The 54534-nt window shown below is 72.5% G+C and carries 57 protein-coding genes and 1 pseudogene (1 of these 58 only partly in view); 28 read left to right on the top strand and 30 right to left on the bottom strand.

Annotated elements, in window-relative coordinates:
- Window positions 1-760, bottom strand: the start of a protein-coding gene (locus tag ABFX51_RS29455) for a trypsin-like peptidase domain-containing protein (RefSeq protein ID WP_346055610.1). 2105 nt of this gene lie to the left of the window's left edge; 760 of the gene's 2865 nt are visible here — the first part of the coding sequence; it begins with the start codon at window positions 758-760; its stop codon lies off the left edge, out of view.
- Window positions 761-762: 2 nt separating this feature from the next.
- A complete protein-coding gene (locus ABFX51_RS29450) occupies window positions 763-1110 on the bottom strand; it encodes a CU044_2847 family protein (protein ID WP_346055609.1) in 348 nt (115 codons plus the stop codon).
- Window positions 1111-2356: 1246 nt separating this feature from the next.
- Here ABFX51_RS29450 and ABFX51_RS29445 point away from each other — a divergent pair.
- The 5 genes from ABFX51_RS29445 (at window position 2357) to ABFX51_RS29425 (ending at window position 9736) form a co-directional block, all read left to right on the top strand.
- Window positions 2357-5170 (top strand): tetratricopeptide repeat protein, encoded by a 2814-nt coding sequence (locus tag ABFX51_RS29445; protein ID WP_091504145.1) that lies wholly within the window; start codon window positions 2357-2359, stop codon window positions 5168-5170.
- 176 nt (window positions 5171-5346) lie between these two features.
- Window positions 5347-5937 carry a 2-oxoacid:acceptor oxidoreductase family protein gene (locus ABFX51_RS29440; protein WP_346055608.1) on the top strand — a complete coding sequence of 197 codons (591 nt, stop codon included), beginning with the start codon at window positions 5347-5349 and terminating at the stop codon, window positions 5935-5937.
- Window positions 5921-7102, top strand: a complete 1182-nt coding sequence (locus ABFX51_RS29435; protein ID WP_346055607.1) for a transketolase C-terminal domain-containing protein — start codon at window positions 5921-5923, stop codon at window positions 7100-7102. Before ABFX51_RS29440 ends, ABFX51_RS29435 begins: the two co-directional genes overlap by 17 nt.
- Window positions 7103-7112: 10 nt before the next feature.
- Window positions 7113-8114 (top strand): thiamine pyrophosphate-dependent enzyme, encoded by a 1002-nt coding sequence (locus ABFX51_RS29430; RefSeq protein WP_346055606.1) that lies wholly within the window; start codon window positions 7113-7115, stop codon window positions 8112-8114.
- Window positions 8111-9736, top strand: coding sequence for an NAD(P)-binding protein (locus ABFX51_RS29425; protein ID WP_346055604.1), 1626 nt, complete (start codon window positions 8111-8113; stop codon window positions 9734-9736). The genes ABFX51_RS29430 and ABFX51_RS29425 overlap by 4 nt, the downstream gene beginning before the upstream one ends.
- Window positions 9737-9792: 56 nt before the next feature.
- On the opposite strand, the gene ABFX51_RS29420 is transcribed toward ABFX51_RS29425, so the two are convergent.
- Window positions 9793-10188: an Hsp20/alpha crystallin family protein gene (locus ABFX51_RS29420; protein ID WP_177228515.1), complete on the bottom strand. Its 396-nt coding sequence runs from the start codon at window positions 10186-10188 to the stop codon at window positions 9793-9795.
- Window positions 10189-10422: 234 nt separating this feature from the next.
- On the opposite strand from ABFX51_RS29420, the gene sqr reads away from it, so the two are divergent.
- From sqr to ABFX51_RS29405, 3 genes are read left to right on the top strand one after another with little or no spacing between them, the layout of a single operon-like run.
- Complete coding sequence (gene sqr / locus ABFX51_RS29415) at window positions 10423-11676, top strand: type III sulfide quinone reductase, selenoprotein subtype (protein WP_091504151.1); 1254 nt, start codon at window positions 10423-10425, stop codon at window positions 11674-11676.
- Window positions 11673-11990 (top strand): TusE/DsrC/DsvC family sulfur relay protein, encoded by a 318-nt coding sequence (locus tag ABFX51_RS29410; protein WP_346055602.1) that lies wholly within the window; start codon window positions 11673-11675, stop codon window positions 11988-11990. Before sqr ends, ABFX51_RS29410 begins: the two co-directional genes overlap by 4 nt.
- A 14-nt stretch (window positions 11991-12004) precedes the next feature.
- Window positions 12005-12472: a DsrE/DsrF/DrsH-like family protein gene (locus ABFX51_RS29405; protein ID WP_091504153.1), complete on the top strand. Its 468-nt coding sequence runs from the start codon at window positions 12005-12007 to the stop codon at window positions 12470-12472.
- Window positions 12473-12512: 40 nt separating this feature from the next.
- On the opposite strand, the gene ABFX51_RS29400 is transcribed toward ABFX51_RS29405, so the two are convergent.
- On the bottom strand, window positions 12513-13187 hold the full coding sequence (locus ABFX51_RS29400) for a CBS domain-containing protein (protein WP_091504154.1): 675 nt from the start codon (window positions 13185-13187) through the stop codon (window positions 12513-12515).
- A gap of 653 nt (window positions 13188-13840) precedes the next feature.
- Here ABFX51_RS29400 and ABFX51_RS29395 point away from each other — a divergent pair.
- The 3 genes from ABFX51_RS29395 to cydD are packed head-to-tail and all read left to right on the top strand — an operon-like array spanning window position 13841 to window position 19571.
- Window positions 13841-15235, top strand: coding sequence for a cytochrome ubiquinol oxidase subunit I (locus ABFX51_RS29395; RefSeq protein WP_091504155.1), 1395 nt, complete (start codon window positions 13841-13843; stop codon window positions 15233-15235).
- Between the two features lie 11 nt (window positions 15236-15246).
- A complete protein-coding gene (gene cydB, locus ABFX51_RS29390) occupies window positions 15247-16254 on the top strand; it encodes a cytochrome d ubiquinol oxidase subunit II (protein ID WP_091504156.1) in 1008 nt (335 codons plus the stop codon).
- Window positions 16251-19571, top strand: a complete 3321-nt coding sequence (gene cydD, locus ABFX51_RS29385) for a thiol reductant ABC exporter subunit CydD (protein ID WP_346055599.1) — start codon at window positions 16251-16253, stop codon at window positions 19569-19571. The genes cydB and cydD overlap by 4 nt, the downstream gene beginning before the upstream one ends.
- Window positions 19572-19574: 3 nt before the next feature.
- On the opposite strand, the gene ABFX51_RS29380 is transcribed toward cydD, so the two are convergent.
- Complete coding sequence (locus ABFX51_RS29380; RefSeq protein ID WP_091504157.1) at window positions 19575-19919, bottom strand: spore germination protein GerW family protein; 345 nt, start codon at window positions 19917-19919, stop codon at window positions 19575-19577.
- Window positions 19920-20045: 126 nt separating this feature from the next.
- Here ABFX51_RS29380 and ABFX51_RS29375 point away from each other — a divergent pair, with 126 nt between their 5' ends.
- Entirely contained in the window at window positions 20046-21542 is a 1497-nt protein-coding gene (locus tag ABFX51_RS29375; RefSeq protein WP_346055597.1) for a WS/DGAT domain-containing protein, read from the top strand.
- Here the strand turns inward: ABFX51_RS29375 and ABFX51_RS29370 are convergent.
- Entirely contained in the window at window positions 21503-22846 is a 1344-nt protein-coding gene (locus ABFX51_RS29370; RefSeq protein WP_346055596.1) for a wax ester/triacylglycerol synthase family O-acyltransferase, read from the bottom strand. The two genes, ABFX51_RS29375 and ABFX51_RS29370, sit on opposite strands and share 40 nt — an antisense overlap.
- 134 nt (window positions 22847-22980) lie before the next feature.
- Here ABFX51_RS29370 and hypF point away from each other — a divergent pair, with 134 nt between their 5' ends.
- Genes hypF through hypE form a run of 4 tightly spaced genes read left to right on the top strand, consistent with a single transcriptional unit; the run spans window position 22981 to window position 27672 of the window.
- Window positions 22981-25260 (top strand): carbamoyltransferase HypF, encoded by a 2280-nt coding sequence (gene hypF, locus ABFX51_RS29365; RefSeq protein ID WP_346055595.1) that lies wholly within the window; start codon window positions 22981-22983, stop codon window positions 25258-25260.
- 5 nt (window positions 25261-25265) lie between these two features.
- Complete coding sequence (locus ABFX51_RS29360; protein WP_091504161.1) at window positions 25266-25517, top strand: HypC/HybG/HupF family hydrogenase formation chaperone; 252 nt, start codon at window positions 25266-25268, stop codon at window positions 25515-25517.
- Window positions 25514-26623, top strand: a complete 1110-nt coding sequence (gene hypD, locus ABFX51_RS29355) for a hydrogenase formation protein HypD (RefSeq protein ID WP_346055594.1) — start codon at window positions 25514-25516, stop codon at window positions 26621-26623. The genes ABFX51_RS29360 and hypD overlap by 4 nt, the downstream gene beginning before the upstream one ends.
- Window positions 26620-27672 (top strand): hydrogenase expression/formation protein HypE, encoded by a 1053-nt coding sequence (hypE, locus tag ABFX51_RS29350; protein WP_346055593.1) that lies wholly within the window; start codon window positions 26620-26622, stop codon window positions 27670-27672. The genes hypD and hypE overlap by 4 nt, the downstream gene beginning before the upstream one ends.
- Here hypE and ABFX51_RS29345 read toward each other — a convergent pair.
- The 9 genes and pseudogenes from ABFX51_RS29345 to ABFX51_RS29310 all read right to left on the bottom strand — a co-directional run bounded on the left by ABFX51_RS29345 (window position 27655) and on the right by ABFX51_RS29310 (window position 34317).
- Complete coding sequence (locus tag ABFX51_RS29345; RefSeq protein ID WP_346055592.1) at window positions 27655-28113, bottom strand: hydrogenase maturation protease; 459 nt, start codon at window positions 28111-28113, stop codon at window positions 27655-27657. The two genes, hypE and ABFX51_RS29345, sit on opposite strands and share 18 nt — an antisense overlap.
- Complete coding sequence (locus ABFX51_RS29340) at window positions 28110-29402, bottom strand: Ni/Fe hydrogenase subunit alpha (protein ID WP_091504165.1); 1293 nt, start codon at window positions 29400-29402, stop codon at window positions 28110-28112. The genes ABFX51_RS29345 and ABFX51_RS29340 overlap by 4 nt, the downstream gene beginning before the upstream one ends.
- On the bottom strand, window positions 29386-30153 hold the full coding sequence (locus ABFX51_RS29335) for an NADH-quinone oxidoreductase subunit B family protein (RefSeq protein WP_091504166.1): 768 nt from the start codon (window positions 30151-30153) through the stop codon (window positions 29386-29388). Before ABFX51_RS29335 ends, ABFX51_RS29340 begins: the two co-directional genes overlap by 17 nt.
- The gene (locus tag ABFX51_RS29330) at window positions 30153-30980 is read right to left on the bottom strand and encodes an FAD/NAD(P)-binding protein (RefSeq protein WP_245782861.1); all 828 of its coding nucleotides are present in this window, start codon (window positions 30978-30980) and stop codon (window positions 30153-30155) included. Before ABFX51_RS29330 ends, ABFX51_RS29335 begins: the two co-directional genes overlap by 1 nt.
- Entirely contained in the window at window positions 30977-31435 is a 459-nt protein-coding gene (locus tag ABFX51_RS29325) for a Crp/Fnr family transcriptional regulator (protein ID WP_091504167.1), read from the bottom strand. Before ABFX51_RS29325 ends, ABFX51_RS29330 begins: the two co-directional genes overlap by 4 nt.
- Complete coding sequence (locus ABFX51_RS29320; RefSeq protein WP_245782862.1) at window positions 31432-32532, bottom strand: 4Fe-4S dicluster domain-containing protein; 1101 nt, start codon at window positions 32530-32532, stop codon at window positions 31432-31434. The genes ABFX51_RS29325 and ABFX51_RS29320 overlap by 4 nt, the downstream gene beginning before the upstream one ends.
- A 6-nt stretch (window positions 32533-32538) precedes the next feature.
- Window positions 32539-32805, bottom strand: coding sequence for a DUF1876 domain-containing protein (locus ABFX51_RS29315; RefSeq protein ID WP_091504168.1), 267 nt, complete (start codon window positions 32803-32805; stop codon window positions 32539-32541).
- A gap of 155 nt (window positions 32806-32960) precedes the next feature.
- Window positions 32961-33377, bottom strand: a pseudogene (locus ABFX51_RS39700) (universal stress protein); the annotation flags it as partial.
- A gap of 46 nt (window positions 33378-33423) precedes the next feature.
- Entirely contained in the window at window positions 33424-34317 is an 894-nt protein-coding gene (locus tag ABFX51_RS29310; RefSeq protein WP_346055591.1) for an Acg family FMN-binding oxidoreductase, read from the bottom strand.
- Window positions 34318-34553: 236 nt separating this feature from the next.
- Here ABFX51_RS29310 and ABFX51_RS29305 point away from each other — a divergent pair, with 236 nt between their 5' ends.
- Window positions 34554-35204 (top strand): response regulator, encoded by a 651-nt coding sequence (locus tag ABFX51_RS29305; RefSeq protein WP_346055590.1) that lies wholly within the window; start codon window positions 34554-34556, stop codon window positions 35202-35204.
- Between the two features lie 2 nt (window positions 35205-35206).
- On the opposite strand, the gene ABFX51_RS29300 is transcribed toward ABFX51_RS29305, so the two are convergent.
- From ABFX51_RS29300 to ABFX51_RS29290, 3 genes are read right to left on the bottom strand one after another with little or no spacing between them, the layout of a single operon-like run.
- The gene (locus ABFX51_RS29300; RefSeq protein ID WP_346055589.1) at window positions 35207-36094 is read right to left on the bottom strand and encodes a universal stress protein; all 888 of its coding nucleotides are present in this window, start codon (window positions 36092-36094) and stop codon (window positions 35207-35209) included.
- A gap of 28 nt (window positions 36095-36122) precedes the next feature.
- Complete coding sequence (locus ABFX51_RS29295; RefSeq protein ID WP_091504172.1) at window positions 36123-36638, bottom strand: flavodoxin family protein; 516 nt, start codon at window positions 36636-36638, stop codon at window positions 36123-36125.
- Between the two features lie 15 nt (window positions 36639-36653).
- A complete protein-coding gene (locus tag ABFX51_RS29290; protein WP_346055587.1) occupies window positions 36654-38015 on the bottom strand; it encodes a DUF4389 domain-containing protein in 1362 nt (453 codons plus the stop codon).
- A 168-nt stretch (window positions 38016-38183) separates the two neighbouring features.
- Here ABFX51_RS29290 and ABFX51_RS29285 point away from each other — a divergent pair, with 168 nt between their 5' ends.
- Together ABFX51_RS29285 and ABFX51_RS29280 are read left to right on the top strand one after the other, a co-directional pair.
- Entirely contained in the window at window positions 38184-39182 is a 999-nt protein-coding gene (locus ABFX51_RS29285) for an Acg family FMN-binding oxidoreductase (RefSeq protein WP_346055586.1), read from the top strand.
- Window positions 39179-39412, top strand: coding sequence for an SHOCT domain-containing protein (locus tag ABFX51_RS29280; protein ID WP_428832509.1), 234 nt, complete (start codon window positions 39179-39181; stop codon window positions 39410-39412). The genes ABFX51_RS29285 and ABFX51_RS29280 overlap by 4 nt, the downstream gene beginning before the upstream one ends.
- Before the next feature lie 51 nt (window positions 39413-39463).
- On the opposite strand, the gene ABFX51_RS29275 is transcribed toward ABFX51_RS29280, so the two are convergent.
- The 6 genes from ABFX51_RS29275 to ABFX51_RS29250 are packed head-to-tail and all read right to left on the bottom strand — an operon-like array spanning window position 39464 to window position 42442.
- Window positions 39464-39628 (bottom strand): hypothetical protein, encoded by a 165-nt coding sequence (locus ABFX51_RS29275; RefSeq protein WP_177228516.1) that lies wholly within the window; start codon window positions 39626-39628, stop codon window positions 39464-39466.
- Window positions 39629-39665: 37 nt separating this feature from the next.
- On the bottom strand, window positions 39666-40145 hold the full coding sequence (locus ABFX51_RS29270; protein WP_346055585.1) for a universal stress protein: 480 nt from the start codon (window positions 40143-40145) through the stop codon (window positions 39666-39668).
- On the bottom strand, window positions 40142-40411 hold the full coding sequence (locus ABFX51_RS29265; protein ID WP_091504177.1) for a DUF1918 domain-containing protein: 270 nt from the start codon (window positions 40409-40411) through the stop codon (window positions 40142-40144). The genes ABFX51_RS29270 and ABFX51_RS29265 overlap by 4 nt, the downstream gene beginning before the upstream one ends.
- A gap of 11 nt (window positions 40412-40422) precedes the next feature.
- On the bottom strand, window positions 40423-41286 hold the full coding sequence (locus ABFX51_RS29260; RefSeq protein ID WP_346055584.1) for a universal stress protein: 864 nt from the start codon (window positions 41284-41286) through the stop codon (window positions 40423-40425).
- Window positions 41283-41876: a CBS domain-containing protein gene (locus tag ABFX51_RS29255; RefSeq protein WP_346055583.1), complete on the bottom strand. Its 594-nt coding sequence runs from the start codon at window positions 41874-41876 to the stop codon at window positions 41283-41285. Before ABFX51_RS29255 ends, ABFX51_RS29260 begins: the two co-directional genes overlap by 4 nt.
- Complete coding sequence (locus tag ABFX51_RS29250; RefSeq protein ID WP_346055581.1) at window positions 41873-42442, bottom strand: Rv1733c family protein; 570 nt, start codon at window positions 42440-42442, stop codon at window positions 41873-41875. The genes ABFX51_RS29255 and ABFX51_RS29250 overlap by 4 nt, the downstream gene beginning before the upstream one ends.
- Before the next feature lie 130 nt (window positions 42443-42572).
- Between ABFX51_RS29250 and ABFX51_RS29245 the strand changes: the two genes are divergently transcribed.
- The gene (locus tag ABFX51_RS29245) at window positions 42573-42989 is read left to right on the top strand and encodes a CBS domain-containing protein (protein WP_091504181.1); all 417 of its coding nucleotides are present in this window, start codon (window positions 42573-42575) and stop codon (window positions 42987-42989) included.
- Between the two features lie 80 nt (window positions 42990-43069).
- On the opposite strand, the gene ABFX51_RS29240 is transcribed toward ABFX51_RS29245, so the two are convergent.
- The 3 genes from ABFX51_RS29240 to ABFX51_RS29230 are packed head-to-tail and all read right to left on the bottom strand — an operon-like array spanning window position 43070 to window position 45542.
- Window positions 43070-43963: a universal stress protein gene (locus tag ABFX51_RS29240; protein ID WP_346055580.1), complete on the bottom strand. Its 894-nt coding sequence runs from the start codon at window positions 43961-43963 to the stop codon at window positions 43070-43072.
- Between the two features lie 11 nt (window positions 43964-43974).
- Window positions 43975-44640 (bottom strand): CBS domain-containing protein, encoded by a 666-nt coding sequence (locus tag ABFX51_RS29235; protein ID WP_346055579.1) that lies wholly within the window; start codon window positions 44638-44640, stop codon window positions 43975-43977.
- Between the two features lie 5 nt (window positions 44641-44645).
- Window positions 44646-45542, bottom strand: coding sequence for a universal stress protein (locus ABFX51_RS29230; protein ID WP_346055578.1), 897 nt, complete (start codon window positions 45540-45542; stop codon window positions 44646-44648).
- Between the two features lie 158 nt (window positions 45543-45700).
- On the opposite strand from ABFX51_RS29230, the gene ABFX51_RS29225 reads away from it, so the two are divergent.
- Window positions 45701-46306, top strand: a complete 606-nt coding sequence (locus ABFX51_RS29225) for a DoxX family membrane protein (protein WP_091504185.1) — start codon at window positions 45701-45703, stop codon at window positions 46304-46306.
- Between the two features lie 76 nt (window positions 46307-46382).
- On the opposite strand, the gene ABFX51_RS29220 is transcribed toward ABFX51_RS29225, so the two are convergent.
- The gene (locus ABFX51_RS29220; RefSeq protein WP_177228517.1) at window positions 46383-46541 is read right to left on the bottom strand and encodes a hypothetical protein; all 159 of its coding nucleotides are present in this window, start codon (window positions 46539-46541) and stop codon (window positions 46383-46385) included.
- A gap of 141 nt (window positions 46542-46682) precedes the next feature.
- On the opposite strand from ABFX51_RS29220, the gene ABFX51_RS29215 reads away from it, so the two are divergent.
- Window positions 46683-47285 carry a hypothetical protein gene (locus ABFX51_RS29215; RefSeq protein ID WP_091504186.1) on the top strand — a complete coding sequence of 201 codons (603 nt, stop codon included), beginning with the start codon at window positions 46683-46685 and terminating at the stop codon, window positions 47283-47285.
- Between the two features lie 22 nt (window positions 47286-47307).
- Here ABFX51_RS29215 and ABFX51_RS29210 read toward each other — a convergent pair whose 3' ends face one another.
- Together ABFX51_RS29210 and ABFX51_RS29205 are read right to left on the bottom strand one after the other, a co-directional pair.
- Entirely contained in the window at window positions 47308-48285 is a 978-nt protein-coding gene (locus ABFX51_RS29210; protein ID WP_091504187.1) for an Acg family FMN-binding oxidoreductase, read from the bottom strand.
- Window positions 48286-48375: 90 nt separating this feature from the next.
- Entirely contained in the window at window positions 48376-48882 is a 507-nt protein-coding gene (locus tag ABFX51_RS29205) for a DUF2231 domain-containing protein (RefSeq protein ID WP_346055577.1), read from the bottom strand.
- A gap of 115 nt (window positions 48883-48997) precedes the next feature.
- On the opposite strand from ABFX51_RS29205, the gene ABFX51_RS29200 reads away from it, so the two are divergent.
- The 6 genes from ABFX51_RS29200 to ABFX51_RS29175 form a co-directional block, all read left to right on the top strand.
- Window positions 48998-50317 carry a ferredoxin reductase family protein gene (locus tag ABFX51_RS29200; RefSeq protein ID WP_346055576.1) on the top strand — a complete coding sequence of 440 codons (1320 nt, stop codon included), beginning with the start codon at window positions 48998-49000 and terminating at the stop codon, window positions 50315-50317.
- A gap of 11 nt (window positions 50318-50328) precedes the next feature.
- The gene (locus ABFX51_RS29195; RefSeq protein WP_346055575.1) at window positions 50329-50739 is read left to right on the top strand and encodes an FMN-binding protein; all 411 of its coding nucleotides are present in this window, start codon (window positions 50329-50331) and stop codon (window positions 50737-50739) included.
- Entirely contained in the window at window positions 50739-51467 is a 729-nt protein-coding gene (locus ABFX51_RS29190) for an FAD:protein FMN transferase (RefSeq protein ID WP_346055573.1), read from the top strand. Before ABFX51_RS29195 ends, ABFX51_RS29190 begins: the two co-directional genes overlap by 1 nt.
- Window positions 51464-52135: a response regulator transcription factor gene (locus ABFX51_RS29185; protein WP_281245141.1), complete on the top strand. Its 672-nt coding sequence runs from the start codon at window positions 51464-51466 to the stop codon at window positions 52133-52135. Before ABFX51_RS29190 ends, ABFX51_RS29185 begins: the two co-directional genes overlap by 4 nt.
- Window positions 52132-53322: a sensor histidine kinase gene (locus tag ABFX51_RS29180; protein ID WP_143249784.1), complete on the top strand. Its 1191-nt coding sequence runs from the start codon at window positions 52132-52134 to the stop codon at window positions 53320-53322. The genes ABFX51_RS29185 and ABFX51_RS29180 overlap by 4 nt, the downstream gene beginning before the upstream one ends.
- A 78-nt stretch (window positions 53323-53400) precedes the next feature.
- Window positions 53401-54534: GAF domain-containing protein (locus tag ABFX51_RS29175; RefSeq protein ID WP_346055571.1), on the top strand; the 1134-nt coding region annotated here is incomplete at its 3' end.

Here is a 54534-nt window from a genome sequence, read left to right as displayed (position 1 = left end):
TCGGGCCCTTCGCTCCGCCGAACTCGTGCGCAGGAAGTCCCAGGCTGCTCGCCCGCAGCAACCGCGTGACGTCGTCGCGGACATGCGCATCGGTTCGGTCGGCGTCGCGGGTGGCGAGGCGCCTGACCAACGCGAGCAGGGTCGTCGGGTCGTCGCCGTCGGCCGAGGGTAGCGACGGCCAGCGGCGCAGCACCTCAGTGGCTGGTGTGGCGAAGACGGCGGCACCAGCGGCGAGCTCTGGCTGGTCCACACGAGGAACGTTGAACCGGACTACGCCCGCCGCACACGCCGGCTGTCCGATCAGCACTGGCGCGCCACTCACTCCGGCCAGTGGTAACGCTGCTGCGGACTCCCGGCAAGCCAGCTGCATGACGGGAGCGCCGTCGGGAAGCTCCCCCGAAACCCAGGTGATCTCGCCGGACACAGCGAAACCAGGCATTGCACGTACAGCCGCTGGCCTCCCCGGTGCGACGAACGGCGTGTGTTCTACGGCATCGCGGGTCAGCTGAATCGGTTCGAGACCCTCCGGCAGAGCGCGCCCGAGGCGCAGCAGGGCGATATCGAGATGGTGATCGCCCTCATCGACAGTGGCGTCACTGACGTGCCCGGTCCACACGCATCGCAGCCGTGAGAATGCGATCTCGCCGGTCTCCCTGTCACCGATGCAGTGAAAGGCAGTCAATGCGAGACGGTCTGTGACCGCGAAGACGGTGCCGCGCTCATCGCCGGTTGCAGCATCCAGCAACCGGCCGACCGCCATAGTCACCTTTCGCTCTGCCGGGATTTCAATATCAACTTTGCGGACAGCGTCGCTCCAGTCGATGCCTTTGCGATCACCACGCCGGCTTCGGCCTGCACGGCGATGTCGAACCCGACTTCGATGGTGTCAACTGCCCACGGACTCTCGTTGTCGGAGGTTAGGACGCGCTCGAGCCGAGCTCGGAACCGGTCCGCTACCTGCGCCACACTGTCGGCGATTTCGGAGGCACGCCGGCGAAAGTCTTCCGGCACCGCCACCCGCGGAGAAAGATCACCGGAAACCGAGCTAGGACGAACTTCCAGCAGTATCTCCACTGGTTGATCGTCCTCACGCTCACCAGATTTGGCCATCGTGTCCCTCCCTGACGGCGAGTTATCGACAACAATCATCATCACGAGCCTTGGACGCGCGACTAGCGGCCGACCAGGTATTTCTGCACGTCAGTCCGTCGTCGGGACGGCTACGAGCGATGTGGACCCCGGCCCCTGTACGGACCCGGATTCCAGAAGTTGCCGGTCACGGACAACGTCGAAGCTTGACATCGCCCAAGCAGCTGGTCAACATGCGAGGTTGACTCGGGTGCATAGTTGCCCAATAGTAGGAGTTCGGCTAGCTGTCGCGATCCGCGGTCTACGCGGACAGATCAGCTGAGTCCGAGCCGTGTGGTTAGTGTGCAACTCCCCCTCGGACACTTACCATAACCTCAACTGTGCGGGTCGAGATTCGTCTCGGCCCGCACAGTTCGTTTTGCGGGATGGTAGGTCAGCCGCAGGCCGAGCTGGCGGTAGACCTCGGCCTTGTCGTCCGGGTCGGCATCGATCAGTGCCTGGCGGATGTCCCCCCAACTCCTCGGCCAGGTGGCGGATCTCGATCTTCGTCATTCTCGGCGGGCGAGCGGCAGGGCGGTGAGGGCTTCGGCACGCCTGCCTGCGTTTCGGCCATCCACCGCGTGACCAAACGCGGGTCAGCGCCGGCTTCCAGCGCCGCGATGGTTACTCGACGCGTGGTCAGCACCGGAGAATCGTCGTGTTCATCGGCGGGTCCGGACCGCTGTCGAAGCTCGGTGGCGAGATCCGTTGACCGCAAGCACGCCGACCTCCGGTTCGATCCGGTCATCGGCGTCGGCGGCTTGCGGTCAACGTGCGGACACTGGTGTTCGGTGCCGTGACTCACCGCGGGCGACACGAACGACCAGTTCGACAACCTCTTCGCCGAGCCTGGAACCCGGGGCTCGGCCAACGCGCAGCTATCCGCTCACCCGATTGCCGTCGCAGTACTTGGCCGGTCAATGCGTGAAGTGTTGCAGAAGCCAGTCAAAAAGCGCGCGCACAATGCCGGAGGCGATGGATCCGACGACGGTGGTGACCATCGGGCGGGGCCCGTGGCGGTGGATGTGGCTCATTGGATGCTCCTCGTGGTCGTTGTTGTGGTGCGGGAGTGCTGCAGGCCTGCTGTGACCACGATGCGGTGCTAGGCCAATCGGGTGGGCGTTCTCCGGTACAGCCCGGGAGTCCTGCATTGTTGTCCCAGGTCGTTGGTGTTTCCGAGGGCTCGAGGTCCGGTGGACTCCGGAAGCATCGGAAGGGAGCGCGGCGGGTGGAGCCAGATCCGCGAGCGCGGTTCGTCGACCAGCTCAAGCAGTTGCGGGTGCAGGCCGGCAACCCGACGCTGGCCGATCTGGAGACGCAGGACCCGGCCTGGCTGAACCAGAAGACCGTGTCCGATCTGCTCCACGGGAAGTTCGCGCGGGTGCCGCCCTGGGAGCGGGTCTCGGCGTTCGTGACCGCGTGCGTGCGCATCGGCAAGGCCAAGAAGCGCGTGATGCCGCCGGACGAGATCCTGCTTGAACAGTGGCGGCACCGGCACGAGTTCCTGGCCGTCGCCTTGGACCAGGTCCCTCCCCGCAACCGGGGCGCGCCAGCCGACAACGGCACCCCCGAGGTTGGCCGGGTGGGCCTCGGACACGGCGGCGGCTCAGATCCGGGGTCGGCGCGGGGCGGGGGACGGCGTCGTTTCGGAGCGGTGCCACCGCGTGCCGGGGCGTTCCAGCAGCGTCTCGCGGCGAGGGCGCTGGCCGACACCGCCGCGGGCGGGGGCACCACCGTCCTCATCGGTACCGGAACAGCGCAAGTACTGACCGGCCTCGGTGGGGTGGGCAAGACCCAGTTGGCCGCCGACCACGCCCACACCCAGTGGGACCACGGGCGGGTGCGGCTGCTGGTGTGGATCTCCGCCCGCAGCCGAGTGGCGATCACCTCCGCCTACACCGAGGTCGCGGTCGAGCTGCTCGGTCAGGACCCCGCCACGCCGGAGCGGGCCTGGAGGCGGCTGCTGGAGTGGCTCGCCGAAACCACCGACCCCTGGCTGGTGGTGCTCGACGACCTGCAGGACCCCAGCCACCTCACGGGACTGTGGCCACCGCACACCCCCTGCGGGCAGGTGGTGGTGACCACTCGCCGTCGCGACGCCGCCCTGCACAGTTACCAGCGTCATGTCGTCGAGGTCGGCCTGTTCGCCCCCGAGCAGGCGCTGGCCTACCTCACCGAGAGACTCCCCGAGCGGGGCCCCGTGACCACGGAGTTGGCCGGTCTCGCCGGCGACCTCGGACACCTGCCCTTGGCCCTGGCCCAAGCCGCCGCCTACCTGGCCAACAAGCCGATGCTCACCACCGCCGCCTACCGAGCCAGACTCGCCGATCGGCGAACGAAACTGCCCGACGTGCTGCCCCGGGAACCGCACCTGCCCGACGAACACGAGCGCACAGTGGCCGCGACCTGGTCTCTGTCGATCGAGGCCGCCGACGAACTCGACCCCGCCGGCCTCGCCCGCCCGGCGCTGGAGCTGGCCTCGCTGCTCGACCCAGCGGGAATCCCCACCGCCGTCTTCACCACACGCGCCTTCACGAACCACCTCACCGCGCGGTTCAACCGCGATGTCACCGGCGACGACGTCCTCGACGGCCTGGAATGCTTGCGACGGTTCAGCTTGATCACCCTGCACCCCGAGCAACCCCACCACGCCGTCCGTGTGCACGCCCTCGTCCAGCGCGCCGTCCGCGATCCTCTCACGACCGGCCACCTCGCCGAGCTCGCGAGGACCGCCGCGGACGCGCTGGTTCTCGTCTGGCCCGAAATCGAAACGAACCAAGAACTCGCCCAGGCACTGCGGTCCAACGTCACCACGCTCCAGAGCATCGCCGAAGAACACCTCTGGCGTGCCGGGGGACATCCGGTGCTGTTCCGCCTCGCGCGCAGTCTCGGCGACGCCGGGCTTCTGGATTCCGCCGTCGCCGTCAACCACCGACTGCTCGCTCAGGCCTCCGCCCGGCTCGGCCCCGATCACGCGGACACGCTCACGATTCGCTACAACCTCGCCCGGTTGCGCGGGGAGGCCGGGGACCCGGCGGGCGCAGCCGCGGCCTACGCGGAACTGCTCGCCGACCAGCTGCGCGCGCTGGGGCCCGAGCACCCCCACACCCTCGCCGTGCGCGCGAACCTCGCCCGGTGGCGCGGGGAAGCCGGAGACCCCGCGGGCGCGGCCACCGCCTTGGCGGAACTACTTCCCGACCGGCTGCGAATCCTGGGACCCGACCACCTCTACACCCTCGCCACCCGCCACAGCCTCGCCTACTGGCGAGGAGAAGCCGGGGACCCAGCGGGCGCCGCCACGGCCCTCGCCGAGCTGCTCCCCGACCAACTGCGAGTACTGGGACCCGAGCACCCCCACACCCTCGCCGTGCGCGCCAGCCTCGCCCGGTGGCGCGGGGAAGCCGGAGACCCCGCGGGGGCAGCCGCGGTCTTCGCCGAACTGCTTCCCGACCGGCTGCGAGTCCTGGGACCCGACCACCTCTACATGCTCATCACCCGCCATGCCCTCGCGTACTGGCGAGGGGAGGCCGGGGACCGGGCGGGTGCCGCCGCAGCCCTGACCGAACTGCTCTCCGACCAACTGCGGATCCTGGGACCCGACCACCCCCACACACTGCACACCCGAGGCAACCTCGCGCGTTTCCGCGGAGAGGCCGGGGACCCGGCGGGCGCCGCCGCCGCGCTCACACAACTGCTCTCCGACCAACTGCGGGTCCTCGGACAAGACCACCCCCACACCCTGCGCTCATGGAACAACCTGGCCGCCGCCTACCTGGCGACGGGCGACGTGCGGCAGGCGATCGCGCTGTACGAGACGGCACTCGCCGGGCGGGACCGGGTGCTGGGTGCGGATCACCTGGACACCTTGGCGACACGCAACAGCCTGGCCGGCGCCTACCTGGCCGCGGAGGACAGGGAGCAAGCGAGGAGGCTGTACGAAACCACGCTCGCCGACGCTGAACGCGTACTCGCACCCGATCATCCCCTGACCAAGGCGATTCGCGCGAACCTCAACACCATCAAGGACCAGAGCAAGTCCTGACGGCGGCCGACGCCGTGCCGGGCTCGCCGACCACGTCGTCTGCCTGGGCAGGCCCCGGCGGCCGCACACCGTTTCGGGACCTTGGTCCACGCCACCGGTGTCTTGCCGCCCTTCGAGGGCCACCGCGGCCACTGCGATCGTCGGCGGCAACGTCCCGACCCGGAAGGCAGGCCGACGTGTTCGAGGTCCGCATCCACGGCCGTGGCGGCCAGGGGGCCGTCACCGCCGCCGAGCTGCTGTCGGTGGCCGCGTTCCTCGACGGGCGCCACGCACAGGCGTTTCCGAGCTTCGGCTCCGAGCGCACCGGCGCGCCCGTCGTCGCGTTCTGCCGCCTCGACGGCAAGCCCATCCGCTCACGCGAGCCCGTCGTGCGTCCGGACGGGCTCGTCGTGCAGGACGCGACCCTGCTGCACCAGGTACCCGTGTTCGACGGCTTCGCGCACGACGGGTACCTGCTCGTGAACTCACCGCACGACTTCGCCGAGCTCGGTCTCGCCGACGTCGTCGCCCGGCTGCCACCGGGCCGCGCGCTGACCGTGCCCGCGACCGCGCTGGCCCGGGAGCACCTGGGCCGTCCGGTGCCGAACGTGGTGCTGCTGGGCGCTTTCGCCGCTCTCACCGGGCAGGTCCGCATCGAGTCCGTCCAGGCAGCCATCCGCGAGCGGTTCTCCGGCCGCGTGGCGGACGGCAACGTCGCGGCTGCCAACGCTGCCTGCGACCACGTCCGCGAACAGCTGAGGGAGCAGTCCCGTGTTGCGGCAGATTGAGGGTTCCCGCGCGGTCGCCGACACCACCGCGCTATGTCGTCCCGAGGTGGTCTGCGCCTATCCGATCTCCCCGCAGACGCACATCGTGGAAGCGCTTTCCGAGAAGGTGAAGAGCGGCGCGCTGACGCCGTGCGAGTTCGTCAACGTCGAGTCCGAGTTCGCCGCGATGTCCGTCGCCATCGGCGCGTCCGCCGCCGGAGCTCGCGCCTACACCGCCACCGCCAGCCAGGGCCTGCTCTACATGTCCGAGGCCGTGCACAACGCGGCCGGGCTCGGCCTGCCGATCGTGATGACCGTCGCGAACCGGGCGATCGGCGCGCCGATCAACATCTGGAACGACCACAGCGACGCGATGTCCCAGCGCGACTCGGGCTGGCTGCAGCTCTACGCGCGGGACAACCAGGAGGCCGCCGACCTGCACGTGCAGGCGTTCCGCATCGCCGAGGAGCTGTCGCTGCCGGTGATGGTGTGCATGGACGGGTTCGTGCTCACCCACGCAGTCGAGCGCGTCGACCTGCCCTCCCAGGAGCAGGTCGACGCGTTCCTCCCGCCGTACGCGCCGCGCCAGGTCCTCGACCCGGCCGAGCCGGTGACGATGGGCGCGATGGTCGGGCCCGAGGCGTTCACCGAGGTGCGCTACCTCGCCCACCTCAAGCAGCAGCGGGCGTTGGACGTCATCCCCGAGGTCGCCGGCCGGTTCGCCGAGGTCTTCGGGCGCGACTCCGGGGGCCTGGTGCACCCGTACCGGATCGAGGACGCCGACGTGGTCGTCGTCGCGCTCGGCTCCGTGCTCGGCACGCTCTACGACACGATCGACGAGCTGCGGGAGACCGGCGCCCGCATCGGCGCGCTGGGCATCACGAGCTTCCGGCCGTTCCCGGCACGGCTCGTGCGCGAACTGCTGGGCGATGCCCGGCGCGTTGTCGTGCTGGAGCGGGCGTTCTCGCTCGGTTCGGGCGGGATCGTCACCGCGGAGCTGCGGCTGGCCTTCGGCGGGGTGCCCGTGCCCTGCCACACGGTCGTCGCGGGGCTGGGCGGGCGGCCGGTCACCAAGCGGTCGCTGCACTTCGCGCTCGCCGACGCGCTCGCGGACACGCTGGAACCACTGGTTTTTCTCGATCTGGACCGGGTCCGCGTCGAGCGCGAGCTGGCCAGGGCCCGGTGAGGAGCCGATCATGAACACCCAGCCCGTGAAGTTCTACCAGACCGGCAGCTTCGTGGCGGGCAACCGCCTGCTCGACGTCGAGGTGCGCACCGTGCAGGCCAGCACGGCCCGGACGAACCCGCTCGACTCGGGGCACCGCGCGTGCCAGGGCTGCGGAGAGGCGCTGGGCGCGCGGTACGCGCTCGACGCGGCGATGCACGCCACCGGCAACCAGCTCATCGCCGTCAACGCAACCGGGTGCCTGGAGGTGTTTTCGACCCCGTATCCGGAATCGTCCTGGCGGCTGCCGTGGCTGCACTCGCTGTTCGGCAACGCGCCCGCGGTCGCGACCGGCGTGGCGGCGGCGCTGAAGGCCAAGGGCCGCACCGGCATCCGCGTCGTCGGGCAGGGCGGGGACGGGGGCACCGTCGACATCGGGTTCGCCTGCCTGTCGGGCATGTTCGAACGCGACGACGACGTCCTCTACATCTGCTACGACAACGAGGCCTACATGAACACCGGGGTGCAGCGTTCGGGCGCCACTCCCCCGGCCGCCCGCACCGCGACCACCCCGGTGCTCGGGGCGGAGCCGGGAAACGTGTTCGGCCAGGGCAAGGACGTGCCGCGCATCGCGATGGCGCACGAGATCCCGTACGTCGCGACGGCGACGGTCGCCGACCTGCACGACCTGGAGGCGAAGGTGGCCCGCGCGATGGAGTTCCGCGGCGCGCGGTACCTCCACGTGCTGGTGCCGTGCCCACTGGGCTGGGGCAGCGCCTCCCGCGACACGATCCGGCTCGCCCGGCTGGCGAAGGAATCCGGCGTGTTCCCCGTGTTCGAGGCCGAGCGCGGCGAGGTCGTGGTCGTGTCGAAGATCCGCCACCGGGTACCCGTCGAGGAGTACCTGCGCCCGCAGGCGCGCTACGCCCACCTGTTCGGCGAACCGCCCGCCACGGCGGTGCTCGCCCGCATCCAGGAGCTCGCCGACCGCAACATCCGCCGCTACGGCCTGCTCGGCGAGGAGGAACGATGAAGACCGAACCGTTCGCGATCACCCTGCGCGCCGACTCCGGCCTGGCGAACAAAACCGGTTCGTGGCGCAGCGAGCGCCCCGTCTACCGCGATTTGCTGCCGCCGTGCAACAACGCCTGCCCGGCGGGCCAGAACATCCAGCAGTGGCTTTACGACGCCGAGGACGGGAGCTACGAGCGTGCCTGGCGGCAGATCATGGCCGACAACCCACTGCCAGCCGTACTGGGCCGGGTCTGCTACCGCCCATGTGAGACGGCGTGCAACCGGGGACAGCTCGACGAGGCTGTGGGCATCAACTCCGTCGAACGCTTCCTCGGCGACGAAGCGCTGAAGCAGGGCTGGACGCCGGACGCACCCGCCCCGGCGACCGGGAAGCACGTGCTGGTCGTCGGATCCGGCCCGGCCGGCCTCTCGGCCGCGTACCACCTGAGGATGCTGGGCCACGCGGTCACGATCTTCGAGGCGGAGTCCGAGCCCGGCGGGATGCTGCGCTACGGCATTCCGCGCTACCGGCTGCCTCGGGAGGTCCTCGACGGGGAGATCCGGCGGATCACCGCGCTGGGCGTCGTGATCGAAACCAGTCGTCGGGTCTCGGATCTCGACGCGACCCTGCGCGACGAGGGGTTCGACGCCGCGTTCCTCGGCGTGGGCGCGGGTATCGGGAAACGCGCGTACCTGCCCGCCGGCGACTCCGCCCGGGTCCTCGACGCCGTGGCGGTGCTGCACGACATGGAGGGCGAGCACCGGCCGTCGCTGGGCAGGCACGTCGTCGTCTACGGGGGCGGCAACACCGCCATGGACGCCGCCCGCACCGCCCGGCGCCTCGGCGCCACTGACGCACTGGTGGTGTACCGCCGCACGCGGGAGCGCATGCCGGCACACGCGAGCGAGGTCGCCGCCGCAGAGGCCGAAGGCGTCCGGTTGCGGTGGTTGTCGACGCTCGCGCACGCCGGGCCCGGCGCGGTGACCGTGGAGAAGATGCGCCTGGACGACACCGGTTTTCCGCGGCCCACCGGGGAGTTCGAGGAGCTGACCGCCGACTCGGTCGTCCTCGCGCTCGGGCAGGAGGCCGATCTGTCGGTGCTGTCCGGGCTACCCGACGTGTCCGAAGAGGACGGTCACGTCGCTGTCGGCAAGGACCGGATGACGGGTCACCCCGGTGTGTTCGCGGGCGGCGACGTCGTCGGCGGTGAGCGCACCGCGACCGCCGCGGTCGGGGACGGCAAGAAGGCCGCGCGCGCGATCGACGCGTGGCTGCGCGGCGAGGCGTACCAGCCGGGCCCCAAGCACCCGCCGGCCGACTACGGCGGCCTGAACACCTGGTACTACAGCGACGCGCCCGCGACGGTGCGGCCCCAGCTCGACGCCGCGCGGCGCACGTCCACGTTCGACGAGGTCGAGGGCGGCCTGGACGAGTCGAGCGCGCTGTTCGAGGCGAGGCGCTGCCTGTCGTGCGGCAACTGCTTCGGCTGCGACAACTGCTTCGCCGTGTGCCCGGACAACGCGGTCGTCAAGCTCGCGGACGGCGGGTACGCCATCGACTACGACTACTGCAAGGGCTGCGGCCTCTGCGTGGCCGAATGCCCCTGCGGCGCCATGGAGATGCGGCCGGAGCAGGGCTGAACGAAACGGGGCGCCGGCACCTCTGAGAGGATGCCGGCGCCCCTTTCCTCAGGTGGTCAGGTCGCCACCTTGACCGGAATCTCGCGCGGCTCGGTCTTGACCCGCACGGGGATCCGGACTTCGAGGACGCCCGCCTCGTAGGCCGCCGTCACGTGCGCGGGGTCCGCGCCTTCGGGCAGCCGCAGGGTACGGCCGAACGCGCCGTAGGCGAACTCGGTGTGCGCCTTGTCGTGCTTGACGAACTCCCGCTCGGCACGCAGCCGCAGCTCACCCCGGTCCACGGTGAGGTGGATCTGCTTCTGCGGGTCCATCCCGGGCAGTTCCGCACGCACGACGTACGTCCCGTCCTCGAAGTAGTCCTCGACGCGAACGGGGTGCTGGTCGCCGAACTCCTCTCCCAGCAACCGGACCACGTCGGGGATGAGTGTGGTCCGCGGAATCAAAGTAGGCATCTGACCTCTCCTTCCTCCGGTCATCGTCTCCGGACACCTTCCAGGCAAGTCCGGGTCCCGCCGCCGGGAAAGGGCGGCTGGTCACCGCACCGGAGGACCTTCGACCCGCGCTCGGCTGTCGTCGCGCGCGACGGCGAGGAGCACCATCGCGCGTCCGGCCGGAGGGCCGATCGTCCTCCGGACCCGGGTCCCCGGTCCCTACCGGGCCACCCGGGGAACGCCGAACGTGGGGGCATGACCAGACGCGTGGTGATCCTCGGCGGTGGCACCGGGGGAACGCTCACCGCCAACCGGCTGCGCCGGCGCCTCGGCGACGACGTCGAGATCGTCGTCGTGGACCGGGACGGCGACCACGTGTACCAACCGGGACTGCTGTTCGTCCCGTTCGGACTGGCACATCCCGAGGACCTCGTGCGCCCGCGGGAGCGGCAGCTGCACCGCGGCATCTCCTACCACGAGAGCGCGGTCGGCCACGTCGACCTCAAGGGGGACACGGTGCTCCTCGAGGACGGCACCACACTGGACTACGACGTGCTCGTCGTAGCCACCGGGGCGGTGCTGCAGCCCGAGGAGACCGAGGGCCTGACGGGACCGGGCTGGCAGGAGAACGTCTGCACGTTCTACGACCTCGACGGCGCACTGGCGCTGGAGGCCGCACTCGCCGGGTTCGCGGGCGGCCGCCTGGTGGTCAACGTGGTGGACCTGCCGATCAAGTGCCCGGTGGCGCCACTGGAGTTCTGCTTCCTGGCGGACTGGTACTTCCGGGAACGCGGGATCCGTGACCGGGTGGAGCTGACCTACGTGACCCCGCTCGACAGCGCGTTCACCAAACCCGTGGCCGCAGGGGTGCTGGGCGGCCTGCTGGAGGAGAAGGGCGTCGGTCTCGTCACGGAGTTCAACACGGGAGAGGTCGACGGCACCGCGGGACGGCTGGTCTCCTACGACGAGCGCACGGTCGGCTTCGACCTCGCCGTCGTCGTGCCGCTGCACGGCGGCGCCGCCTACGTGGGGCGTTCCCCAGCGCTCGGCGACGAGCTCGGCTTCGTGCCCACCGATCCCGCGACGCTGCAGTCGAAAGCCGCGCCGAACGTCTTCGCCCTGGGCGACGCCACCAGTCTGCCGGCGTCCAAGGCCGGCTCGGTCACCCACTTCGAGGGCGAGACGCTGGCCGCCAACGTCGCCCGCTTCCTCGCGGGCGAGCCGCTGCGGGCGACCTTCGACGGGCACACGAACTGCTTCATCGAAAGCGGCTTCGGCAAGGCACTGCTCATCGACTTCAACTACGACACCGAGCCCCTCCCCGGGCACTACCCCACGGGCGCGGGCCTGCCGCTGCTCAAGCAGTCCCGGCTCAACCACCTGGGCAAGCTGATGTTCTCGTGGCTGTACTGGCACAGCCTGCTGCCCGGCCGCGACATCCCCGGAATCGGCTCCGCCATGCCGCACGCGGGAAAGCTCCTCCCTGAGCAGGAAAGGACGCCGTCATGACGACCCGGACCTACGCCGGCACCACCGTCGAGGTGAACGACGAGGGCTTCTTCACCGACCCCGCGCAGTGGCGCGAGGACATGGCGCCCGCCATCGCCCGCGACGCCGGTCTCGGCGACCTCACCGACCAGCACTGGCAGGTCATCAAGTTCATGCGCGCCGAGTACGAGAGCAAGGGCACCGGACCGACCATCCGGGCGCTGGGCAAGACCTCCGGCGTCACCGTGAAGGACCTCTACCGGCTGTTCCCGAAGGGGCCGGCCAAACTCGCCGCGAGGATCGCCGGCATCCCCAAGCCCCGCGGCTGCATCTGAGACGGGAGACGACGATGAGCGACAAGATCGAAAAGGTGTCCGTGATCGTGTCGAAGGGCTCGCTGGAGGGCGTGTACCCGGCGCTGATCATGGCAAACGGTGCGCGGGCCGAGGGCATGGAGGCGAACCTGTTCTTCACCTTCTTCGGCCTGGACGCCATCCACCGGCAGCGCCACGAGCACATCAAGCTCGCGACGGTCGGCAACCCCGGCCTGCACCTGGCCACATGGGCGGGCGGCCTGCCGGGGATGTCGAGCGTCATGACGCATTACCTGTCGCGCAAGATGGACGACCTCGACATCCCGCCGATCCCGGAGTTCGTCGAGATGATTTCCGACAGCGGTGCCGGGCTCTACGCCTGCAAGGCCTCCGTCGACCTGTTCGGGCTCGGCAAGGACGACTTCATCGACCAGGTGCGGGACATCATCACCGTGGGCGAGTTCTACGACCTCGCGGCGGGCGGGCAGATCATCTTCACCTGACGGCGTGTCGCACGTTCAACTCCGCGGCGGAGGCGCGTACTCACCTCGGCCAGACGCCGCGGTTCGTGGGCTCCTGTGCCCGCACGTGGCTGTCGTCGAAGTCGAACGAGAGGCGGCAGACGACATCCACCACGCCGGGTACCTGGCGGGTGAGGGTTTCCGCGATGGGCACCGCGCTCCGCCGCTTCAGGCGCCCGGTCAGGGTGACGACGCCGTCGGTCACCTCGATGCTCACGTCGCCCTCCGGCACGCACAAGGCCCTTTCGAAGACCTCGACGGCGATCTCCTCCCGCAGCTCCTCGTCGCCGCGGGCGAAGATCCGCACGATGTCCGAGCGGCTCAGCACGCCTTCGAGCTTGCCGTAGCGGTCGACGACGGGCAGCCGCTTCACGTGCCGCCGCGACATCCTGCGCGCGGCCTCCACGATGGACTCTTCCGGCCCGATGGTGGACACCGGCGCTGCCATGAGGTCTTCGGCCGTCCGCGCCGAGGACCGGGCCCGCCGGTACCGCCCGGCCCACCGGCCCGCCGGGACCTCCTTGTCCATCAGGTCGGCCTCCGACACGACACCGACCACCGTGCGCTCGTCGTCGACGACCGGCACCGCGGAGATCCCGGCCCCGACGAGGATGCCCACGACGTCCTTGACCGGAGTCGTCCGCCGCACCGACCGCACCGCCGTGGTCATCAGGTCACGCACCAGCAGCCGCCTCATAACCGCTCCTCGAGTCGTGTCATCAGGGACAGTTCCAGGGTCACCGCGCCTGACCCGCCGCGGGAGAGCAGCACGTCCCCACCCGGGACGACCTTGGCCCTCTGCTCGCGCGTCCCGGGCCGAACGTGCCCCTCGGCGGAGTCCTTCAGCCCTTCGTGCCTGGACACGAGGTCGTCGGCTATGTCGCCGGCCGGGCTAGGGACTCGACAGGGTTCGCCGAAAGCGAGCGGGCGCCGCGCTTACCCCGTCACCGGCTAGGAACGGCGGTGGCCGATTGCCAGCCGCGCCCGTTCGCGTTCCCAGCGCGCGTGGCGCCGCCGGTCTCCGGCGCACAGCAGCGATACGATTCGTCCACAGAGGACAAGCGCGAACACGGATCACCACGGTCGCGGTCACGGCGACGGTCATTGCGCCGAGGCGCGTGAAGTAGGCAGCGGAGCCGGGTTCCCGCGTCCGTCGAGCCAGCCAGCACCGCGCTTTCGACCCGGTCTCCCGGCCGCACGGGCGGGTGTTCCACCGAGAAGCGTCCGAGATTCGCGCTCGTGCGCCGGACGGTCGTAGTCCCTCCGATGAGATGACCAAGGACCCTCGCTCGTCCCGCCGTCGCACGGCCAGTCTGAACGCGATCTTGACCCGGGAGCAGGGAGGGACCGATGAGCCCGCTGGATCTGGCGCGGTGGCAGTTCGGCGTCACCACCGTGTACCACTTCATCTTCGTGCCGCTGACGATCGGGCTTTCCCTCCTCGTGGCGGGCATGCAGACGGCGTGGGTGCGCACCGGCCACGAGAAGTACCTGAGGATGACCAAGTTCTGGGGCAAGCTGTTCCTGATCAACTTCGCCATGGGCCTCGTCACGGGCATCGTGCAGGAGTTCCAGTTCGGCATGAACTGGAGCGACTACAGCACCTTCGTCGGTGACATCTTCGGCGCGCCACTGGCCATCGAAGGCCTGCTGGCGTTCTTCCTGGAGTCCACGTTCCTGGGGCTGTGGATCTTCGGCTGGAACCGGCTGCCGAAACGCCTGCACCTGGCCACCATCTGGCTCGCCGCGATCGGCACGGTGCTGTCGGCCTACTTCATCCTCGCCGCGAACTCGTGGATGCAGCACCCGGTCGGCTACGCGGTCAACCCCGCCACCGGCCGCGCCGAGCTGAAGGACTTCGGCGCCGTGCTCACCAACTCCACGGCCGTCGGCGCGTTCGCGCACACCATCACGGCGTGCTTCCTCACCGCCGGGGTCTTCGTCGTCGCGATCAGCGCGTGGCAGCTCAAGCGCAAGCGCGCCACGGAGGTCTACCGGCCGTCGATGAAGCTGGCGCTGGTGACCGTCCTGATCGCGAGCCTCGGCGTCATCGTCACCGGTGACCTGCAGGCACGGCTGATGACGCAGCAGCAGCCGATGAAGATGGCCGCCGCCGAAGCCCTCTACGACACCGTCTCGCCCGCGTCGTTCTCGCTGTTCACCGTCGGCTCGCTGGACGGGTCGAAGGAGGTCTTCAGCATCCGCGTGCCGAAGGTCCTGTCGTTCATGGCGACCGGGTCGTTCGACGGCAAGGTGGAGGGCATCAACGACCTGCAGGCCACCGAGCAGCAGACCTACGGGCCCGGCTACTACAAGCCCGACATCCCCACGACCTACTGGACGTTCCGCATCATGATCGGCCTCGGTTTCCTGATGGGCCTGCTGTCGCTGGTCGGGTTGTGGGCCTTCCGCAAGGGCCGCATCCCGCGCTCGCGCTGGTTCTACCGTGCCGCGATCGCCTCGCTCGCCGCACCGTTCGTGGCCAACTCCGCAGGCTGGATCTTCACGGAGATGGGCCGGCAGCCGTGGGCCGTGTTCGGCGTGCTCAAGACCGCGAGCGGCGTCTCCCCCACCGTCGGCGCCGGGAGCGTGCTCACCTCGCTGATCGTGTTCACCGTGCTCTACGGCATCCTGGCCGCCGTCGACGGCGTGCTGATGTTCCGCTACGCGAAGGCGGGACCGCCCGAGCCCGCGCCGGAACCCTCCGAAGTGGACGCCGAGCGTCCTCCGGTCTTCGTCTACTAGGAGAAGAAGCCATGGCTCTCACCGACATCTGGTTCCTGCTCATCGCGGTGCTGTGGACGGGCTACTTCGTGCTGGAAGGCTTCGACTTCGGGGTCGGCATGCTGCTGCCGGTGCTCTCCCGCGACAACACCGACCACCGGGTCCTGGTCAACACCATCGGCCCGGTCTGGGACGGCAACGAGGTCTGGCTGCTCGTCGCGGGTGGCGCGACCTTCGCGGCGTTCCCGCTGTGGTATGCCAGCCTGTTCTCCGGGTTCTACCTGGCACTGCTGCTGATCCTCGTGGCGCTCATCGCACGAGGGGTCGCGTTCGAGTTCCGCGGCAAGATCGACAGCCCCCGCTGGCGAGCCTGGTGGGACCGCGCCATCGTCGGCGGTTCGCTCGTGCCCGCGCTGCTGTGGGGCGTCGCGTTCGGCAACATCGTCCGTGGTGTCCCGCTGGACGCCCAGCACCACTTCACCGGGAACCTGCTGACCCTGCTCAACCCCTACGCCCTGCTGGGCGGGCTGGCCACGCTGAGCGTGTTCACCCTGCACGGCGCGGTGTTCCTCGCACTGAAGACGACTGACGAGTTGCGACAGCGCGCCCGCACGCTCACCGGGCCGCTGGGCGCGCTCGCCGTGCTGTGCGCCGGATCCTTCCTGCTGTGGACCCAGCTGGCCCACGGCGAGACCTGGACGTGGGCGCCGCTCGCCGTCGCAGCGGTGGCGCTGGCCGGTGCGGTGCTCGTGGCCCGTGCGGGGCGCGAGGGCTGGGCGTTCCTGTTCACCGCCACGGCGATCGTGGCGACGACCGTGCTGCTGTTCGGCTCGCTCTACCCCGACGTCCTGCCGTCCACGACGGACGCGGCGAACAGCCTGACCACCACCAACGCCTCGTCCACGCCGTACACGCTGAAGATCATGACGTGGGTCGCCGTCGCGTTCACCCCGATCGTGCTGCTGTACCAGTCCTGGACGTACTGGGTGTTCCGCAAGCGCGTCACCCGCGCTTCGATCCCGGCGGGCCAGGGGCTGTGAAACCGCTCGACCCGCGCCTGCTGCGCCACGCCGCCGCCGCGCGCCCCTTCATCCTCGGGTGCGCGGCGCTCGGTGTGACCACCGCCGGCCTCGTGATCGCCCAGGCCGATCTGCTCGCCACGACGATCTCGCGTGCCTTCCTCGGCGGGGCGGGGCTCGCCGCCGTCGCGGTGCCGGTCCTCCTGCTCGCGCTCGTGGTGCTCGGCCGCTCCTTCGTGTCCTGGCTCGCCGAGACCTCCGCGCACCGCGCCTCGGCGGCGGTGCTGACGCAGCTGCGCGCGGCGATCGTCGGCCACGTCCTCGGGGCGGGGCCGGGGCGCCGGGCGGAGCGCTCCCCCGCCGAGCTGGCCACCCTCGCCACCCGCGGCGTCGACCGGCTCGACGGCTACTTCGCGCGCTACCTGCCGACGCTGCTCGTCGCCGCCGTCGTGCCCGCCGTCGTCGGGGCGCGGATCCTGTTGTCGGACTGGCTTTCGGCGGTCATCGTCGGCATCACCACGCCCCTGATCCCCGTCTTCATGGTCCTCATCGGGCTGTACACCCAGCGCGAGGCGGGCAAGCAGTGGCGCACGCTGGCCATGCTGGGCAACCACTTCCTCGACCTCGTCGCCGGGCTCGCCGTGCTCACCGCGTTCGGCAGGGCGCGGGCCCAGCTGCGTAGCCTCCGCGAAATCACCCGCGCCTACCGCGTGCAGACCATGAAGACCCTGCGCGTCGCGTTCCTGTCCGCGCTCGCGCTCGAACTGCTCGCCACCCTCTCGGTGGCGCTGGTAGCGGTCTCGATCGGCCTGCGGCTGGTCGCCGGGGAACTGGACCTGCACACCGCGCTCGTCGTCCTGATCCTCGCCCCCGAGGTCTACCTCCCGCTGCGCACCGTCGGAGCCCGCTTCCACGACAGCGCCGAAGGCGTCGCCGCGGCCGGGGAGATCTTCGAACTGCTGGAGGAGAAGCCACCAGCGCGGGGGGCGGGCAGGCCGGCGCCGGACCCGTCGGTCGTGCCCGTCCGGTTGAGCGGGGTCACCGTACGCGGCCGGTCCGCGCCGGTGCTCGACGACCTCGACCTGCGGATCGAGCCGGGCGAGGTCGTCGGCGTCACCGGCCCCAGCGGCGCCGGGAAGTCCACCCTGCTGGACCTCCTGCTCGGCTGGTACCCGCCGGACGGGGGCCGGGTGCTCGCCGACGGGGTCGACCTCGCCGAGGTGGACCGGGCCGCGTGGCAACAGCGGGTCGCATGGGTTCCGCAACGGCCCCGGCTGCTGACCGGGACCATCGCCACCAACATCCGGCTCGGCAGACCGGACGCACCGGACGCGGACGTGGCGGCCGCCGCGAGCGCCGCCGGTCTGGACCTGCCGCTCGACACCCCGGTCGGTGAACTGGGCGCCGGGCTCTCGACCGGGCAGCAACGCCGCGTCGCGCTGGCCCGCGCGCTCCTGCTCGACCGCCCGCTGGTGCTGCTCGACGAACCCACCGAGGGCGTCGACGCCGAGACCGAAGCGGAGATCCTCAGCTGCCTGCCACTGGCGCTCGCGGGACGGACCGCCGTCATCGTGACCCACCACGAAGCCGTGCTCGGGGTTTGCGACCGCGTGGTCGAGCTTCCCGCGCCCGATCCGGCTCCGGTCCCGGCGATCGCACCGGTCCGGCTGGAGCGCCCGCAGGAGGAGGACGCCGAGGACCGGACCGGCGGCGGGTTCGCCGCCGTCGTCAGGCCGTACCGGTGGCGGCTCGCCCTCGCCTGCCTCGCCGGGGCGCTCGCACTCGGCAGCGGCGTCGCGCTCACCGCCACCTCGGCGTGGCTGATCTCCACGGCCGCGCTGCACCCGCCGATCCTCACCCTGACCGTCGCGATCGTCGCCGTGCGCGCGTTCGGCATCGCGAAGGGGGTGCTGCGCTACAGCGAACGTCTCCTGTCACACGATGTCGCGCTCCGCACCCTGGCCGGTCTGCGGGTACGGGTGTGGGCCTCGCTGGTGCGGCTCGGGCCCGCGCTCACCGAGCGGATGCGGCGTGGCGACCTGCTCGCACGGTTGCTGTCCGATGTGGACAACCAGCAGGACCTGCTGGTCCGCGTGCTCGTGCCGGGGGTGTCGGCGGCGGTGGTCGCCTGCGGGGTCTCGATGGGTATCGGCGTGCTGCTGCCCGAAGCGGGAGGGCTGCTGTTCCTCGGGCTGCTGGGCGCCGGGATCCTCGCGCCCGCGCTGTCGGCACTCGCGGCGCGCAGGGCCGAACGGGACACCAGCGTCCTGCGCGCCGAAACGACGTCCGGGACCGTCGAGGTCCTCGAAGCGGCGCCGGACCTGATCGCGTTCGGCGCGCAGGACGCGCGGCACGACGCGGTGCGGGCGACCGGTGCCGCGCTGACGGCCGCGTTGCGGCGCTCGGCGCGCGCCCGCGGGCTGGGTGCCGGGGTCGGCACGCTTTCGCTCGGCGCCGCGATGCTCGGCTGCCTGCTCGCCGGGATCGCGGCCCTGCGCTCGGGCAGGCTGCCCGGTCCGGAGCTCGCGGTGCTGGCGCTGACGCCGCTGGCCACCGCGGAACTGGTGGCCGCCCTGCCCGAAGCGGCGCAGCGGTTCCTCGCCGCCCGCCACAGCGCGCACCGGCTGGCCGAGCTCAATCGCACCCCCTCGCCGGTGGTGGAACCCGCGGAACCGCGGCCGCTGCCCGCACCGGCCGCGCTGACGGTCAGCGGCCTGGCGGTCCGCTGGCCCGGCGCCTCCCGTGAGGCGGTGTCCGATGTGGACCTCGCCGCGGGCCCGGGGCGCAGCGTGGTGCTGACGGGCCCGTCCGGCTCCGGCAAGAGCACCACACTGGCGGCGGTCATGCGCCACCTCAGCCCGTCCGCGGGGCGCATCCGCCTCGACGACACCGACATCGGACGGTGTGCGGGAGACGAGGTCCGCGCCGCGCTCGGCTGGTGCGGACCGGGCACCCACCTGTTCGACAGCACGCTGCGGGAGAACCTCCTGCTGGCCCGGCCTTTGGCCACGGACGCCGACCTCGCGGCGTGCCTCGCCCGCGCGCGCCTGGGCACGTGGTTCGCCGGGCTCCCCCACGGTCTCGACACCCCGCTGGGCGCGCACGGCACCCCCGTCTCCGGTGGCGAACGCCAGCGCCTCGGCGTGGCCAGGGCCTTGCTGGCCGACCGGCCCGTGCTGCTCCTGGACGAGCCCACCGCCCACCTCGACGCCCGCACCGCGGCCGGGCTCGCGGCCGACCTGGCCGCGGTGGCGCGCAACCGGCCGGCGGTACTGGTCACCCACCGGCCCGCGGACTTCCCGGAGCTGCCAGTGGTCCGGGTGCGAGCCGTGGGGTGAGGCTCACCCCGCGGCCTTGGCCCGGGCCTTCACGCTGCGGGCCCGGGTGGCCAGCAGCGCGATCAGGACCGCGCCGATCGTCAGGAACAGGCGGTTGACGTCCACCGCGGGCAGCCACGTGACCTTCGCGTCCTTGACGACGTAGGCACCGACGGGCCGGGCGCCGACGCCGAAGCCGCCGCCCTCCCCTTCCTGCCCCTTCTCGTCGCGCCCGTTCCCACCGCCCGCGCCACCGGACACCGTCGCCGCCGGGATGATCACCACACCGTCGTGCTCGTAGGGCTCCCCGTACACCCGCCGGACGGAGATGGCCTCCCGGACCGTGGTCGCCAGTTCTGTGAACTTCATGTCCTCCTCCTCAGGGTTTCGCTCGTTCGAAACTGCACCCCGCGCGGGGCCCGCAACGAGAGCCGAAGGGCCCTTTGCGCCGGTTCCCCGCGGGCGCACGCTGGCGGTGTGTGGAAGGAGGCCGCGATGACGCGACACAATCCCTCGCTCCGGCGGCCGATGCGCGCCCAGGACCACCTGTGGCTCCACCTCGACACCCCCGTCAACCGGCTCGTCGTGACGTCCGTGCTGTGGACGGCCACCCCCGTCGATCCCAGTGCCCTCCGTTCGGTCCTGGCGGACCGGGTGCTGGCCCGCTACCCGGTCTTCCTGCAACGGCCCGCGGGCAGGCGGGTCTGGGCAGCCGACCCGGACTTCGACCTCGGCAGGCACTTCACGGTGTCCGCCCTGCCCCCGCCCGGTGACACCGGGGCCCTGCAGGAGCACGTCGCGCGGCGGCTGGGGTGCCGAATGGACCTGGACCATCCACTGTGGACCATCGAGTTGCTCCAGGGCTACGGGCCCGGCTCAGCTGTCGTTTCCCGCTTCCACCACGCGATGGCCGACGGGATCCGCCTCACCCAGGTCATGTTCGGCATGCTCGACCCGCTGCGGCCGGACCCCGCCCCGCCCGCGCCGGTCGGCGGTACCGCGGTCCGGCACGGCCCCACCGCGCACGCGGCGGCCCGGCTGGCCACGACGGGCGTGCAGCTGCTGACGCGGCTGGGCGAGCACGTGGAGGTGCCGCCCGTCCGCGCCGCGCTGGCGCTGGGCACCCTCGGCGGAGCCGCCGCGCTCGCGGTGACCGGAGCGCTCGTCGAAGGCGTGGCGGGCAGGCTGCCCACCGGTCCCCGTCGCCTCGCGGGGCACCTGGCGGAACAAGCGGTCACCGCCTGGCACACCGCCGCGGGCGCGAGCCACCTCGTCGGCCCCGCCTACCAGGGCCCGTGGCACGGTGAACCGGGACTGGCCAAGGCAGCCGCGTGGAGCGACGCCGTCCCGCTGGACCTCGTTCACGACATCGCGCGCCGCACCGGCACGACCGTGAACGACGTCTGCGCGGCACTGCTGACCGGCGCGCTCGACCGCTACCTGGCCGGGCGAGACCACCACCTCCTCCACGACATGCCGTGGATGGTACCGGTCAGCCTGGCACGGTTCGACGCGGCACTGCCTCCCCTGCTGGGCAACCACTTCGCGCTCGTCCTGGCCGCGCTGCCACTGGCCAGGGCCGGTTTCCCCGAGCGGCTGCTGGAGGTCCACCGCCGCATGGCGCGGATCCGGGACTCCTATGAGCCGCTGGTGAACGTCGGCGTGCAGGACCTGGTGGGCCGCGGTTCCCGCGGCGCGGCGGTCGCGCTGACCCGCTACCTGACCGCCCGCTCAGCCGGCGTGCTCACCAACGTGCCCGGGCCACGCGAGGAGATGGCGCTGGCCGGAGCCCGCGTGCTCGGTGCCGTGGGCTGGGCACCGTGCAGCGGCCGTCAGCCGATCACGGTGTGCATCTTCAGCTACGCCGGGCGGATCCGCTTCGGGTTCGCCACCGACGAGACGCTGATCCCCGATCCGGGGCGGCTGGTGCGCGCCCTGGACGACGAGGTGCGCTACGCCGGGGCCGTCATGGGCGCCGCCACCGCCTCGTGACGCCCGTGCACCGCCTCGGCCCGGGCCGACAACGCGGCGATCTCCCGTGCGATGGCGCGGGAGAGCAGCCCGTGCTCGGGCACGCCGTCGTGGTCGAGGGTGACGCCGAAGCTCAGGTGATCGTCGTAGCTGAGCATCGCCACTCCCACCCGCAACCGCAGGGCGATCGGCACGTACGGGTGCAGCGCGAGGACCTTCCGGCCCAGCAGGGACACCCGGTCGCGCGGTCCCGGCACGTTCGTCGCCACCGTCACCACACTGTGCTGCGGCAGCCGGGCCACGGCACGCACGGCCGCGGCGACCGGGGCGAAGGCCGCCCGTCCCGCCCACCGCACGACCGCGTCTCCCGCTTCGGTCTCTCCGCTGCGCTTGACGGTCGCGAGGCGGCGGTGCACGGCGGCGAGGCGCAACGCCGGATCGGTCAGCTCGACGGGCAGCGTCGGCAGCAGCAGGGACACCCGGTTGCCGGTGGCCGCCCTGTCCGTGGAACCGTGCGTGGAAACGGGGACCAGCGCCCGCACCGTGTCGGTCTCTGGTGTCTCACCCCGCGACAGCAGCAGTTCACGCAGGCCCGCGGTGATCGCCGCGAGTGCGACGTCGTTCACCGTCGCGCCCAGGGTGTGCCCGATCGCGGCGACGCGCGACAGCGAGGTCTGGACCACTTCGTAACGCCGCTGCCTGCCCAGCCGGCCGGTCAGCGACGACGGTGCGACGGGCACCAGCGCGGACGCGAGCGCGCCGAGCCCTTCCACGGCTTTCGCAGCGGCACGCAGGGCTGGGGTGATCCCTCCGGGTGCCGGCTGCGCGGGCCGCGACGGCTCCGGCGCGCCGCCCGCGAAGACCAGCTCGTGGAGGTGGACGCCGGACACACCGTCGGCGAGGCTGTGGTGCACCTTCGACAGCACCGCCCAGCGCCCGCCCGCCAGCCCTTCCAGCACCCAGAACTCCCACAGCGGCCGGTGGCGCGGCAACCGCTCGGCCATCAACAACGCGACGAGGTCGTACAGTTCCGCCTCCGTGCCGTCTCCGGGGACCCGGGCGCGGTAGAAGTGGCCGGCCGGGTCGAAGTGCGGGTCCTCGGCCCATACGGGCGCGAGCGCGCCGAACGCGGTCCGCACGACCCTGCGCCGGTAGGGCGCGAGCCGCGCGACGAGCGGCGCCATCACGGCGACGACCTCGTCCTGGCGCGGCGCGGGCCCTTCGAGCACCGCGACCGAGCCGATCGCCAGCGCCACCTGCGGATCGGCGTCCTCGATCTCCAGGAACGCCGCCGCCAGCGGGTCGAGCCGGTCGCTGCCGTTCATGATCCACCCCTTCCGCCCGGTACCCACCCACGCTCGTCCGCCGGCGGTGAGCGGTTCCAGGGACCTACGGCCCCCGTTGCCGATGACCTTCCGCCCTGCCCGGCCCAGCCCGCGCCCCGGCAGCGTGGACGGCGATGACGACACGGACGCGGATCGAAGTGCACGGCACCGTGCAGGGTGTCGGATTCCGGCCGTTCGTGTACCGGCTGGCCACGCGTCTCGGTATCGAAGGCGACGTGCGCAACGCCGGCGGCCACGTGGTGGTCCGCGCAGCGGGTGCGGCCGACCCACTGGCGCAGTTCCTGGCCTCTCTGCGGGACTCCGCGCCCCGCCACGCCCGCGTCGAACGGCTGGAGGTGGCGCCCCTGCCCGAGGATGTGACGCTGGGACCGGGGTTCGCGGTCGCCGAGAGCGTGCCGGCCCTTCCGCTGGCCGCGCAGCCGCCACCCGACCTGGCGACCTGCCCCGACTGCCTGCGCGAGCTGTTCGACCCCGGCGACCGGCGGTACCGGTACCCGTTCCTCAACTGCACCGCCTGCGGGCCCCGCGCCACGATCGTCGCGGACCTGCCCTACGACAGGGCGAGCACGGCGATGCGCGGATTTCCCCTCTGCCCCGCCTGCGCCGCGGAATACCGCCATCCCGCGGATCGCCGCTTCCACGCCGAGCCGATCGCCTGCCCGGACTGCGGACCGCGCCTGGCCTGGTGGGGCTCGGCCCCGGCGCACGGCGAAGACGCGCTGCGGGAGGCGTGCGCGGCGATCACCGACGGCGGCATTGTCGCGGTGAAGGGCGTCGGGGGCTACCAGCTGGTCTGCGACGCGGGCGCCGCGGACACGGTGTCCCGGCTGCGGGTGGCGAAGAACCGGTCCGCGAAACCGCTCGCGGTCATGGTTCCCGATGTCGACGCCGCGGCCCGGGTGTCGCTTGTGGACAGCGCGGCGCGCGAGCTGCTGACCTCCGCCGCGGCACCGATCGTGCTGGTGCCGCGCCGTCCTGGCGCGCCGGTGGCCGAGGAGGTCACCCCGGGGCTCCGCGAGATCGGCGTGTTCGTGCCTTATACGCCACTGCACCACCTGCTGCTCGCCGAACTGGCGCGTCCGCTCGTGGTCACCAGCGGCAACCGCGGGGGCGAACCGATCATCGTCGACGACGCCGGAGCCCGCGAAGCGCTGGCGCCGGCCTGCGACGGGATCCTCGGCCACGACCGGCCCATCTGGGCCCGCTACGACGATTCCGTCGTGCGCGTCGTGCGTGACCGGCCTCTCGTCGTCCGCCGCGCCCGGGGATACGCGCCGGCCCCGTTGCCGCTCCCGGTCGCCGCACCGCAACCGGTGCTGGCGCTCGGCGCGGAACTCAAGCACACCACGGCACTCGCGGTCGGAGCGGCCGCGGTCGTCGGGCCGCACACCGGCGACCTCGAGGACGCCGCGACGTTCGCCGCCTTCGAGGCCGCCGCTCACAAGCTGTGCGAGGTGTCGCGCGTGCAGCCCCGGGTGTGCGCCTGCGACCTGCACCCCGGTTACCTGTCCACCCAGTACGCCCGGCGCTGGCCCGCGGCGAAACGCATCGCTGTGCAGCACCACCACGCGCACGTCGCCGCGACCGCCGCCGAGCACGGCGTCCGCGAGCCCTTCGTGGGTGTCGCGCTCGACGGGCTGGGGCTCGGCGACGACGGCACGTTCTGGGGCGGGGAGGTGCTGCTGGCGACCTTCCGCGGCTATCGGAGGTTCGCCCGGTTCGGCACCGCTCCCCTGCCCGGCGGCGCCGCCGCGATCCGGCGGCCCGCCCGGATGGCGCTCGGCTACCTGTTCGGCGCCGAGGACTTCGGCGAGCGGGTTCCTCCGGAGCTCGCGGAACCCCTGCTGTCGCGGCTCGATCCGCGTGAGGTCGAGGTGGTCCGGACCATGGTCGACCGCGGGCTCAACTGCCCCCTCGCCTCCAGCGCGGGCCGGTTGTTCGACGCCGTCGCCGCACTGCTCGGTGTCTGCGACGACGCCGGGTACGAGGGCGAAGCCGCCGTCCGGCTGGAAGCGGCCGCCGAGAGCGGCGCACGTGCACCATTGGCATGGCGGCTCCACAGGCGCGACGGGCTGTGGGTGTACGACCCGGTGCCGACCCTGTGCGATCTGCTCAGCGCAGGCGGCCCCGCGGCCCGGCTCGCCGCTCGCTTCCACCACACCCTTGTCGAAGTGGTGACCGCCCTCGCCACCGAGGCCGCAGGGGAGCTGGGCACCCGCACCGTGTGCCTGGGCGGCGGGGTGTTCCAGAACGCGCTGCTGACGACCGGTGTGCTCGGCCGCCTCACCGCGGCGGGCCTGGAGGTGTTCACCGGGCAGCGGGTCCCGGTCAACGACGGTGGTATCAGCTACGGGCAGGCGGCGGTGGCCGCGGCCCGCCTCGCGGGGAGGTGAACGGGATGTGCCTCGGCATTCCCGGCCGGATCACGGAAGTGCGCGACGGGGTGCTGCGCATGGGAACCGTCGACTTCGACGGCATCCGGCGCGAGGTGTGCCTGGCCTACACCCCGTCCGCGGACGTGGGCGACTACGTGGTGGTGCACGTCGGTTTCGCCATCAGCCAGGTCGACGAGGCCGAGGCCGCCAAGACCCTCGCCGTGCTGTCCGCGATCCCCGGCGCGCTCGCGTCCGAGCTCGGGGAGGACGCGTGAAGTACCTCGACGAGTACCGCGACCCGGAGCTGGCCCGGCGGCTGCTGGCGCGGCTGCGCGCGACGGCCACGCGCCCGTGGGCGATCATGGAGGTGTGCGGCGGGCAGACGCACACCCTGGTGCGCCAGGGCATCGACGAGCTGCTGCCCGCCGGGATCCGGATGATCCACGGCCCCGGCTGTCCGGTCTGCGTGACCCCGCTGGAGATGATCGACAAGGCCGTCGCGATCGCGGCGCTGCCCGGGGTGATCTTCACGAGCTACGGGGACATGCTCCGCGTGCCGGGCACCACCGGCGACCTGCTCGCGGTCAAGGCCGCGGGCGGCGACGTCCGCGTCGTGTACACACCGCTGGACGCGGTGCGGATCGCGCGGGAGAACCCGGACCGCGAGGTGGTGTTCTTCGCCGTCGGGTTCGAGACCACGGCGCCCGCCAACGCCATGGCCGTGCTGCACGCGGCGGCCACCGGGGTGAGCAACTTCAGCGTGCTCGTCAGCCACGTCCTGGTGCCGCCCGCGATCACCGCGATCCTCGACGATCCGGCGAACCAGGTGCAGGGCTTCCTCGCGGCCGGCCACGTGTGCGCGGTGATGGGCTGGACCGAGTACGAGCCCATCGCCGCCCGCTACCGGGTGCCGATCGTGGTGACCGGGTTCGAGCCGCTCGACCTGCTGGAGGGCATCCTGATGACCGTGCGGCAGCTGGAGTCGGGCCGCGCCGAGGTGGAGAACCAGTACGCGCGTGCGGTACGCCGCTCCGGCAACACCGCCGCCCAGGACGCCGTGCGGCGGGCCTTCCGGGTCACCACGAGGACGTGGCGCGGGATCGGCGACATCCCCGCCTCCGGCCTGGCCTTGGCGCCGGAGCTGGCCGGCTTCGACGCCGACGTTCGCTTCGCCACGACCGGGGTGCGGACCGCGGAGCACCCGGAGTGCATCTCCGGGGCGATCCTGCGCGGGACCGCGCTGCCCACCGACTGCGCGGCCTACGGTGTCCGCTGCACCCCGCGCACCCCGCTGGGCGCGCCGATGGTCTCCGCGGAGGGCACCTGCGCCGCGTTCCACCACGCCGGCCGACGTCCACTGTCCACTTCGGAGGAACGATGACCACGATCGACCCGTTGCGCGCGACCTGCCCCACCCCGGCCGGCGGCTCCGAGCGGGTACTGCTCGGGCACGGCTCCGGCGGTCAGCTCATGGCCGAGCTGCTCGACGACCTCGTCACCGGGAGTCTCGGTGCAACCGGGCCGCTGGAAGACGCCGCACTGGTCGGTCTCGGCGATGTGGAGGTCGTGGTCAGCACCGACTCCTTCGTGGTGACACCCCGGTTCTTCCCCGGCGGGGACATCGGCTCGCTCGCGGTGCACGGCACCGTGAACGACGTGGCCATGCGCGGCGCCCGGCCCGTCGCCCTCGCGCTGGCGTACGTGCTGGAAGAGGGACTGCCGATCGCGGAGCTACGAGAGATCACCGCGTCCGTCGCCGCCGCCGCGGCCGGATGCGGCATCCGGGTCGTCACCGGTGACACCAAGGTGGTGCAGCGCGGCGCCGCGGACGGTCTCTACCTCACCACGACCGGTATCGGGATCCGGCTGGGCGAGACCTGCCCGTCAGCCGCGGCTGGGCGTCCCGGCGACCGCGTGCTGCTGTCCGGGCCCATCGGCTCCCACGGCACCGCGATCCTGTCCGCGCGGGAAGGACTCGGCTTCGAGACCGCGATCTCCTCCGACAGCAGGCCTTTGCACCACCTCGTCAGCGCGATGCTCGACGCCGGCGGCGAAGACGTCCACACGCTGCGCGACCCTACGCGCGGCGGTCTCGCCGGCGCGCTCAACGAGCTCGCCGCCGCCTCGGGCGTCGCGGTCGAGATCGACGAACCCGCGCTGCCCGTGCCCGCCCAGGTGCACGCCGCCTGTGAACTACTCGGCCTCGACCCGTTGCACGTGGCCAACGAAGGATGCCTGGTCGCGTTCGTCGCCCCCCGGTCCGCGGACGCCGTGCTGGCCGCCATGCGGGCGGACCCGGCCGGACGCGATGCCTGTGTCATCGGCAGCGTTGCCGCCGCGCCGCGCGGGCGGGTCACCGCGCGCACGCTCGTCGGCTCCTCCCGCATCGTCGACATGCTCGTCGGCGAGCAGTTACCGCGCATCTGCTGAGGCCAGCTCCGCGAGCACCGCGTCGACCACGACGGGCACCGTGGCCTGGACGACCGGGGAGAGGCCGACGCCGAGGCCGAGGTCCGCGGCTTCGACCGCGAACACCACCAGCCGTCCCGGCACCCGGCCGAGCGTCTGCCCCAGCAGCAGCGCCTCCGGGATCCCCAGCGCGTGCGAGCTCGCCACCCCCGTGCCGCCGGGCAGAGCGTCCACTGTGGAGCGCCAGAGCCTGCCGGGCGTGGCGGGTTCGCACAGCACCGCGTCGACCACGACGGCCAGCGCGGCCCCGGTCCACGCCTCCAGCAGTGACGCCGGTTCGCCGTCGGACACGACGGCCCGCACACCGGGCAGGTTCCGCGCGGCGACCTCCGCCACCACCGCCGGCCCCACTCCGTCGTCGTGGCGGTACTCGTTGCCGACGCCGATCAGCACCGCCCTCACGTGCGGTCCACGGTGAGTTCGAGGAAGTGCGCCGAGCACGAGATGCACGGATCGTGGTTGCGGATGGCCCGTTCGCACAGCGCCGTCAGCTCGGCGTCGGCCAGATGCAGGTTCGCCGCCGCGACCCGCCGCAGATCCTCCTCGATCGCCGGCTGGTTCTGCGCCGTGGGCGGGACGATCACCGCCGAGCGGATCAGCCCGTCCTCCCCCAGCTCGTACCGGTGGTACAGCAGGCCCCGTGGCGCCTCGCTGACCCCGTGCCCGGTCCCCGCGCGGGGCGCGACGGGCACGAAGGCCCGTGCCGGGCGCTCGTAGTCGCCGATCAGCCGCAGTGCCTCGTCCACCGCGTGGACGACCTCGACCGCCCGCACCACGACGCTGCGGAACGGGTTGCGGCACTCGGCTCCCAGGCCTGCTTCGACCGCGGCCTGCCGCGCGAGCGGGGACAGCGAGCTCGAACTGAACGTGTAGCGCGCGAGCGGCCCGGTCAGGTAGCGGCGGCCGTCGAGCCGGGCGTGCAACGCGGTCGAATGCGGGACCTGCTCCTCGACGACGTGCTCGGGGAACTCCGCGGGGGGAAACACCCCGCCCGTGGTCCGGCGCAGATCACCGCGCTCGATCGCGTACCGGTGGGGTTCCCATGCGGCCAGCAGCTCGTGGTCGAGCTCCAGGTCCGGGAACTCGAACCCGGCCACCCACCGCACCGTCTCGATCGCCTGGTCCAGAGCGCGCCGCAGCTGTTCGGCCAGCGCCACGAAGTCGGCGGGGGCGGGCACGGCGTAGAACCCGCCGACCCTGACGTTGATCGGGTGGATCGCTCTGCCGCCCACCAGCTCCAGGATCGCGTTGCCCGCCTTCTTGAGCTCCAGGCCCCGCTCGACGATCTCGCGGTGGTCCTTCGCGAGCGTGATCGCGTCCGGGTAGCCGAGGAAGTCCGGGGCGTGCAGCAGGTGGATGTGCAGTGCGTGGCTGGAGATCCACTCGCCGCAGTACAGCAGCCTGCGCAGGGCGGCCAGCGGCGGGTCGAGCTCCACGCCGCACGCCTGTTCGAGGGCGTTGCACGCGCTGGTCTGGTACGCCACGGGGCAGATCCCGCAGATCCGCGCGGTGATGTCCGGGGGCTCGGTGTAGGCGCGCCCGCGCAGGAAGGCCTCGAAGAACCGCGGCGGCTCGTAGATGTTCAGCTCGGCCCGCTGCACCTGTCCGTTGTGGACGGTCAGGTGCAGCGCTCCCTCCCCCTCGACGCGTGCCAGCGAGCTGACCTTGAGCTGCCTAGTGCGATGGCTCATCGTGGCTCCCCCGCCCGAACGCGGCGACGTTGAAGGTGGCGAAGACCCGCTCGACCTCGCCCTGGCTCATGCCGCGCGCCCGCAGCAGCGGCAGCAGCGCCGGCACGTTCGGCTCGGCCATCGGCCCGAAGCAGCCGAAGCAGCCGCGCCGGTAGGCCGGGCACAGTGCCCCGCACCCGGCCTGGGTGACCGGACCCAGGCACGGCGTGCCGTCGGCGACCATGACGCACGTGAGGCCACGCCGCTTGCACTCGGTGCACACGCTCGTCCGCGGCGTCGCGGGCTCCCGCCCGGCGAGCAGCGCACACAGGGTCTCCAGCAGCTGGCCGCGGTCGATCGGGCAGCCACGCAGCTCGAAGTCGACCCGCACGTGCTCCGAGGCCGGGGTCGAGGTGGCGAGCGTGTCGATGTACTCGGGCCGCGCGTACACCACGGACGTGAACTCGCGGACGTCGGCGAAGTTTCGCAGCGCCTGGATCCCGCCCGCCGTAGCGCAGGCCCCGATCGCCACCAGCACCCGCGACTGCTCGCGGATCTCGTGGATGCGCCGCTCGTCGGCGGGCGTCGTGATCGACCCTTCCACCAATGAGACGTCATAGGGCCCTGGCACCACCGCGCTGGACGCTTCCAGGAAGTGCGCGATCGTGATCTCGCCCGCCAGCGCGAGCAGCTCGTCCTCGCAGTCCAGCAGCGTCAGCTGGCAGCCGTCACAAGAGGCGAACTTCCAGACGGCCAGTGTCGGCTTGCCCATCACAGCTCCCGCACCTTCAGCAGCGGCCCGGCGACGTCGTAGGTCACCACCGGACCGTCACGGCACACCAGCAGCGGGCCGAGCTGGCAGTGCCCGCACTGCCCGGCGCCGCACTTCATGTTGCGTTCCAGCGAAACCTGGATGTCGCGGGCCGCGACTCCCCTGCCCTGCAGCGTCCGCGCGCAGAACCGCATCATCGGTTCCGGGCCGCACAGCAGCGCCGTGGTACCCGCGGGTTCGAGGTCGAGTGCCGCCAGTGGTTCGGTCACGAACCCCACGCCGCCGGCCCAGCCGGGCCCCGGCACGTCCACCGTCCGGCACACGTCGATGTCCTCGTGCCAGGCCCACGCGTTGAGCTGGTGGCGGTAGAGGAACTCCCGGGGCGTCCTGGCACCCGCCACCAGCACGACGTGCCGGTAGGACGCCCGGTCAGCGAGTGCGGCGAGGACGACGGGGCGCAGTGGCGCCAGCCCGAGCCCGCCCGCGACGACGACGAGGTCCCTGCCTCGTACCGACGCGAGGTCCCATCCCGTGCCGAAGGGGCCGCGCACGCCCAGCACCGCGCCCGGTGGCGTGTCGTGCAAGGCACGGCTCACGGCGCCCACCGCACGGATCGTGTGGGTGGTTGTACCGTCCGATGTGGACGGATCACCGCTGACCGAGATCGCCACCTCGCCGACGCCGTGCGCGTAGAGCATCATGAACTGCCCCGGCCGCGAGCGCGGCAGCGCGTCGCGCACCGGCTCCAGGCACACGGTCACCGCGTCGTGGGTCTCGGTCACCCGGTTCGCGACGCGGTGCGGGACGGGGATCATCGCCGCGGTCACGCCCGATCACCGGGGTTGCCGTAGAGGTCCAGCAGGCGGGCGCGGGTGGCCTGCAGCCTGCCGGACAGCACCTCCACCACCGCCGTCGCCAGGCGGTAGCCGAAGGCGGGGTGCCGCTCGGCGAGCGCGCGGAGCCGGGCGGCGTCCAGCCGCACCGCGGACACCGGCTGGACGGCCGTCGCGTCGAAGTGCCAGTGGTACGGGGGCACCAGCCAGGACCAGCCCAGCAGGTCACCGCGCCCGAGGGTCTGGATCACCACGTCGCCCCGGCCGGGCACCGCGGTGGTCAGCTCGACCAGCCCGCTGGAGAGGATCCAGCAGGCGTCGGCGGGTTCGTCGGTGGAGAACAGCCGCTCGCCGGCGGTGTAGCTCACCTCGGCGGCGGCTTCCGCGATGAGCCCTCGCTCCTCCGGCGTCAGCCCGCCGAACAGCGGCAGGGTGGCGAGGTCGGTCATGACCGCTCCTGCCCGGCGTACCGCGCGAGCGCGGCGGCCTCCTCGGTGATGTCGATCCCCGCCGGGCACCACGCGATGCAGCGGCCGCAGCCGACGCAGCCCGAGGTGCCGAACTGGTCGTGCCAGGTGCCGAGCTTGTGGCTCATCCACTGCCGGTAGCGGCTCTCCCCCGAGGTGCGCACGCTGCCGCCGTGCAGGTACGAGAAGTCCAGCTCGAAACACGAAGCCCAGTGCTGCCAGCGTTCCGCGTGCTGTCCGGACAGATCCGTGACGTCCTCGGTGGTGGTGCAGAAGCAGGTCGGGCAGACCATCGTGCAGTTGGCACACGTCAGGCAGCGGCTCGCGACGTCCTCCCAGTGCGGTGACTCGCGTGACTCGCGCATCAGCGCCCGCAGATCACCGGGCGGCATCTGCCGTCCCATCGCGCCGGCCGCCGCCTCGACGGCGCCGGCCGCGGCCCGTACCTCGGAGGCGGGAGCTTCGTGGTGCGGCACCAGAGCGAGGACCTCGGCGCCCTCGGCGCTGCCTGCCTCGGTCACGAAGTGGTGGGTGCCGCCGTCGATCCGCTCGGTGAGCGCGAGGTCGTACCCGCTCGTGGCGCCAGGGCCGGTGCCCATCGAGGCGCAGAAGCACACGCCACCGGGCTCGGTGCAGTTCGCCGCGATCACGAACACCTGCCGACGCCGCCGGGCGAAGGACTCGTCGGGGAACGCGCCCCGCCCCAGCACTCCGTTCAGGACGCCGATCGCCGCCAGGTCGCACGCGCGTACGCCGAGGAACGCGTAGCGCGGTGCCTCCCCGTGATCCGGCTCGAAGTCACCGGACCACAGACGCCGCCGCGGCGGATGGAGAAAACGCTTCCACGACTGCGGGCCGGCCGAGTGCCCGAACAGCGCGCCGTCCTCGCGCCGCCGCAGCGCGTACCGGCCCGGCGCGGCGTCGACACCCCAGCCGGCGGGCAGGCACCGCACCGAGTCCACTTCGGCCAGCACGATCGCGTCGTCGCGGACGGTCGGCCCGATCACCTGGTACCCGCGCTCGCCCAGCACCCGGATCAAGCGGTCGAGCCCGTCCAGGTCCAGCACCACCGTCGCCACGGTGCCTCACCGTCCGAGGTGGACTTCGCGGTGGGTGATGGCTTCGATGTCCGCCGCGGTCGCGTCGAGCAACCGGTGGGCGAGGTCGGCCAGCGCGCGGGACACCGCGAGCTCGTCGCCGATCTCCGGCACGTCGGCGTCACGGGGGTTCAGCCGGGCCAGGCCGGTACCGGCCAAGCCCGTGTCGTCCGGGTTGTGCAGCCGGGCCTGGGCACGGGTGCGGTTGTCGTGCTCGTCGATGAAGACGTCGACGCGCCAGCGCTTCTCACGCATTTTCTTCCTCCTCCTGGCTCGCGGTTCCCTCGTGTCCGGTGTGGACGATCACGGTCGGCAACGAACGCCACAGCGGCCTCGGCGGGCTGGGACCCGTCCACTCCCACCACGACCGCGCCTCGCGCATGCGGCTCACCGCCACGGACCACGGGGCCGTGTGCGTGAACCGCGACGATGCTGGAGACCGAACCCATCAGCATGCCGCGGAACCCACCGATGCCACGGGAACCCAGCGCCACCATGAGTGCGTGGGCCGAAGCCGCTACGAGCTCGCCCGTCGGCGGTCCGACCTTCAGTTCCGTCTCGACCCGGGTCCGCGCCGCCGCCTCGCGCGCCTGCACCTTCGCCAGGTGCAGCCAGTGGTGGCCCTGCTCGACGGGGGTTTCGGTCAGGCCGTGCCTGCTGCCCGCGGTGATGCGCGGGCCCAGCGACGGCAAGTCGCAGGTGTGGAACAGGTGCACCGGAACGTGGCGGCGCGCCCCCTCTCGCGCCGCCCGTGCGACTGCGCGGGACGCGGAAGCCGATCCGCCGACGCCGACGAGGATCGCGCGTTGTGCTGCTGTCTCACCCATGCGGGCCAGAGTGGCGCCACGTTTCGCGTTCCGGCAGGGTCCGGGGTCACCGGCGGCGGGGACCAAGGCCCGTACCGGAACCTGCCGCCGCGCGCTGCGCCGTCAGTACCCCGTTGACCGGGTAGCCCAACCGCAGGAACGCCTGCGGGTGTCCCGCCAGGCCGAGTCGTGCGATGAGCCCGGCCCGCACCTCGTGCAGCTGCAGCGGCTGGGTCAGCACCGAGCCGACCAGGCCGTTCGCCACCGCGGTCAACCAGACCTGCTGCAACGCGCGCCCGGCGAGCACGTGGTCGCGCCGGGCGTCGTCGGGGGTCAGCACCAGCAGCAGCTGCTCCCTGGCGAGGCGCTCGGTCAGGGTGATCGTGTCGGGCAGGTGGCTGTCGGCGCGCACCAGCCCGCTCCACGGCAGCGTCGGCTCGAGCGGCAGTGGGTCGCGGAACTGGTCGGACCACGCGGACAGCTCGCGCTGGTAGGCCCGGTCGGCGCGCAGCACCCGCCCCGCGTAGCCGAGCAGTTCGGCCAGCGCAGGGGACTCCCGGTCGGCGTGCACCGGCCGGATCTGCGTGCCCGCGACACCGGCGGCCGCCACGAGCGCGGCGACTTCGTGCCTGGCCAGCCGCTGCAGCGCGAACGGTGCGCGGTAGCTGCGCCGCCGGTAGATCGCGCTGTAGCGGTTCACCTCGTCCTCGGTCGCCGGTTCCCGTCCGCGGGCGGCGACGCGGGCGACCAGGTCCGGGCGGGCGCCGTCGGGGAACAGGGTCACCTCCGCGCGCCGGCCGAGTGCGCGCACGGCAAGCTCCACATTGGTCACCACGGCGCCGCAGGAGATCATCCGGTCGCGCCCGCTCGGGTCGTGCCGCGGCAGCCGGGCCTCGAACCGCTCGTACACCTCGGCTCCGTCCGGGTGGATCTCCACCGCCCACGGCCTGCTGTTGTGCACCGACGGCGCGTTCGCCGCCGCGCGCGAGCACTCCCACCTCGATGTCCGACCAGGTCATCGTGACCACCCTCCCGTTTCCTCCGCCTCCAGCGTTCGCGTGCGGCGAGGGGGACGACAGAGCCCCGCTGCCTACCGAAGAGATGACCTTGGTCCCCGAAGCCGGGGACCAAACGCCACGCCGCCGGGACAAGGGGTGGTCCTAACCTGGATGACGACCGAGTGGAAAGGTGAGGACTGTGATCTCGATCTTCCTGGTCGACGACCATGAGGTCGTCCGCCGCGGCGTGGCCGACCTGCTCGAGACCGATCCGGAGCTCGAGGTCATCGGTCAGGCGTCGAACACCGCGCAGGCGCTCGCGCGCATTCCCGCTCTCCGCCCCGACGTGGCGTTGCTCGACGTGCGCCTGCCCGACGGCAACGGGGTCGAGCTGTGCCGCGAGCTGCGGTCGAAGCTGCCCGACCTCAACGTGCTGATGCTGACCTCCTACACCGACGAGGAGGCCATGCTCAACGCCATCCTCGCCGGGGCAGGCGGCTACGTCATCAAGGACATCCAGGGCCTGCAGCTGACCTCGGCGGTGCGGGAGATCGGCGCCGGCCGGTCACTGCTCGACAACCGCGCGGCCGCGACCCTGATGGCCAAGCTGCGTGCCGACGCGGCCGACCACGGCCCGCTCGCGCACCTCAGCGAGCAGGAGCGCACCCTGCTCGAGCTCATCGGCGAGGGCCTGACGAACCGGCAGATCGCCGGGCGCATGTTCCTCGCGGAGAAGACCGTGAAGAACTACGTCTCGCGCCTGCTCACCAAGCTGGGTCTCGAACGCCGCACCCAGGCCGCCGTGCTGGCGACCAAGCTGCACGAGCGCCGGCACCCCGACGGGGACTGATCTCAGCCGGCCCCGTCGGCCGCCGGATCCAGCCGGGCGCCCTCCCGCCAGTGCCGCACGACTTCCGCGGAACGGATCACGGCGACCGGACTCGCCGCCTGGCCGGCCACGTGCGTGCTCGTCGATCCCAGCAGCAGCCGCGCGAATCCCGTGTGCCCCCGCGCGCCGACCACCAGCAGCCTGGCGTGCTCGCCGAACTGCAAGAGGGTCTCGCCCGCCGGTCCGCGCAGCACGAGGTGCTCGACGGGTACCTGGGGGAACTCGCCCGCGATCGGGGCGAGCTCAGCCGCGAGGGCCGCTCGTGCGCGTTCGTGGACGCCCGCCGAGTTCGTGGTGCCCAGCGCATGCCACACCCGCAGCGCGGTGACCGGTGCTCCGTGCGCCGCGGCCCACAGGAACGCGAACCGGGCGGCGGGGGCGCACTCGGGCCACCCGTTGAGCCCGACGACCACCGGCCCCGTCGCCGGTGCCCGGTCGCGCACCACCACGACCGGGCACAAGGCCTTCATCGTGAGCGCCAGCCCTGCCGAGCCCAGCAGCAGCCGGCTGACGCTGTGCGCTCCGCGAGAGCCCAGGACCGCCTGCCGCGCCCCGCTCGACTCGGCCAGCAGCACCTTCCGCACGTCACCGGCCCGCAGCCGGCTCGCCACCCGCACACCGGGAGCCGCCAGCGACGCCACGACCTCCGCCTCACGCAGGTGGGCAGTGCCCTGTTCACGCTGCTGGACCGCGCGCAGCTCCCGGGCCGCGTAGCTCTGCCCGCCCGGGGAGTACGCGTGCACGAGGGTCAGCGGCTCCCCCGTCGACCGCGCCTCCTCGGCTGCCCAGCGAACGGCCGCCAGTGCCGACGCGGAACCGTCGACGCCCACCACCACACCGCTGGTGTTCATCCGCCTCGCCCCTCGAAGTCGCGACGCATCACGGCTTGGCGGTCATCTCGGCCGCGATCGCCGTGCCCCAGCCCCACGCGCGTTCCCGTTCGCCGCCGGCGAGGGCGGGCGGCTCGGCTGTGGTGACGAAGAAGCTCTCCGGCTTGCAGATGATCCGGACGTGGCGTCGCTCCAGCGCCTTGGCCGCCCCGGCCGCCGCGGAACCGACGAGCCAGCGCGGCTTGTCGAGCCGCGTGTCGAAGGTGACGGCGAGCAGGCCCGCCGGTACCGGCTTCAGCGAAGCGATCCACTCCCGCACGCCCCCGCGGGAGCACACGCCGTCCTTCGCCTGCTCGGCGGCGGACTTGCGGGTCGCGGGCCGGCTCATGCCGTGGACGTGGGTGGGGCCGCCGACGACGAGCAGGTCGAACTCCGCGAGGTCGCCGGGCGCGTCATCGACGTTGACGACCTTCGCGCTGACCTCGGGCGCCATTCCTCCCGCGACGGCCTTGGCGACCGCCTCGGTGTTGCCGAACATCGACTCGTACACGATGAGGGCACGCATCGGTCCTCTCCTTTCCTACAGGTTCTGGAGTTGCTTCGACGCCCGGTGCACCGGCACCGCGACGAGGACGGCCCCACCGGCCAGCAGCACCGCGCCGGTGACCAGCACGCCCGTGGCGATCCAGCCGAGACCGGGTGCCGTGGCCCCGATTTCGGCCCGCACAGCGAGCCCGGGAGCGCCGTTCAGGTTCATCACCACGAGCGTCCAGTCGCCGCCGGTGGCCGGCAAGCGCACGGTCTGCGTACCGGTGCCGCTCGCGCGGGCGGTCCAGATCCTGGTGTCCTGCGGCGGAACGGCGGGCGCACTTCCATTGTGGACAGTCGTGTCCCGGTCGGACAGCCCGCGCAGGGTCACGTAGTTCACCCCGGCGAGGTAGTCGCGCACCTGCCCGGCGGGCGCGACGCCGACGAACACAGCGCTCGCGGGATCGGCCGCCGCGACGCGGACCCGCACGTCCCCGACCGCGGCGGTGAACGGAACGGGACCGGACGGCTCGGTGATCAGGGCGTATGTGCCCGTGGTGAACGTGTTCGACGCCGACAGGTAGCCGTCGGCGTCCCGGCCGGTCCGGTCCGCCCACAGCAGCGCGGCCCCGCCGGTCAGCAGACCCATCGCGGTCAGCGCCAGCACCGCCCCGGCGACCACGGACACGACGCGCCCGGCCGTCCAGCGGTGCTGTGACGGGCGTGCCTCGTGGGGACCGCCCAGCGATCCGCCGGTGTCCTCACCACCCAGGTCGAGCCGGAACGGCGGGTACTCGTCGGTCATCAGGGCCAGGTAGGCGCCGACGCGGATGACCCACCGGTCCATGCCGACGACGAAGTCGTGGATCGGCCGCGGGTAGCGGCCGGTGAACAGCAGCACCACCGCGGCGACGAGCACCAGGACGCCGACCAGCCCGCCCGCGGCCCAGTCGAAGTTCCCGCCGCGGTCCGTTCCGGTGAGCCACACCCCGCCGCCGACGAACAGTCCGGTCACGACCAGGTGCGGGAACGCCAGCAGCCACTTCACCAGCACCAGCCCGTGCGACAGGCGCTCCGGGTAGGCCACATCCAGCCGCGCCGGGTACTCCGGCACGTCGGCGAGGGTGAAGGGCGGGTACTGGTCGGTGCCGAGCGCGGCGTAGGCGTAGTACTGCACCCGCCACGTCCAGCGCAGGACTCCCACGTTGAAGTCGAAGATCGCCCTCGGGTAGCGGCCGGTGAACAGGATCGCGAAGAACGCGACCACGGTCAGCACGGCGAAGGCGAACCACAGGAACGCCAGCACGAAGTAGTGCGGCAGGGCCAGCAGCCACTTCACCACCCACAGCCACCGGGACAGCACGGGGTCCGGTCTCGCTTCCACCCGGACCGGGTACGGCGCGGGAGCGGTCATCGGGAGCCACCTCCTTCGAAGTCCCCCCGACCGTGCGCGCCGCGGCAGGGGCGGGGCCAGGCACCAAGGTCCCCGGTGCTCGGGAACTTCGGCTCTGCTCCACCTCGCCCCCGGGCTGCGAGATTCGGGCCGTAGGCCGTCATCCGCAGACCGAGGCAGGTTTTTTCGATGGACCGTGGCTTTCCCGACACCCAGACCGTCGAAGCGGCGATCGCCCTCGCGGTCCGCGCGCCGTCGTTGCACAACTCGCAGCCGTGGCGCTGGCGAGTGGGCGACCGCAGCGTGCACCTCTACGCCGACCGCACCCGGCTGCTGCCCGAAACCGACCCGCAGGGCCGGGACCTCCTGCTCAGCTGCGGTGCGGCGCTGCACCACCTGCGCACCGGGTTCGCCGCGCTGGGCTGGCGCGCCCAGGTGCACCGGCTGCCCAACCCCGCCGACCCCGACCACCTCGCCGCGGTCGAGCTGCACCGGCATGACGCGTCCGAACAGGACATCGAGCTCGCCGCCGCGATCCCGCGGCGGCGCAGCGACCGGCGCCGCCACAGCTCCTGGCCCGTGCCGGACGAGGACGTCCAGCTGATGGCCCGGCGCGCCGCGGCCGAAGGCACCTTTCTCAGCACCAGCGACGGATCGGCCCGCTACCACCTGTGGCGCGCCATCGTCACGGCCGCGCGGCACCACGAGCACGATCCCGCGTACCGGGCCGAGCTCGCCGAGTGGAGCGGCCGCCACGCCGCACCCGACGGAGTCCCGAGTGCGAACACGCCCGCGCCGGATCCGAAACCGGGAGCACTGCCCGGCCGCCGGTTCGCCGATCCTCGGCTGGCGCAGCCCGCCGACGCCGACGGGAAGGCGGACGAGACGGTGCTGCTCGTCCTGGGCACCACCTCCGACGACCGGATGTCCCAGCTGCGGGCCGACGAGGCGACCAGCGCGGTCCTGCTGACCGCGACCGCGCTGGGGCTCGCCACCTGCCCGCTGAGCGAACCGCTGGAAGTCGCGGACACCCGGGAGATCCTGCGCACCCGCGTGACCGGCGGCAGCTACCCCCAGCTGGTGCTGCGGGTCGGCTGGGCCCCGATCAACGCCGACCCGCTGCCCGCGACACCCCGGCGCGACCTCGCCGAGGTCCTGGCGCCCCTGGACCGTCCCGTCCGCCGATGAGGAGCGACGAAATGCCGTACTGGAACCACATGAACGCCGGCTGGGGACCGCCGGCACTCCTGCTGTCGGTGCTGTTGGCGGTCACCCTCGTCGTACTGGTGGCCGTCCTGCTGCGGGGCAGCCGCGCCCGGCCCGAGGACAAGGCGCTGCGCATCCTCGACGAGCGCTTCGCGCGCGGGGAGATCGACCAGGAGGAGTACGAACGGCGGCGTGCCGCGCTGCTCGAATGACGTGAACCGCCGTCGGGACACCACGGATCCCGGCGGCGGTCGCCGCTGTCTTCACTCGTCCTCGTCGTCGTGCTTGTCCTGCTTCTCCCGCTTCTGCGTGGCCAAGTACACCCGGATGGCCCGCTCGGCGAGCTCCTCCGTGCTGTGCGACGAGACGCGGTTCTTCGCCGACTCCTTCGCCTCGCGGGTGGCGTTGGCGCTTTCCCTGTCGTTCATGACACCTCTCCTGTCCCTTGTGGACACCGTGGACGAATCAGACGATCGGCCCGGCTTCGTAGCCGAGGGAGCCCACCACCTCGCGCTCGGCCTCGGCGGCCTTCGCGGGCAGGACCACCACCGGGCACGTCGCGTCCCGCAGGCACTTCGCGCTGACCGAACCGACCAGCGCCCGCACCAGCCTCCCGTGCCCGTGCCTGCCCACCACGAGCAGGTCCGCGTCCCGGGCCGCCGCCAGCAGCACGTCGGCCGGATCGCCCTCGACGACCTCCGCCCGGGTGGGTACGCCGGGCACGCGCACGGCGTCGACGAACTTCGCCTGCGCGCGCCGGTGCGCTTCGGCCATCTCGTGGGCCGTGCTCTGCACCGCACCGAGGTCGAGCACGGGGAGGTAGGACCAGGCCGTGACCGCGTGCACCGCACCGCCGGTCAGCTCGGCCTGGCGCACTGCCCACCGCAACGCGGCGGCGCTCATCGGCGAACCGTCCACGCCGACCACGATCTTGTGTTCGCTCATGATGCCCTCCTCGTCCGGAAGATCTCCTGCTGCACGGCCAGGAACCGCCTGCGCTGCCTCTCCTCTGCGGCGGCGAGCTCGTCCGGTGTCAGCACCTGGGCGTCGGCACCGGGGAAGAACGTCGAGACGTGGTCGTCGTGCACCCAGTGCACGACGTAGGGTGGTGCTCCGTCGGGAGCGGTCACCTCGACGATCCGGCCGCGCTGTTCCGCCGCACCGACCGTGCGGCTCTTGACGACGATCCAGTCGCCCGTCCTCGCCCGCATCGCCGCGCTCCTCAACCGCGGGCGACGAGCACGGGGCAGCCGCCGTGCTGGACGAGGGCCTGGCTCACCGAACCCAGCAACAGCCCCGTGAACCCGCCGCGGCCGCGGCTGCCGACGACGACCATCCTCGCGCTCCGGCTCCAGTCCAGCAGCCGCTGACGCGGCTTGTCCTCCTCGACGACGCGGCGGACCTCGACGTCGGGGAATTTCTCCCGCCAGCCCGCGAGTGCCTCCGCGAGGACCCGGTTCGCCTTCTCCCGCAACGGTTCGAAGTCGAACGGCGCCATCGCTTCGGCGAACACCCGGCCCGGGTCGGCGTCGGCCCACACGTGCACCGCCACCAGGGGCACGCCGTGCACGGCAGCCTCCTCGAAGGCCAGTGCCAGCACCGCTTCCGAAGCCGGTCCGCCGTCCACTCCGGCCACCACCGGGGCCGTGCCCGCCCGGTCCTCGCCGCGCACCACGGCCACGGGGCACCGCGCGTGGGCGGTCAGCGCCGTGGCCACCGAGCCGACGACGAGGTCACCCAGCACCCCGCGGCCGGCGGAACCCACGACGAGCATCGTCGCGTCCTCCGACCGCCGCAGCAGCAACGGCACCGGCGAGTCCAGAACGGACTCCTGCTCGACCACCGGGTGGTGCTCGCGGTGCCCGGCCGCCGCCGCGGCCTCCCGCACGATCTCCTCCGCTTCGAGGCGGCGCGAGTCCAGCCAGTCCCGGGGCGGGAGCGCTTCGCCGTAGAACGCGTCCGGGATGCCGAACCCGTTGACCACGTGCAGGGGCAGGTGGCGCAGCGCGGCCTCCTCGGCCGCCCACTCGACGGCGCGCAGCGACTGCCGGGTTCCGTCCACTCCGACGACGACCGGGGCGTTCATGCCTTTTCCTCCTGGTGCTCGATTTCTCCTACGTAGCACCGTGCGCGGATCACGCCCGGTACCCCTTCCGCGAGGATCACGGCGACCTCGCGGTCCTTGTCGCTGTCGAACCGGTCGAGGATGGTGGCCTCGCCGTCACGGACGTCGACGATCCACCGGTCCCCGCCGCCGAACACGGCCAGCCGACCGCGGACGTCGTTCGCCAGCGCCTCGTCCGGGCGGGCCAGCACGCGCAGGAAATCCCTGCGGGTGACCACGCCGGCCAGCTTGCCCCGGTCGACCACCGGCAGGCAGCGCAGGTGCTCGTCGAGCATCAACCGCGCCAGCCGTGCCACGTCGTCGTGGATGTCCACGGTCCGCACCGGGGCCGTCATGAGCTCGCCCACGGTGTGCGCCGGGCGGCGCGGCTCGCCGGGGAACCGGTCGGCGATGAAGTCGGCCTCGGTCGCGATGCCGGTCACCCGGTTGTCGTCGTCCACCACCGGCAGCGCGGTGAAGCCGCGCTCGGCCAGCAGCTGCCCGGCGATCCTGACGTCCTCGGCGGCGTGGATGGCGACCACGGGTGCGGTCATGATGTCGCGTGCTCTCACGGGGTCCTCCTCAGGTGTAGTACCGCCCACTCCCGGTCCCACAGCGCGCGCCGGTGCCGGTCCAGCAGGGCGCGGGAGGCGAGGAACGCCCCGCCGACGACCGCGGAGAACCCCAGCCAGGTCATCAGCGCGGTCATGACCCCGACCACGACGAGATCTCCCGGCTGCGGCGGTGGCGCCACGGGGTTTCCGGTCGCGTCGAGCCAGACCGGCACCCGCGTGCCTTTCGCCGTACCGCGGTCGGCGGAGATCGTCCCGGTGCGTTCGCTGCCATCGGCCAGCTGCCACGCCGCTACGACCGCGGCCCGGCTGTCGAGGGGAACTCCTTGGGGTGTAACGGCTTCAGGTGGGGCGTCGACCAGCAGCACCGCGGTCGCGGGCCGCCGGTCCGTCGCGGCCTCGGCCGCGCGCCGGTCGGCGTAGGTCTGTGAGCCGAACGCGCAGGCGAACGGGATCGCCGCGAGAACCAGCGCGACGACGAAGACGAGCAGCGCGCTCTCCAGCCGGTCCACCGGCCGCACGAGCGGGTTCGGCGTCACGTGTGCCGTTCTCCACCACCGTTTCATGCCTCGAAGGTTCCGCACCGCACGGGTGGCGGCGAAGGGTCGTTGGTCCTTTCCGGCGGTGCCCGAGGCCCTGTCCCGGTCAGCACTGGTGCCTCTGTTCCGGCGGCCGTGCGGGCGCGAAGCTCGAGTCATGCGAGCGAGCGACATCATGAGCAGCCCGGTGTTCGGCGTCACCGCCGACGCCGGCATCGAGGAAGCGGCCGCGCTGATGCTGGAGCGCGGGTTCACCACGCTGCCGGTGGTCACCGGCGAAGGGCGGCTGCTCGGTGTGGTGACCGAGGCGGACCTCGTCGGCGCCCGGTTCGTGCCCGGGGCCCGAGGCGAGCCCGCTCCCGACAGCGGCACGATCCCCGGCCTCGCACCGAGGCGCGTCCGGCAGCTCGTGCACACCGTTCCACCGGTGCCCGTCACCACGGAGCTGACGGACGTCATCGCGATCATGGTCGACTCGGGTCGCCGCTGCGTGCCCGTGGTGGCCGACGGGAACCGCCTGGTGGGCATGATCAGCTGGCGGGACGTGCTGGCGCAGTTGCTCCCGCGCACCTGAGGAAGGGCGCGGAGCGGCAGCGGATCGCCCGTCTCCCGTACGGACGATGGCGGGGAGGAACTGGGGGAAGCAGCACCCGCTCACGGGCGGACCACCAGCACGGGGCAGCGGGCGTGGTGCAGGAGCGCCTGGCTCGTCGAGCCCAGCAAAATGCCCTGGAAGCCGCCCCGGCCGCGACTGCCGACGACCACCAGCTGCGCCTTCCCGCTCCACTCCAGCAAGCAGTGCCGCGGCCTGTCCTTCAGCACCACGCGATCCACCCGCACGTCCGGGTACTTCTCCTGCCAGCCCGCCAGGCATTCGGCGAGCACACGGGCCTGTTCCTCCCGCGTCGGCGCGGTCTCGATGAGCCCGTATTGGACGGGGAGGGTCACGTAGTCGGCGTCGCTCCACGAGTGGACCGCCACGAGCGGCACCCCCCGCCGCGAAGCCGCGTCGAAGGCGACCTCCAGCGCCCGCGCGCTCGCTGGGCTGCCGTCGACGCCAACGACCACCGGGCCGCCCCGTGTCCCGGGTGGACGGACCACCACGACCGGACAGGCGGCGTGCGCGACGACCAAGACCGCGGTGGAGCCGGTCAGCATCCCGCGGTAGCCTCCGCGGCCGGATGCGCCGAGCACGATCATCAGCGCCCGTCGCGACTCGTCGAGCAGCAACGGAACGGGCTGGTGCCGGGCCCGTTCGGTCCGCACCGGAACCCGCGGCGCGACCTCGCGGGCCACCGCGGCCGCGCGCACCAGGTCCGCCTTCGCCGCCTGCTCGACCGAGTCGATCGACACGGGTGGGACGGGACCGCCCTCGCCGTACCACGCGATCGCGGGATCGAACCCGGACACCAGGTGCAGCCCGACGTGCCGGCTCGCCGCCTCGCGTGCCGCCCAGCGGACGGCTTCGAGCGCCCGCGCGGATCCGTCGATGCCGACGACGATCCTGCCGACCGCGCGCTCATCCTCTATCGTGGACACGACAGGCATGTCGTCCTCCTTCAGACCGCCCCGGCGTCGTCCACGTCGAACTTCAGCTCGTCGTACACCGCGACGACACCGGGAATGGCTTCGGTCAGAGCCACCGCGCGGCGGGCCTCGCTGCGCAGTTCCACCGACCCCCTCAGCGTCACCTCACCATCGCGCACCCGGGCACTCGTCCGCTCGGGATCCGCCCACAGGCACCGGCGCAGCACGTCCTGCTCGACCTGCTCGCGCAGCTCCTCGTCGGAGCGCAGGAACACGTGCAGCAGGTCCCGTTTGGCCAGTACGCCGACGAGCCGGCCGGAGCCGTCGACGACGTACAGCCGCCGCAGCCCCTGGCGCAGCAGGCGCCGCGCGGCGGCCGCGGCCGGCTCCTCGCGGCCGATCACGTGCACCCGGTCGCTCATCACGTCCCGCGCCGTCGTGCCCCTGCCGCGGCCCCAGCGCCGCCAGCGAGCGCGGGAAGCCAGCACCGACGGTGGCTCGGCCTTTCCGCGCTGGCCTTCCTTCAGCAGCAGGTCGGTCTCCGACACCACGCCGACCGGGTGGTCGCCGCCGTCGAGCACGGGCACCGAGCCGATCTTGTACTCGGTGAGGATCGCGACCAGGTTCTTGAACGGGGTCATGGGCGACACCGTGACGACCGGATGGGTCATCAGGTCCGCCACCAGCGGCTTCCGCACCGGCCTCACCTCCTGTGCCGCGCGACGAGGACCGGGCACAACGCGTACGACATGACACCCTGGCTCGTGGAACCCAGCAGCAGGCCCGAAAACCCACCCCGGCCCCGGCTGCCCACCACGAGCAACTGCGCGCGGTCGGCCACGTCGAGCAGTGCCGCCGACGGCCTGCCCCGGGTGATCACCCGCTCCACCGCGACCTCCGGGAACTTCTCCTGCCACCCGGCCAGCCGTTCGGCGAGCACCTCGGACTCCCTCGCCTCGACCGCGGCCTCGTCGGGGGTCCAGTGTGTCTCCTCGAACACCGCGGACAGGAACGCGTCGTCCCAGGCGTGCACCGCCATCAGCGGCACATCCCGCCATGACGCCTCCTCGAAGGCGATCGCCACGGCCTCCTCGCTCGACGACGACCCGTCGACGCCCACCACGACCGGCCCCTCCGACGGCGGTTTGTCGTCCCCCGCGTGCCCGCGCACCAGCGCGACCGGACACGCGGCGTGCGCGCTGAGGGCGATCGACAACGATCCCGCGAACACCCGCGCCAGCGGCCGCAGCCCCGGTGTGCCGAGGACGAGCAGCGGCGCCGCCTTCGACTCGTCCAGCAGTACCTCACCCGGTGCTTCGCGGCTCAGGACGAGCTCGACGGGCAACTCCGGCGCGACTTCCCGGACGGCATCGCGGGCCGCCCGCAGCAGCCGGTGCCCGCGCATCCGGACCACCTCCAGCAGGTCGTCGCCGACCGGCAGGCCACGCGGGTAGTGCAGGGACCGCTCGTCGGTCGCGTGGACCAGCCGCAGTCCGCGGTGGCGTCGCACCGCCTCCCGCGCGGCCCAGCGAGCGGCGTGCAGCGCACCAGGCGCCGCGTCCACGCCGACGGCCAGCATGCCCGTGTTGTTGTCCACCATCGCCGTTCACTCCTCTTTTCCTTGTCACTCAAGCGAAAGCTAGCCGCATCGCGGCACAGCGACGGCGGGCGTTCGTCCTCCGCCCAGAGGACTTTGTCCCCCAGACTCCCTCCGCGCCGGGGAGTGGAATCCGAGGCAGAGCGAGGAGAGGAGATCCGATGTCCATTCAGTACGACCCCAAGCTCAACGACGAACTGCAGGTGCCGCCCCAGCGCGCGGCGCAGACCGCCCGCGTGCACGGCGCGGTGATGACCCCGACCGCGGCGAAGGTGATGGCCGTGCTGCGGGTGGCCACCGGGCTGGTCTTCCTGTGGGCGTTCCTGGACAAGACCTTCGGCTGGGGCTACTCGACCACGTCGGCACAGGCGTGGATCAACGGCGGCTCGCCGACCAAGGGGTTCCTCAGCCACGTCGACGTCGGCCCCTTCGCGGGCACGCTGCGCTCGTGGGCCGGAGCGCCCTGGGCGGACTGGCTGTTCATGACCGGCCTGCTCGCCATCGGACTCGCCGTGGTCCTCGGGATCGGCCTGCGCGTCGCCGCCGTGACCGGCACGCTGATGCTGCTGCTGATGTGGGTCGCCGAGTGGCCGCTCGACCGGTTCACCGAAGCGGGCCAGCCCAGCGGCTCGACCAACCCGATCATCGACTACCACCTGCTCTACGCGATCGCGCTCATCGCGCTGGCCGCGGTCTACGCCGGCAACACCTGGGGCTTCGGCCGCCGGTGGGCGCAGGTCGTGCGGCAGCGCCGCTGGCTGCTCTGAAAGCGTGGCTCGGCGTAGTGGGGGCCCGGGCGTTCGTCCGGGCCCCCACTACGCGACGGGTGCCGCCGCCGCGGGGTCACCGCCGCGCCGTCCGCTTGCCACCGGAGGCGAGCGCGCCCAGGAGATCGATGGCGAGGCAGACGAACAACGCGACGCCCCAGTTGTTCCACGGGCCCCAGGAGGCCACCTCGGGTGTGCGGTAGATCAGCCACACGATCAGCCAGATGACGGTCATCGTCCTCACCTCGGGCGCGACGCTACGGCCGGGGTGGGCGCCGGTCTGGGGCTGTTGGGCCCCTGTCCGGGGGACCTTCGGCCGCTGCCCGCCACCCGTCCCCCCGGGTGGACTCCGGGGCACGCACCGGAAGGAGTCGCCATGAGCACCACCGAAGGCCTGCCCACGCTGCTCGCCGACCGCTTCGCGCCGCACTACGACTTCATGCAGACCCGGCACCTGGTGGCCGCGGCTCCTGCGGAGCGGGCGTACCACGCCCTGCGCGCGCTCGACTTCACGGAGGTGGGCGGCGGGTTCGTCGACGCCGCGTTCCGCGTCCGCGAGCTACCGGAACGGTGGCACAACCGCCACCACCGGATGCCCCGCAGGCCGACCAGGCTGACGATCGACGACATGACCGCGGGCTCCGAGTGGGTCGTCCTCGGGGAACGGCCGGGCACCGAGATCGCGGCCGGCGTGGGCGGCCGGTTCTGGAAACCGGTCGTCGAGTGGCGGCGGATCGAACCGGAGGAGTTCGCGTCGTTCTCCGAGCCCGGCTGGGGCAAGATCGTCTTTTCGCTGTCGGCACTGCCCTACGGCCGGGCGCGGGCCGTGCTCACCTACGACGTCCGGGTGGCGCTCGCCGACCGCGCGAGCCAGGCGAAGTTCCGCGCCTACTGGACCGTGGCGGCGCCTCTCGTCGGGGCCGTGCAGAACGCGACACTGCGCACGGCCGCGCGGCACGCCGAGCAGCCGGAGGGCTGAGGACCGGGATCGCCGCTACCTCTCAACGGGAGGCGCCACCCCGCCGCACAACCGCTTCCGCCGGACGGCGTCCCGTTCCTGGGCTGGGGAACCCGTAGCCGAACCGCAGCATGGCCTGCGGGTGCGCGCGGCCGCCGACCAGTGCGCGCAGCGCCGTGCGGGTGGCAGGCACCTCGACGGGCTGCGACAGGAACGATGCGCTGATCCCTTGTGACGCGGCCGTCAGCAGGACCCGCTGCATTGCCTGGCCGGTGCGCAGGTGTGCCAGGGCCGTGTCGGTGTACGAGGCCAGCACCGCCACCAGCGGCTGCTGTTCGTAAGGCCGTTCCGCCCGGGTGTCCTCGTCCGCGTACTGCCGGAGGGACAGCAGGCTGCCCACCGCCGGCCGCGGTCCCCCGGCGAGCACCGGCACGCCGTCCTCGCGGTCACGCCCCTCGACCGTCCACCGCCGAAGCTCCTCGCGGAACGCCGGGTCCTGGCTCTGCACGTGCTCGGCGCGGCGCAGCAGCCTCGCGGCTTCGTCGAGGCGCGCGGGCTCCTCGAGCACGAACAGCTCCGCGCCCTCCACCCGCGCGGCCCGCACCAGTGACTCCCGCACCCGCACCGGCACCGGCTGGTCGGTGAACGGACGCCGGTTGCTGCGGCGGCGGAAGACCGCCCTCGCCAGCACCTCGTCAGCGGGAGCGGGGTGGTGCACCCCGCCCGCGCCGACGAGCGCGACGAGCTCCGGGCGCTCGTGGTCCGGCAGCAGGTGGACCACGGACCTGCGCCCCGCGGCCCGCAGGGCGACCCGCATGTTCAGGACCGCGGCGCCGCACGACAGGCGGGCCTCCCGGCCGTCGGGGTCGACGACGCCGAGCACCCGCCGCGGGTCGAGGAACACCGCGATCCGGTCACCGTCGAACTCGAAGCTCCACGGCTGGGTGTTGTGCGGTGAAGGCGCCCGCACGGCGGCTTCCAGTGCCGCGGTCAGCGGGCCGGAGAGACCGGAACCAGGCATCTCATTCCTCCTCCGAGGCTGTGGGAGGGATGATCCGCCGAGCCGGCAGCGCTCCGGAGAGGCCGACGTCCCCGGTCCACGGGACCTCCGTCAGCCGTCGTCGCCCTCGTGCTGGGGCGCGGTGTACTGCACGCCGCTCCACGCGGCGCGGGCACCGGAGTCACCGATGCGCACCACCTGCACCGCGGACACGACGGCGAAACCGACGGTGAGCACCACGAGCACCGGCACGACCGCCCGCAGCGGCGGGCGCGCCGCGCCCGGGGCTTCCCGCGGGCGCCGGGCGAACCACACCAGCGCCGCGAGCACCACCAGCAGCGCGGCGACGAACACCAGCAGCTGGTCGCCCAGGTGCGCGTGCTCGCGGATCAGCTCGGTGGGCGCCAGCCGGTCGCGCAGGTCCTCGCCGCTGCTCGTCGCGATCGGGATGCACACCGTCGCGACCGCGGTGACACCCACGGCGAGCCAGCCGTAGCGGCGGCGCGCGGCGGGCCACAGCGCGACCACGAGCGCGGCCAGCACCGACAGCGGTACCAGGACGACCACCGCGTGCACGACCATGACGTGCAGCGGCAGACCGGAGATGAAGACAGGCATCAAGCCCCCTGTTCGTGCGGCGGACGCGGCACAGCCTGCCGACGGTTCCTGGGAGATTCCTGGGAACGCGGAACTTCCCAGGTTTCACCCAGAAACCGCGCCGAAACTGGGGTTCGTGAACGCGAGATGGTGGCTGACCGCCCTGCTGGGGCTCAACGCGGCGTGGGTCACGGACCTGTTCGTCCTGGGCCATGAGCTCAGCGCGCCCGCCGGTCCGCTGACCGCGCTGGGCCGCCTCACCGGCCTCTACGGCGCGCTGGCGCTCGTGCTGCAGCTGGTGCTGATCTCCCGGCTGCCGTGGCTGGAGAGCCGCCTGGGCCTGGACCGGCTGACGCTGTGGCACCGGTGGACGGGCTTCTGGGTGCTGTGGCTGGTGGTGGCCCACGTCGTGTTCATCACCCTCGGCTACGCGTCGCAGGACGGCTCGCCCGTCCTCGCCGAGGTCGGCACCCTCGTGTTCCACACCGACGACGTGCTCATCGCGACGATCGCGTTCGTCCTTCTGCTGGCGGTCGCCGCGACATCCGCCCGTCTGGCGCGGCGGCGGCTGCGGTACGAGTCGTGGCACCTGGTGCACCTGCTCGCCTACCTCGCCGTCGTGCTCGGGTTCCTGCACCAGGTCACCGTCGGCCAGGACTTCACCGGCTCGCCGGTGGGTCGCCTGTACTGGTGGTCGCTCTACGGGCTCGCGCTCGGGCTGATCGCGGTGTCCCGCATCGGCCTGCCACTCGTGCGGAACCTGCGCCACCGGCTGCGCGTGGAGTCCGTGATCCGGGAAAGCCCCGACGTGGTCTCGGTGATCATCACCGGGCGGGCGCTCGGCTCACTCCCGGCGCGGGCGGGGCAGTTCTTCCTCTGGCGCTTCCTCACCCCCGGCCACTGGCACGAAGCCCACCCGTACTCGCTGTCGGCCATGCCGGACGGCCGGAGCCTGCGGATCACCGTCAAGGCGCTCGGGGACGGCAGCGCCTGGCTGCAGACCGTCCGGCCGGGCACGCGGGTGCTCGCCGAGGGACCCTACGGCGCCTTCACCGCGCGGCGCCGGACGCGGCGGCGGGTGCTGCTCGTCGCCGGAGGGGTGGGGGTGACCCCGGTCCGCGCACTGCTGGAGGAGTTCGCGCGCGAGCACGACGACATCGCCCTGATCTACCGCGCCAGCACCGCGGAGAACGCCGTGCTGGCCGACGAGCTGCGGCGCCTCGCCTCCTGGTGCGGCGCGCGGATGTTCCTCGTCCTCGGACCGTCCACCGCGGTCGGCCGCTTCGGCCCGGTGCTGGGTGCCCGGCACCTGCACGCGATGGTGCCCGACGTGCGCCGGCGCGACGTGTACGTGTGCGGGCCGCCTGGGATGACCGACGCCGTCCGCCGCACCCTCGCCGAGCTCGGCGTCCCGGCCGGGCAGTGCCACACCGAACGCTTCGCCTTCGCCGCGTGAAAGGAGCCCCGATGCGCAAGACCCTCGTCGTGGTGGTGCTGGGCGTCGCGGCCGCGCTGCCGCTGTTGCGCTACCAGTCCACACCGTCGGCCGCCCAGCCCGCTGCCGCGACCGCTCCCCCGGCCTCCCAGGCACCGAGCGGCAGCAATGAGTCCACTGTGGACGGTCCGGTCGCTGACAGCGACTACGGTCCCTACCAGGTGCGGGTCACCTTCAGCGGCAGCCGCATCACCGACGTCACCCTGATCACCGAACCCGGGGACCGGCACAGCCAGCGCATCGCGAACCGGGCCGCGCCGACCCTGCGGCAGGAAGCCCTGCAGGCGCAGAGCGCACACATCGACACCGTCTCCGGCGCCACCGCCACCAGCGAGGCCTACGCGCAATCCCTGCAGGGCGCGCTCGACGCCAAGGGGCACTGATGCGGCAGGTACGCCAGATCATGGGCCTGCCCATCTCGCTCGAAGTGCCCGCCGACGCCGCGGACGCGGCTGAGCGCGCCTTCGCGTGGCTGCGCGAGGTGGACCGGCGGTTCAGCCCCTTCCGCGCTGACAGCGAGGTTGCCCGGTTCGCTCCCGGCGGCCCGCACAGCGAAGAGATGCGGGAGATCCTCGATCTCTGCCGCACCTACGAGCACCGCAGCGGCGGCGCTTTCCGCGCGTGGCTGCCCGGCCGCGGCTTCGACCCGTCCGGCGTCGTGAAGGGCTGGGCGGCGCAACGGGCGGCCGATCTGCTGCGGGCCGAAGGGGTGACCGAGTTCTGCCTCAACGCCGGAGGTGACGTCTTCGCCGCGGGCCGGACCTGGTCGGTCGGCATCCGCCACCCCGACCAGCCGATGGCGGTGTGCGCGGTGCTCGCGGTCCGCGACCTGGCCGTCGCCACGTCGGGCAGCTACGAACGCGGCGAGCACATCATCGATGGCCGCACCGGACGTCCGGCGCGGGAGCTCGTCAGCCTCACCGTCGTGGCCGCCGACCTCACCACGGCCGACGCCGTGTCCACCGCCGCCTTCGCACTCGGCCGGGACGGCATCGCCTGGGCCGCCGCGCAGCCGGGATGCCTCGTGCACGCGGTCGACGCCGGACGCCGGGTGCACCACTCGTCCGCGCTGGGCGGCCTGCTCGTGCCGCCCGGCACAATGGCGTCGTGAACGGGCAGGCACCGCGCGTGCTGGTGGTCGAGGACGATCCCCAGCTGCTGGCCATGCTCACCCGGCTGCTGACCGAGGAAGGTTACGACGTCGACGAGGCCGCCGACGGCCAGCGCGGGCTCCACCTGGGCCTGACCCGCGACTACGACGTCCTGCTGCTGGACCGGGGCCTGCCCGCCGTCGACGGGCTCGACCTGCTCGCCCGGCTGCGCGGCCGCGGCGTGGTGACGCCCACCCTGATCCTGTCCGCGCTCGGCAACCCCGCCGACCGGGTGGTCGGGCTCGACGCCGGGGCCGAGGACTACCTCGCGAAGCCCTTCGACATCGACGAGCTGCTCGCGCGCCTGCGCGCGCTGCGCCGCCGCCACCTCGACACCGCGCGGACCCTGCCGGTGCCCGGCGGACGGCTCGAACTCGACACGCGCCTGGTCGTCCGCGACACCGCCGAACCGGTCCGGCTGTCGGAACGGGAGTCCGCCCTGCTCGCGCTGCTGGCCACCCGGCCCGGGCACGTGTTCTCCCGCGCCCGCTTACTGGCGCTGGTGTTCGACGAGGCCGAACACGAGGCCGTGGTCGACAGCTACGTGCACTACCTCCGGCGCAAGCTCGGCCGCAAAGTGATCGACACCGTGCGCGGGCGCGGTTACCAGCTGGGCCGGACCGCGTGAACCCCGAGACCCGGATGCTGCGGCGCACGGCGCTCGCCGCCGGCCTGCAGTCCGCGCTCGCGGTCGCGATCACCGTCGGCGTGCTGTGCGGGGTCGCGGTGCTCATCGTGCTGCGCAGCCAGGAAGCCGACCAGAACACCCTGCTGGTCACCACCGTGGAGCGCACCGACGACGTCACCGACCCGCCGGCGGGGTTGTGGCTGGCCATCGAACGGGACGGGCACCTCGACCTCACCCCTGGCCTGCCCGCCGAGGCCCTCGACCGGAACGCACTCGCCGCGACCGCCGCGGACGGCGTCACCCGCACGACCGGGACGTCCGCGCGGCACGACGAATACCGCACGCTGACCCAGCGCCGCGGAGACGAGGTGGTCCAGGCCGTGCTCGACCTGCGCCCCGCCCATGTCGAACGCGACCGCCTGATCAAGGCGCTGCTGGTCACCGGCGCGGTCGGGCTCGTCCTCGCCGCCGCCGCAGGTGCCTGGTCCGGCCGCCGCGCGCTCGTCCCGCTGGCCCGCGCGCTGTCCCTGCAGCGCCGGTTCGTCGCCGATGCCGGGCACGAACTGCGCACCCCCCTCACGTTGCTCACCACTCGCGCGCAGCTCCTGCGGCGCCACGCAGTGGGTACCCCGCTCGAGTCCGAAGTGGACGAACTCGTCACCGATGCCCGCCACCTCACCGGGATACTCGAGGATCTGCTCCTCGCCGCGGATCCGCGTGAGGGCCGTTCCCACCAGCGCACCGACTTCGCCGCGACCGTGCGCGACGCGGTGACGGCCGCCCGTCCCGCCGCCACCGAACGAGGCATCCAGCTCGACCTCGCCGAGAGCGCCGCCACGCCCGTCAACGGCACCGAGACCGCGCTGCGCCGCGCGGTCACCGCCCTGCTCGACAACGGAATCCGGCACGCCACGAGCACCGTGACCGTCGCCGTGCAGCAGTCCGGCAAGCACGTCACCCTCACCGTCACCGACGACGGGACAGGCATCGACCCCGAGGTCATGCCGACCCTGTTCACCCGCTTCGCCCCGGGCCCGGCCGGGCACGCACCCACCGGCCGCCGCCGTTACGGTCTCGGGCTCGCCCTCGTCAGCGAGATCGCCGCCCGCCACGGCGGCTCGGTATCGGCGCACAACGCCCACGGACACGGCGCCGTCCTGCGCCTCTCCCTGCCCCGTGCGTCCTGACGGCTGAGGCCCGAGGTGGCGCAACCAGCGACGACGCCAGCCATGGTAATCCTGGAGCGCGAATGTCAAGCTGGGCCGATGGTTGATGAGGACCCCCGGCACGGAGAAGCGTCTCCCTCGCTGCGCAGCACGTTGTCGCAGTTGAGGCTGCGGGAGCTGCTGCGCGAGGTGCAGGACCGGGTGGAGCAGCTCGTCGGCGCCCGGGACCAGATGGACGGGCTGCTCGAAGCCATGCTCGCCATCGCCGCGGGCCTCGACCTGGCAGCAACTCTCCGCCGGATCGTCCACGCCGCCATCGAGCTGGTGGACTGCGGCTACGGCGCGCTCGGCGTGCTCAACGCCGACGGGGTCGGGCTCGCGCAGTTCGTCTACGAGGGCATCGACGAGGAAAAACGCGCCGAGATCGGGCACCTGCCCGAGGGCCACGGCCTGCTCGGCCTGCTCATCCAGCAGCCCAAACCGCTGCGCCTGGACGACCTGGGGCAGCATCCGGCCTCCTCAGGGTTCCCGGCGCACCACCCGCCGATGCGCAGCTTCCTCGGCGTGCCGGTCCTGGTGCGGGACAAGGTGTTCGGCAACCTCTACCTCACGGAGAAGGCCGGTGGGCAGCCCTTCACCGAGGACGACGAGGTCGTCGTGCAGGCGCTCGCCGCCGCCGCGGGCATCGCGATCGAGAACTCGCGCCTCTACGAGGAGGCGAAACTGCGCCAGCAGTGGCAGGAGGCCACCAGCGAGATCCGCGCCGAACTGCTCTCCCAGACCGGCTCCGAGCAGGTCCTGGACCTGATCGCGCACCGCACCCTGGCTCTCACCGGCGCCGACTACACCTTCCTCGCCCAGCCCGAAGATCCCGAACTGCCCGCCAGCGAGGTGCAGACGCTGGTGGTCACCGTCAGCGTGGGGCTGGACTCGGACAGGCTGCGCGGGCGGCGCATCCCCGTCCACGGGTCCAGCTGCGGCACCGCCTTCCACGAAGCCAAGCCGGTGCACACCCACCGGCTGCGTTACGACCTGGACCGTGACCTCGACGAGGAGTTCGGCCCGGCGCTCGTCCTGCCGCTGCGCGCCTCCGCCGACACCGTCTCCGGTGTCCTCGTCGCACTACGCCGGCTCGGCCGCGAACCGTTCGCGGCCGACCAGCTGCCGCTGGCGGCGTCCTTCGCCGACCAGGCCGCGCTCGCCCTCCAGCTCGCCGACGACCAGCGCCGCCTC

Origin of the sequence: Amycolatopsis dongchuanensis, from assembly GCF_039542405.1 — a bacterium.
GTDB lineage: Bacteria > Actinomycetota > Actinomycetes > Mycobacteriales > Pseudonocardiaceae > Amycolatopsis_E > Amycolatopsis_E sacchari.
Note: the sequence above shows the minus strand (reverse complement) of the source record. Positions and strands in the feature narration are given on the sequence as shown.

Excerpts from the sequence above, each read along its gene's own strand:
- ABFX51_RS29450 (WP_346055609.1), bottom strand. The coding sequence starts at position 1,110 with ATGGCCAAATCTGGTGAGCGTGAGGACGATCAACCAGTGGAGATACTG.
- ABFX51_RS29430 (WP_346055606.1), top strand. The coding sequence starts at position 7,113 with ATGAACACCCAGCCCGTGAAGTTCTACCAGACCGGCAGCTTCGTGGCG.
- ABFX51_RS29425 (WP_346055604.1), top strand. The coding sequence starts at position 8,111 with ATGAAGACCGAACCGTTCGCGATCACCCTGCGCGCCGACTCCGGCCTG.
- ABFX51_RS29420 (WP_177228515.1), bottom strand. The coding sequence starts at position 10,188 with ATGCCTACTTTGATTCCGCGGACCACACTCATCCCCGACGTGGTCCGG.
- sqr (WP_091504151.1), top strand. The coding sequence starts at position 10,423 with ATGACCAGACGCGTGGTGATCCTCGGCGGTGGCACCGGGGGAACGCTC.
- ABFX51_RS29410 (WP_346055602.1), top strand. The coding sequence starts at position 11,673 with ATGACGACCCGGACCTACGCCGGCACCACCGTCGAGGTGAACGACGAG.
- ABFX51_RS29405 (WP_091504153.1), top strand. The coding sequence starts at position 12,005 with ATGAGCGACAAGATCGAAAAGGTGTCCGTGATCGTGTCGAAGGGCTCG.
- ABFX51_RS29400 (WP_091504154.1), bottom strand. The coding sequence starts at position 13,187 with ATGAGGCGGCTGCTGGTGCGTGACCTGATGACCACGGCGGTGCGGTCG.
- ABFX51_RS29395 (WP_091504155.1), top strand. The coding sequence starts at position 13,841 with ATGAGCCCGCTGGATCTGGCGCGGTGGCAGTTCGGCGTCACCACCGTG.
- cydB (WP_091504156.1), top strand. The coding sequence starts at position 15,247 with ATGGCTCTCACCGACATCTGGTTCCTGCTCATCGCGGTGCTGTGGACG.
- ABFX51_RS29380 (WP_091504157.1), bottom strand. The coding sequence starts at position 19,919 with ATGAAGTTCACAGAACTGGCGACCACGGTCCGGGAGGCCATCTCCGTC.
- ABFX51_RS29375 (WP_346055597.1), top strand. The coding sequence starts at position 20,046 with ATGACGCGACACAATCCCTCGCTCCGGCGGCCGATGCGCGCCCAGGAC.
- ABFX51_RS29370 (WP_346055596.1), bottom strand. The coding sequence starts at position 22,846 with ATGAACGGCAGCGACCGGCTCGACCCGCTGGCGGCGGCGTTCCTGGAG.
- hypF (WP_346055595.1), top strand. The coding sequence starts at position 22,981 with ATGACGACACGGACGCGGATCGAAGTGCACGGCACCGTGCAGGGTGTC.
- ABFX51_RS29360 (WP_091504161.1), top strand. The coding sequence starts at position 25,266 with ATGTGCCTCGGCATTCCCGGCCGGATCACGGAAGTGCGCGACGGGGTG.
- hypE (WP_346055593.1), top strand. The coding sequence starts at position 26,620 with ATGACCACGATCGACCCGTTGCGCGCGACCTGCCCCACCCCGGCCGGC.
- ABFX51_RS29340 (WP_091504165.1), bottom strand. The coding sequence starts at position 29,402 with ATGAGCCATCGCACTAGGCAGCTCAAGGTCAGCTCGCTGGCACGCGTC.
- ABFX51_RS29335 (WP_091504166.1), bottom strand. The coding sequence starts at position 30,153 with ATGGGCAAGCCGACACTGGCCGTCTGGAAGTTCGCCTCTTGTGACGGC.
- ABFX51_RS29325 (WP_091504167.1), bottom strand. The coding sequence starts at position 31,435 with ATGACCGACCTCGCCACCCTGCCGCTGTTCGGCGGGCTGACGCCGGAG.
- ABFX51_RS29315 (WP_091504168.1), bottom strand. The coding sequence starts at position 32,805 with ATGCGTGAGAAGCGCTGGCGCGTCGACGTCTTCATCGACGAGCACGAC.
- ABFX51_RS29300 (WP_346055589.1), bottom strand. The coding sequence starts at position 36,094 with ATGAACACCAGCGGTGTGGTGGTGGGCGTCGACGGTTCCGCGTCGGCA.
- ABFX51_RS29295 (WP_091504172.1), bottom strand. The coding sequence starts at position 36,638 with ATGCGTGCCCTCATCGTGTACGAGTCGATGTTCGGCAACACCGAGGCG.
- ABFX51_RS29290 (WP_346055587.1), bottom strand. The coding sequence starts at position 38,015 with ATGACCGCTCCCGCGCCGTACCCGGTCCGGGTGGAAGCGAGACCGGAC.
- ABFX51_RS29285 (WP_346055586.1), top strand. The coding sequence starts at position 38,184 with ATGGACCGTGGCTTTCCCGACACCCAGACCGTCGAAGCGGCGATCGCC.
- ABFX51_RS29280 (WP_428832509.1), top strand. The coding sequence starts at position 39,179 with ATGAGGAGCGACGAAATGCCGTACTGGAACCACATGAACGCCGGCTGG.
- ABFX51_RS29275 (WP_177228516.1), bottom strand. The coding sequence starts at position 39,628 with ATGAACGACAGGGAAAGCGCCAACGCCACCCGCGAGGCGAAGGAGTCG.
- ABFX51_RS29270 (WP_346055585.1), bottom strand. The coding sequence starts at position 40,145 with ATGAGCGAACACAAGATCGTGGTCGGCGTGGACGGTTCGCCGATGAGC.
- ABFX51_RS29265 (WP_091504177.1), bottom strand. The coding sequence starts at position 40,411 with ATGCGGGCGAGGACGGGCGACTGGATCGTCGTCAAGAGCCGCACGGTC.
- ABFX51_RS29260 (WP_346055584.1), bottom strand. The coding sequence starts at position 41,286 with ATGAACGCCCCGGTCGTCGTCGGAGTGGACGGAACCCGGCAGTCGCTG.
- ABFX51_RS29250 (WP_346055581.1), bottom strand. The coding sequence starts at position 42,442 with ATGAAACGGTGGTGGAGAACGGCACACGTGACGCCGAACCCGCTCGTG.
- ABFX51_RS29245 (WP_091504181.1), top strand. The coding sequence starts at position 42,573 with ATGCGAGCGAGCGACATCATGAGCAGCCCGGTGTTCGGCGTCACCGCC.
- ABFX51_RS29240 (WP_346055580.1), bottom strand. The coding sequence starts at position 43,963 with ATGCCTGTCGTGTCCACGATAGAGGATGAGCGCGCGGTCGGCAGGATC.
- ABFX51_RS29230 (WP_346055578.1), bottom strand. The coding sequence starts at position 45,542 with ATGGTGGACAACAACACGGGCATGCTGGCCGTCGGCGTGGACGCGGCG.
- ABFX51_RS29225 (WP_091504185.1), top strand. The coding sequence starts at position 45,701 with ATGTCCATTCAGTACGACCCCAAGCTCAACGACGAACTGCAGGTGCCG.
- ABFX51_RS29220 (WP_177228517.1), bottom strand. The coding sequence starts at position 46,541 with ATGACCGTCATCTGGCTGATCGTGTGGCTGATCTACCGCACACCCGAG.
- ABFX51_RS29215 (WP_091504186.1), top strand. The coding sequence starts at position 46,683 with ATGAGCACCACCGAAGGCCTGCCCACGCTGCTCGCCGACCGCTTCGCG.
- ABFX51_RS29210 (WP_091504187.1), bottom strand. The coding sequence starts at position 48,285 with ATGCCTGGTTCCGGTCTCTCCGGCCCGCTGACCGCGGCACTGGAAGCC.
- ABFX51_RS29205 (WP_346055577.1), bottom strand. The coding sequence starts at position 48,882 with ATGCCTGTCTTCATCTCCGGTCTGCCGCTGCACGTCATGGTCGTGCAC.
- ABFX51_RS29195 (WP_346055575.1), top strand. The coding sequence starts at position 50,329 with ATGCGCAAGACCCTCGTCGTGGTGGTGCTGGGCGTCGCGGCCGCGCTG.
- ABFX51_RS29190 (WP_346055573.1), top strand. The coding sequence starts at position 50,739 with ATGCGGCAGGTACGCCAGATCATGGGCCTGCCCATCTCGCTCGAAGTG.